Raw genomic sequence first — 55,232 nt, 5'->3', positions numbered from 1 at the left:
GAGAACGGACGCAGATAAGGCTCTTTACGCACAATGGACTCACCATCAACACAAATATCACCACGGTCAGGATGGATGAATCCTGCCACCAACGCCAGCAAGGTTGACTTCCCTGCCCCACTTGGTCCCATCAGCGACACAATCTGTCCTTGCTCAATCGTTAAGTCAAAACGAAACAGTTCACGTTGGTAGGTGTACTGCACATCATCCAACACTAACATTACGCTCTCTCCTTCGTTTTCAATACTTTCTCAATCAAGGCAAAACAGCCCACACTCAACAACAATAGGGTCACCGATACCACCGCAGCTGCGTCCATCTGATAACTGCCAAGCAACTGGAACAAATACAGAGGTAAGGTACGAAACTCTTGTCCACCAAACAGTGCTATGGCACTTAAATCCCCTATTGCAAACATAAAGCTGATCGCAAACGCATGTGCAAACGGCTTGCGTAGCGCCTGCCACTCCACCACTTTAAACCGTTGCCAGCCACGCATGCCTAAGCTGGCACATACATACTGATACTGTTGTTCAATGTGCAGCATTGGCTGCGCTAGCGTTTTGATCACGTAAGGCAAAGCCATCAAACCGTTCACCAAAATCACGACAAAAAATGCCAAGCTAAAAACATCTGTAAATGCGCGCAGTAGTAAGAATAAACCGGTGCTAATCACCAGACCTGGAGTCACCAAAATAACGGTGCCGATTAACTCAATCTGATCGGCTCGCGTGTTTTTGTACTGCAACCGCCAACGGCGACTGGTCAATAGTATGGACACCCCTGCAGCGACCGCAAGCGCGCTAGCGACACAGGCGACTTTGAGGGAGTTCAATAGCGCAGACCAAAAACGCTCATCGGTTAATACTGTCCAAACTTGTTGGTTGATGCCACTCAGTAACACCATCAATAACGGCGGTATTACCAGTAAAAAGGCACCTATGATCCAAAAGCTATCCCAAGCTTTTGACCACCCATGATCCTTCGTTAAATATTGCTGTACCGATGTGCTTCCAGCACTGATAGAAACAGGCCTTGTTAACTTCTGCACTCCAATAGCAAGCAGTCCACATAACAGCATCTGCCACAGCGCCAATAACGCCCCAGCTTGTAAATCAAAATCAAACTTAATCGCTTGGTAAATGGCCAATTCAATGGTGGTGGATTTTGGCCCGCCCCCCAACGCCATTACAGTGGCAAAACTGGTAAAGCACAACATAAACACCAACCCACAAACGTGGGGAAGCTGCTGCCTTAAACGCGGCCATTCTACCCAACGAAACTTATCCCAATGGCTCATCCCAAGATGCGCGCAAAGCTTATGCTGCTCGGCAGGAATAGACTCCAAGGCTTGCAGAAGCAATCGTGCCGCGTAAGGTAAATTAAAGAACACATGGGCGAGTAAAATGCCGTTCAAACCGTAAATAGAGAATGGCAGTTTAGTGTCGAAACTTTGCAACCACTGCGCCAACAAACCACTGTTGCCATAAATCGCTAACAGCCCAAAAACACCAACCAAAACCGGCAAAACCAGTGTCGATGCAAATAGCTTAAGCAGTAATGATTTACCAATAAATTGGCGACGCGAAAGTGCGTGCGCTACTGGAATGGCAAAGCCAACACTGAGCAATGTGGAAAGAAACGCTTGGTAGAAACTGAACTTGGTGACATGTTGATAGTACGGGTCGCCCCATACCACAGACACATCAAGTGAAGGGGCTTGAACAATCAAAGCACCTAGGGCAGAAATAACAAAGGTCGCGATGATCATCGCGACCCCTAAACCTATTTTTGGAACAGAATTCAAAGGTAAAACCTATCTCATTCAGATGAGGATGGAAACGTCAGCTAAAACGTCAATGCGCTTTGCCATTCGCGAATCCAAGACTTACGCATTTTTGCCACTTCATCAGCACTAAAGCTCAACGACTTGCTTGGAACACTCAAAGTTTCAAAACCTTTAGGTAACTCAACGTCAGTGACTGGGTACATCCAGTTACCCGTTGGCATCGCCGATTGGAACTCATCACTTAAAATGAAACTCATAAATTGATCAGCAAGTTCTGAATTTTTTGCCCCTTTCACTTTGGCGGCTACTTCAACTTGCATGTAGTGGCCTTCAGCAAAATTCGCCGTAGCAAACTTCGAATCGTTTTCCGCAATTAAGTGGTACGCAGGTGAAGTGGTGTAAGAAAGCACTAAATCGGACTCACCATTGAGGAACATAGAATACGCCTCAGACCAACCTTTCGTGACCGTTACGGTTTTGCTCGCTAGCTTCTGCCACGCTTGCGTCACATCGTCGCCATAAATAGATTTCATCCATAGCATTAAGCCTTGGCCCGGCGTTGAAGTCCGCGGATCTTGGTAAATCACTTTCAGATCGTCGCGCGTTTCCACCAGCTCTTTCATTCTTTTCGGCGGATTAGCCAGTTTCTCTTTGTTGTACACAAACGCGAAGTAGCCGTAATCGTACGGTACAAACGTCGTGTCACTCCAACCGTTTGGTAACACTGTGTTAGCCGTATCCACATTGTGCTCGGCAAGCAGACCGGTTTTCTTCGCTTCTGCCATCAGATTGTTATCCAAACCTAACACGATGTCGGCTTTGCTATTACCGCCTTCAAGACGAAGACGATTCAGGATCGACACACCATCGTCTAATGCCACGAAGTTAACGTCACAGCCACATTTTGCTTCAAAAGCTTGCTCGATTTTAGGACCCGGCCCCCAATCTGCGGCAAAAGAGTCGTAGGTATAGATGGTTAATGTGTTTTCAGCGGCAAACGCTGAAGTAGAGGTGATTGCAGCTAAGGCAATCAGATTTAGAGTGGTTTTCACTGCTCGCTCTCCATGAGTATTTCAGAGAAATAAGTTGAGCGGCACAGGGTTTGAGGCGGCTATTAAGGATTTCCAATATCCAGACTCAATTCCTACGCCAGCATTATCTGGTTCAGGTAATACGGGTCCCTAGTTAAACACTTAGGTCTCAGCGCCCCAATGCATTGATTGACTCAATGCTAAATGGGTTTGCTCCCCGATGAGTTGGATGGATTGTAAAGGTATTTGAGTGGTTACACAATCAGCTCACGAGCGCTGGTCATAACCCCAACGAGGCACCAAACCTTGCTCAATACCTAAGTGGTCAAGAATTCTTGCCACCATAAAATCCACTAAGTCTTCAATGCTCTTTGGCTGATGGTAGAAGCCCGGAGCTGCTGGCATGATGGTGACGCCCATTTGCGACAGTTTGTGCATGTTCTCCAGATGTAGCGTTGAAAATGGTGTTTCGCGAACCACGAGCAACAGCTGCCCGCGCTCTTTCATTACTACATCAGCGGCCCGTTCGATCAAGTTGTCCGACATACCGTGTGCTATGGCCGCAACGCTTCCTGCTGAGCATGGGCAAACCACCATTTGCTTAGGTGCAGCAGAACCAGACGCAACCGGCGAGAACCAATCGTCTTTACCGCAAACGGTGATGTTATTTGGATTGCAGTTCAGGTGCTCTACCAACGCTTGCTTTGCGGCTTCTGGCCCACTTGGCAGCTTAAGGTTGTGTTCGGTTGCCATCACGACACGAGCCGCCGAAGAAATCAGAACGTAGACATGATAATCCGCCGCAACCAAGCATTCTAAAAGACGAAGGCCGTAGGGAGCACCAGAAGCCCCCGTTAATGCCAACGTGATGGCTTTTTTGTGAGAGGGTTGTGTTTTGTTTTGCATATCAATCAGGCTTTTTGTTTTAACTGCTCAAGAAGTTTTCCGTGAATACCACCAAAGCCACCGTTGCTCATGACTAGAATTTGGTCACCTGGTCGCGCACGTTCGACGATCTTGGCTACAAAGTTATCTATATCCGCATCGACAAACGCTGGCTGTTTGCATTGGTCGGCAATGTCTTGCACAGACCACTCGATATTATCTGGCTGGAACAAGAAGACTTCATCTGCACTGTGTAGTGACTCTGCAAGTGTGTTGTTGTGTACACCACGCTTCATGGTGGCAGACCGCGGCTCTAACACAGCAAGGATGCGTTTTTCACCTACCTTGTTACGCAAACCACCGACAGTAAGTTCAATTGCCGTTGGGTGATGCGCAAAATCATCGTAAACCGTCACACCTTGTTCTTCACCTTTCAGCTCTAAACGGCGCTTGGTATTGATGAAACGCCCTAATGCCTGGCAAGCAAGATCCGGAGTGACTCCAACATGTCGTGCAGCAGCGATTGCCATCAGCGCATTATCCACATTGTGGTCACCCACCAAATTCCATTCGACGGTACCAACCTTCTCGCCTTGCAACGCAACGTCAAATTTTGAGCCATCAAGCACTAATTTGTGCGCTTGCCAGTCACCATTCTCACCAGAGAACTGTTTTTCAGTCCAGCAGCCACGCTCTAATACATCCGCTAACGCCTGATCTTTTCTCGGCGCTAAGATCAATCCATTGCCCGGTACAGTTCGCACTAAATGATGGAATTGGCGCTTGATCGCTTCTAGATCATCGAAGATATCAGCATGATCAAACTCAAGGTTATTCATGATTAAAGTGCGAGGATGGTAATGCACAAACTTAGAACGCTTATCGAAAAAAGCACTGTCATATTCGTCCGCTTCAACGACAAAAAACATACTTTCACCCAAACGAGCAGACACTCCGAAGTTACCGAGTACCCCACCGACTAAGAAACCCGGTTGATAACCACAATCTTCAAGTATCCAAGCAAGCATGCTCGACGTGGTCGTTTTCCCATGTGTACCCGATACCGCCAATACCCAACGATCATGCAGCAAAAACTCGTTGAGCCACTGCGGGCCAGAGGTGTAACGCATGTTAGTGTTGAGCACATGCTCGACACAAGGGTTGCCACGGCTCATCGCATTACCAATCACCACAAGATCTGGTTGAGGGTCGAGTTGAGACGGGTCAAAGCCTTCAATAATTTCAATACCTTGAGACTCAAGCAGTGTGCTCATTGGCGGATAAACGTTGGCATCAGAACCAGTGACTTTATGTCCTAATTGGCGCGCTAGAATCGCTGCGCCGCCCATAAATGTGCCACAGATACCCAAGATATGAATGTGCATAAACTAAACCTTGTAATGCGTTTTTTAATGCTTTCATTATCGCGATTACCGCCTGAAAAGCGAGTGACTTTAGCCTTCTTCTTGCAGTCCCTTTCACAAATATGACAAGGTTGAACACAGACTGTACAACCTCTTGCTTACTGATGAATCCCTCAAACAAGTCTACAAATAAATTGAGATCTCAAACAGTTACTTCATTACCATTAAAAAGATCTGCGACTTAAACTTACATCCAGCGCAATCGTTTAACATCCATAAAGAGATGCTCACTTGCGCACTACCCCCAATGAAATGAAAATGTAAGGATTAACCATGTCAGGACTGCGCACCCTAGGCGAGTTCATTGTCGAAAAACAAGCGGATTTCCCCCACGCTAGCGGTGATCTATCATCCCTTTTAGCCTCCATTCGTTTAGCTGCAAAAATCGTTAACCGCGAAATCAACGCAGCGGGTCTCGGTGATATCACTGGTGCTGTAGGCACGGAAAATGTCCAAGGTGAAGATCAGCAAAAGCTCGATGTTTACGCGAACGATAAGTTCAAAGCCGCGCTTGAAGCTCGTGATCAAGTGTGTGGCGTTGCCAGTGAAGAAGAAGACGAAGCAGTTGCGTTCAATAAAGAACTCAACCAAAACGCCAAATATGTAGTACTGATGGACCCACTTGATGGTTCTTCTAACATCGATGTGAACGTCTCTGTTGGTACTATCTTCTCGATTTACCGTCGTGTTTCTCCAATCGGTACTCCACCAACTGAAGAAGACTTCCTACAACCTGGTCACAAGCAAGTGGCTGCGGGCTACGTGATTTACGGCTCCTCCACCATGTTGGTATACACAACTGGTAACGGCGTAAACGGCTTTACTTACGACCCATCTATCGGCAGCTTCTGTCTTTCTCATGAAAACATGATGATTCCTGATGATGGTAAGATCTACTCCATCAACGAAGGTAATTACATTCGTTTCCCTCAAGGGGTGAAGAAGTACATCAAGTACTGCCAAGAAAACGTGCCAGAAGACGGTCGCCCATACACTTCTCGCTACATTGGCTCGCTGGTTGCTGATTTCCACCGCAACCTACTGAAAGGTGGTATCTACCTTTACCCAAGCACACAAAGCCACCCACAAGGCAAGCTACGCCTGCTTTACGAATGTAACCCTATGGCATTCCTCATTGAGCAAGCTGGGGGCATTGCATCGGACGGCGTGAATCGCATTATGGACATCAAGCCTACTGAGTTGCACCAGCGTGTACCTTTCTTTGTGGGTTCGAAGAACATGGTTCGCAAAGTTGAAGAGTTCCTTGAACTGCACCGCGACGAAGAATAATTTCAGACCTTTGTCCAACGCGGCAGGTGTTTACCTGCCGCGTTTTTGTCGCTAAAGTGAAACGCGAATTTATCATCAGATGAAGCCGCTTTTGTGTGACTCATCGTTAATGAAAAGGAATATTCTAATGAGCTTAAACCATGTACCAGCAGGCAAGTCGCTGCCTGAAGATATCTATGTCGTTATCGAAATTCCTGCAAATGCAGATCCAATCAAGTACGAAGTAGATAAAGACTCTGGTGCTGTATTTGTCGACCGTTTCATGTCTGCACCAATGTTCTACCCATGCAACTATGGCTACGTGAACAATACCCTGTCTCTTGATGGCGACCCAGTCGACGTATTGGTACCAACACCATACCCACTCATGCCAGGTTCAGTCATTCGCTGCCGTCCTGTTGGCGTTTTGAAGATGACAGATGAATCGGGTGAAGATGCAAAAGTGTTTGCGGTTCCCCACTCAAAAATCTCGAAAGAGTACGAGCACATCCAAGATGTGGACGATATCCCAGAACTACTGAAAGCGCAGATCACGCAATTCTTTGAGCGTTACAAAGAGCTTGAAGCAGGCAAATGGGTGAAAGTGGATGGTTGGGCAGATGTTGCTGCCGCTAAAGCTGAGATCCTAGAATCTTACGAGCGCGCTCAGAAAAAATAAGCATCACTGCTGATACAAAATTAAAAAGAGCTGCTCTAGGGCAGCTCTTTTGCTTTCATCTTACCTGTGTCAACTAGATAGGTGCGCCTGCTGAAGACATTCGTCCAGCGTCGTAGTCATGTTGAAAGAAGGGGTCAACATCATCACAAATGCCAAAATACGGACGCCCGATAACACCGAGCATATAAGCACTTTGCTCACAATACTCTTGCTTGCCTTGCTGGTAACCCGCTTGATAAGCCATTATCAGTTCTGGCGTCGCATGGTTAACATCATCCAGCTTCGCAATTCGCTCCTCAGGTAACTCCCGTAATCCATCTAAAGCTGACTGCTTACCAAACACTTGCCAATCGGTCACATTATTCGAAGTCGGTAGTGTTGTTTGTGCGCATGCAGCAAGAAGCAACGCCATTACTCCAATTACGAATGTTTTCATCGTGACTCCTTAGTGTTTAGCTCGTTGCTATTGATAATGTCAGTATAGCTCACACCTTTTGACACCAATCGCCGGAAGCGATTTCTTCGGTTAATTGCTCAGTATCTTGATATAAGTAGATCCAAGCTTGGCCAAACGGCGTGACGATGCTCTCTCGGCGATATTCCACTGGCACATCTTCCAACTTATCTAGCTCGGATAAGGTTTCATCATCAATCAGATACACTTCACCTTGAATCGAGCGTTGCCCAACAGACAACGCTGGATAAGGGCCTAAGTCATACATTGCAAATTGAGCATCCGTTTCATGTAAACCAAGAAACTGCGCCGAGCGCAAATACTGATGGTTGTACTCTCCCTTGCGTAACGTGCCGTAGACAAAAATCAAATGCTGCATAACCACTCCTTAGTCATGACTGTGTATGCTTAGGTTAAAGCACTTTAATCGAACTCAAACTGATAGAGTAGGTCAACGGCGCTATCTACACCAGATACCGCTTCTAAATACAAGTCTTGCATCAATCGATAACGCACAGTGAACTCACCTAGAGAGTTAAAGATGCCGACACCATATTTCACCTGCAAACCTGGCAGAATATAACCACTCACCGTCACTTGCGAATCATCGCCCGACCCAGCAGTGTCCAGCTGTAAATCTTGTACGCCAAAGGCTTCACCAATTTCACCAACCACACGACCACTCTTCGCCAAGCTTAAACCAATTAAGGTAGTCGTCATTGCATTACCACCGGCTTCACCATCAATATCTTGACCACGAAGTAGATAAGAAAGTGCATTGGCTTGGTTCATCGCGGGCTCTGAGAAAATTTCTATACTCGGATCAGATGCTGGGCCCGACACTTGTACCCCCGCAATGACATCATCTTGGGTATTGTCTGGATTACGAATCGCTTTGATAGACAAGTAAGGTTGATCTGGTGGACCATTCATCAGAATCTTACCTTCTTTAATCAATAAGTCCTGACCAAACGAACGATAAGAACCGTCGACAACATTCACTTCACCAACGATGAAAGGACCTTTGTCTTTTTGTGTCACGTTTAGGTTCCCTTTCAACCCACCTTTTAAACCAAAAGCGGCAAGTTGGAAGTCATCACCAATTTTAATGTTGATGTTCGTTTCCACATCAAACGGCATCGCAGCGACATCGTCCACTGGCTGCAAGTTTTTATCGAGAATAACGGTATCACTCGATACGCCTACCGCACTTGGTGGAAGCTCTTCGACGACAATTCTGCCCCATGGCAAATTAATATCACCCTCAATTTTCGCAAGCTGAGGAGTCACATCTATTGTCATGTCAGGCTCAACTTTGATTTTTACCATTGGAGGCAAATCAACATTGAGCTCTTTAGCAAATACACGCGCTTTAGTACGCCAGTTCTGTAAGTCCTGCCAGTCGGCATCACCGGTAACGTTCAACTCACCATCCGGGGTTAGAATTCCGGCATCCAAGTCCGCTTGATGGCCTTTAAAGTTGATGACGACCTGCCCTGAGTTTATATCTATCGGTGTGACTTCACCCTGTAGCTTCATTTGGTCAATCAAGAACTGACCATTCACCTTCGGATGCATGACGTCACCTGATATCGCTAGGTCAGTATTCATGTTTGCTTTAAACAAGCTGTACTCACCAATCAACGGTGCCAAGAAATCCAAGTGGAACGTAGAGAGTGAAACCTTACCATCAATAGTGGGCTTTTCAGACGAGACATTCAGTAAAGAAACCTTACCAGACAAGTCACCGTTATCTTTCACATCAAATAGCCACTCGGCATCAAGCTTGTCTTTCGCTAATGCTGCTTTAAAGTTGAAGCTTTCCCAACCGACTTTAATTGGCTGTTCAAGCGCTTGTTCAACTTGGCCTTTTGGCATATTGACACTTAAGGTTACTTCAGGCTTTTTCTCTGGTGCCCATTTAGCAAAAGCCTGTGCATTAACCGAGCCTTGCAGCTTGGTTTCTGGCGGCAGGAATTGTTTGATTTGGTCAAAATCAAAATCATTGATAGCTAACTTCGCCTGGCCACTCTTACCGACACTAATGTCTTCGGTTAGACATACGCTCGACTCCGCTTGCAACCAACAATGCGCTTGAACGTTCGCGATCTGTTTGTCGATATTGACCTTCACCGCGGTCGATTTTTGCAACGCCCACGGGCCTTGTTGCGAGCTCAGCGTCAAGCGGCGCAGCGCCCCATCCCAAATCATTTCTGGTTTCTGCTGGAATGTCCCTTCAATTTCTAAACTGGTCGACACCAGGTCAGACACTACATCGAGCGTCAGTTGATGCAGTTTTTCATCCCCAGAGACTTCAAGGTCAGCACTATCAACTTTTATGTCGTCATAGGTAATGTTGTTCGCAATTAGGCTTATGTTCGCTTTTGGTGCTGGCAGAGGCTTCACATCACCCTTTAAGGTGATCGTTTCTACGTTCGCCTGTTGCTGCCAGTTTATCTGATTTAAAGCGAGATCAAGATTGATGTCTGGTTCTTTCAAGCTACCACGTAGTGCGACTTTACCTTGCATTTTACCTGCAAGGTCCGGAACACTTTTTGCAAAATCAGGGAAGTTAACCTCAACATCCATCAGAATTTGCTTATCGATCTTACCCTTTGCACTCAGTTGGTTCGGGCCATGAGAAAGAGCTAAACCCTGAGTGGTAAGTTGGATGTCTTCGCCTTTGCCGTTCTTATCAGACGCTTCAAGTTGCCCTTCAACATTCAGCGGATACCCTCGCAAAATGCCGTCAATGTCTAACTTAGGCAAACTGACTTGCCAACCGCCTTGTTCTGTTAACGACCCCGAAGTCGAAAGATTACCGCTGATATCCCCTTCGGCTTCTTTCCACTGCAATCCTGGTTGAATGTTCTTCAGGTTTAAGTCAGCTTGCCAGTTGATTGGCGCGGCCCAATTGGCCATGACTTTCCCAGAGAGTTCGCCCCCTAAGGTTTTCACTACAAGGCTTTCGAGGTCAATTTGCTCTAACGTACCTTTGCCGTTTAGTGCGACATCAACGGCGGGAATATCTTTGCCCGAAGCTTTGGTTTCTAATGCGACTTCGTAGCCATCAAGTGAGCCTTTTGCCGCCAAGCTTGGTACAGAAACCTGGTAATCGCTTTGTCCAAATAGCGGCCATTGCGCCTGTACATTTTTAATCGCGACATCAAACGGTAACTGCGTTTTAAGCGGTTGAATATCACCTTTGATCTCCGCTTGTACAAGCTCAGAAAGCGTAGCATTTAGTGACAAATCACCAACCGAACCCGAGACCGAAAGCGACAGTTTTTGTCCCTTCGCATCCGCTTGCTTCACTAACGCGTCCAATTGCGCTTTGATAGGGTAATCAGAAGAAAGCGTCACTTGTGTGCTCAACTTGCCTTCCACTTCTGGCATGTCGAGCTCTAACGTTTTGACATCAACACGTTCACCGCCTGCTCTTGCAACCAAACCAAGATGATTGACGATCACTGGCGTTTCACCCGCCAGTTTGAAATTGTGAATATCAAGACGACGTGCTTCAACCGTCAGTGGAATCCATACTTCGGGTAACACAATATCTTGCGGCGTAACGTCAGTTTCTTTCGGCTCCTCGGCAGCCGCTTCAGGTTCAGCCTCACTTGGTGCTAAAGCCACATTAATGTCTTTCAACGCGGTAGGTGCGATCACCAAACGATCACCCTGCATCGACAAAGCGGTCGAGAATGTTTGCCAATCAATTTGATTGCCCAGCACATTGACATTGATGTCATTAAAGCTGACTTTATTAACAAAAATTGGCACTGGCGTACTGATAGAACGCAGTGGTGGTGTTTCCTCTTGCTCCTCGCTTGCTGGCGGTAGCTCTGGCATCTTAAAGTCAAGCCCCTGCAGTCTTAACTCATCGACACAGACCTTAGGGTCAAAGAAACAGCGGAAGTTCACTGCCAATGCTAAACGCTCGACTTTGGCGTCGATATTCAAAGACTCATCGACAAAACTGACGTTATGCAGTTCGAAGCGAGGAAACAATGAACCCTGCACTTTTTCAATCTGCAATTGTGGTAGTGCTTTTTCGGCTCCCCACAAGGCAAATTTGAGGCCTGGGTGGGTAAATAAAACTGTCGCGACAATAATGATGAGCAACAGCAATAGACCAATCAAACTGAGCGACAGCCATTTGGTCCACTTAAACATCATTTTGATCATAGCTCAGGCCCCAATGAGAAGTGGATACGAAACTCTCGTTCTGGTTTTGCATCCAACCCCCATGCAAAATCAAAACTAACAGGGCCCACCGGAGACGCCCAGCGGATACCAACACCTGCGCCTGATTTCCAATCTGGTGTTTCATTAAACGCATCACCAATATCGTAAAACGTTGCAGCCCACCAGTTTCCATAAACACGATATTGGTATTCTAATGTACTGCTAACAATGTATTTACCACCCGTCAAAGCACCACTCTCATCCACAGGTGAAATAGATTCATAGCCGTAACCACGAATATTATTGTCACCACCAGCGAAGAAACGCAGCGACGGTGATAGTTTTTCAAGTTCATCGGTAATATTCGCACCACCTTCTAAGCGGAACAAACCACGATGATTCTCTCCAATACCACGAATCCAAGAAGTCGAGCCAATTAAGCGGAGCACTCTAGTTTCAGAAAGCATAGCGGTATCACCATACTCAATAGTGATGCTTTGCTTGTCTCCCCACATTGGCATATTGCCCCCTCGAACCCTAGTCCGAGAAAATGTCGCACCTGGAAGTACGAAGTTGAATTCATCATCTTGTAAACCTTGCGTAAAGCTCTCGTACAAATGACGAACATAAACGGTATTATGCCAACCACCGTCTGCTAACCAATGACGTTCCACTGCAAGGTTAGACTCGATACTCTGTGTGTCACGGTTGTCTAGGTTTTTAAGCCCATATTGAACTTGATAATAATCGTTAGCGACATCTTCTAAAGGAATTTTGTAAGAAGCAGTCACGGTTTGCTCTGGCTTAGATAGGGATAAAGCGGTGTTGAAACTGTGTCCTCGGGAGCTCACCCAAGGTTTCTTCCACTTCAACGTTCCTCGAACGCCGACATCCGTTGAGTAACCAATACCCGTCTCGATCTGATTCTTAGAAGCAGGAGATAAAGACACTTTAATTGGCAAGTCTCGGCCATCATCAAGCCTATCCAATTCAGGCTCAACAAAAACTGAGGAAAACCACTCCGTATTTGATAGCTTCTGGTTAAACTCGCCCAGCTTCGAAACGTTGTATGGGTCCCCTTCTTTAAAAGGTTGTAGTGATGCGACACGGTCTTCCCAGATGTGGTTGCCAATAAAAGAAACGTCGCCAAAATTGAAACGTATTCCACTGCTGTAGTGCAAACGGACATTAGCTTCGTTCAGATCAGGGATAACCTCTAATCGACTTAGCGTAAACTCACCATTGAAGTAACCACGCTGAAGCGCCAAGTTACGAATGCCTGACTTAAGGCTGTCGTATTGGCCTTGATTCAAAACTTGGCCAACTTTGAGCGGAGAGCTCTCAATAAGTTTTGCAAACTCTTCATCGTCCTTGGCCTCTCCAGTGATGACCACATCCATGACTTTCACTTTCACTGGCAAGCCCGGCTTGATGAGCACAATTAACTCATCATTCGCTTCAGGAATAGAGTATGAAATTTTTGCATGATAATACCCAAGCGCGTTAAGCGCTTCAGTGATACTTTGATCTAATCTCGCTTGAAAACGCAGAGAAGTGGAGTAATCCTTCTCTGGAATAGATGACAGATACGCACTGACATTCTCTTCTAAAGCGCCATCAATGCCTTTCAAAGTCAAAGAAACATCGGCATAGGCACCATGAGAAAAGGCAAATAGGCCAACAATGGTGGGGAGAGCTTTTTTTATCATGCTTTTATGGCTGAATGAGGTTAAGTAAACGTAAATAATGATAACGCCAATTAGATTCTAAGTCTGTAATATTAATAGGTTTAACGCGGTCTATGTCATCACAGCATCAGATACAGACGAAATGAAAAAGTTCGCAAATTTAAGACACGTATTGAAGGACAAATACCATGCTCAACAAACAAACATTGATCAGTATAGAAGATGCCTTGCCAGGTAGAGATCAACCAATGCAGATTGACGATCATCATTTTGTAAATAAATCTAACCTAAAGGCGCCTCTGACGTCACACCAACAGCAGATTTTGCTCGGAATGGGCTGTTTTTGGGGCGCTGAGCGCGTATTTTGGCAACTCGACGGCGTTGTATCTACTTCGGTCGGTTACGCTGGGGGGTACACACCCAATCCCACCTATGAAGAAGTCTGTACGGGTAAAACGGGTCATACAGAAGTCGTACGAGTCGTTTTCGATGAACGCGTCATCTCATTAGAAAAGCTACTGGCTGTTTTTTGGGAAAAACACGACCCAACTCAGGGAATGCGTCAAGGTAACGACTTAGGTACTCAATATCGTTCTGCAATTTACACTTATTCGACGGAGCAGCTCGAGAGCGCAGAGAAATCGAAACTCTTGTATCAGCAAGCACTGCAAGAAGAGCAGCGCGCGAACATCACCACCGAAATACAACCAGCAGGTCCGTATTACTTTGCGGAAACCTACCACCAGCAATATTTGGCGAAAAACCCTGATGGTTACTGTGGCATCGGAGGAACGGGAGTTTGCTTCCCACCAAGCCTCCAAGGATAAACCTAACCAGCAACAAAAAGAGCGACCGATATGGTCGCTCTTTTCTAAATCTAAGTGGGTACCAAGCTAACTAAGCCGATAATGATGCTATCACTTGGTTGACTTCTTTAAAGATGGTGAGCCTTTTATGATCGTTGACGTCAGGTAGTAACACTTTGCCATTGTCGAACTGAAAACAGCCAACCCCGACAATAAAAAACTGACCTTTGAACAACGTTTTAACAAAACGGGCCACTTGTAATGGTCGATATACAGCAAACTCACGTAGCATAACTCACCTCAATTCCTTTGAGAAAACACGGATTGCTTATTTTTCCTCTGCAATCTTAATGCGCAATTTGCGACGGAACTCATTTTAGCAAATTCTAAATATAACGCAAGATTACACCACTCCATACGTTAAATAAATGTTATCAACGGTCCTACAAATTTCTAGGATCTGGATATATACTGGAAGCTTCCAAACCTCGTACGGAATATAACAATATGAAAACTAAGACTCTCCTACCTCTATTACTGGCCTTAACGCCAAGCTTGACCTTTGCACACAACTTGTCAGTAGGAAAAAGCGTTCCTCCTGTCAATGTTGCCGCTTACGGCGAGATTGTTTTACAAGGCGAAGGCGTTGCATACCAACCCTGGGCAACTCAACATATGCAAGGCAAAGTTCGTGTTATTCAAGCCATCGCAGGCCGTAGCAGTTCAAAAGAGATGAATGCCCCTTTAATGTCGGCAATAACAGCGGCAAATTTTCCACAAGAAAGCTACCAGACGACGACTATCATCAACCAAGATGATGCAATTTGGGGGACAGGCTCTTTCGTGAAGTCTTCAGCTCAAGACAGCAAAAAAGAGTTTCCTTGGTCATCCATGGTTCTTGATGAAAATGGCGTAGTTGCTAATACTTGGGACCTGAAAGAAGAAAGCTCGGCCATTATTGTTCAAGACAAAACGGGCAAAGTTCTGTTTGTCAAAGAGGGCGCACTTGAGCAAGATGAGATAACAAAAGTCATTGAGCTTATTAAACAGAACATCTAGCTTCATTGAATGGCTCCTTGTTCTTGTTGTAAGGAGCTATATGAATTTGATTAGAAGCATGGGCAGTGACAACTCTGCTCTTTATAAGTGCGACACTTCCACAGAGAGTATTACCAATATTTTTCGGCACGTATGTGTTGAGTTAAATTTTTCTGCTAGCCAACAAAAGAGTGAACTTTTACTCATTATGGGTGTTATATTATAACAGTCGGTAAGAGGAGCTCAGATGTACCACCACCAGCAAAAAATACTAAAATATTGGTATCGCACTGCTTTATTTTTCAGTGTTGCGTTGCTGATCGCTTGGAACTTTGCGGTTGTACTTCATCAAGTCGATCTGACGCCCGACCATCATACCCATCATCATTGCCAATTATTTTCTGGTGTTCAGCACGGTATAGCAAAGGTACAACCTACCCTCTCTACACCGACTTTTACGCGCGCCCAGCATCATCATGTTTTTTTGCATCTCGTGTACGGCGAAGAAGTTCTTGGCGCTGCTCGTGCCCCTCCTTATTTTGCTTAATTTCCAAACTATTCCACACTCAAAATTATTGAGTTCATTTCCGCACCTAGTGTGTCAGGAATAATAACTTAGTGAAACTCGAATCTGAGCAATACCGCCTTTGGTTAATGCCAGTAAAATTAGGAAAAATACAATGTCATCAAAACACGTTTTAGCCCTTGCTATTGGCCTCACTTTATCAACAGCAGCGAATGCAAACGAATACCGCCAGCATGGTGCTCATGTGCATGGTCACGTCGAGTTTAATATCGCCCAAGATGGCAAAGATCTGTTAGTAGAGATTACAGCTCCTGGAGCTGATGTTGTGGGTTTCGAACATGCTCCAGAAAACGCGCAACAAGAGCAAGCGCTTAAACAAGCCGTCGCTACACTCGAAGACAGCAACGCATTGTTCGCTATTAACTCACAAGCTGATTGTAATATTGAAGAAGCTTACGTGAGCCACAACCTAAGCGAAACTCATGAGGAACATGATCATAGTGAGCACGACCATGATGACCATGCACATCACGATCATGAAGGGCACGAACACCATGATCATAATGAACATCATGATAAACATGACCACCATGATGATCATGATGAGGCGCACGATCATGGCGGTCACGGTGAATTTTCGGTGCAATATCGCTTCAATTGCGAACAAGTTAATCAGCTTAGCCAAATCCAAACCGATTGGTTTAACCAATTCCCAACTACAGAGTCCATCAGCGTCAATATATTCACTGATACCATGCAATCAGCAATTAAATTAAGCAAAGATAACACCCAAATCGTAATCAAATAACACGAGTGGCGTGTAAGTACCCACTTATACGCCACAGCTTTGGTGATTTAATATGACTGAAACCACACCAAATGTTGTCGAGCTAGAGGATGCCCAATTTTTCTGGCCCGGTTCAACCAACGCAACCATCCACATCCCTAAATTACACATTACACAAGGCGAGCATGTGTTTATCAAAGGTCCAAGTGGCTGCGGTAAATCGACCTTGCTCACTTTGTTGACGGGGATTAACACATTAACTTCAGGCTCTCTATCTGTACTCGATACTGACCTTGCTAGTTTAAGTGCCAGTCAGAGAGACCGCTTTCGCGCCAATCATATTGGCTACATCTTTCAACAGTTCAATTTATTGCCGTACCTTAACGTACTTGAAAACGTATTATTGCCATGTCAGTTCAGTAAAATACGACGTGACCGTGCCCATTTAGGTGCCTCATCTCAAACATTAAATGAACAGGCTCAGGCCCTACTAGAACGACTGCACTTGCCAAACGAGCTTCATACACGCCCTGTCTCTGAATTGAGTATTGGTCAACAACAACGTGTGGCTGCGGCTCGAGCTCTGATAGGACATCCAGAGTTAGTGATCGCTGACGAACCAACCTCAGCTTTAGACTATGACAATCGTAAAGCATTTATTGAGCTCCTTATGGAGCAAGCGAATCAAGCCAATGCCACACTGGTATTCGTTAGCCACGACCCAACACTCGAACCCTTATTCGATCGCACGCTCAATCTACCCGACATTAATCAAGTATCTAGCCTAGGAGCCATATCATGAGTGCTGTTGTAAAGCTCGCCTGGAAAAGCTTGATGAACCGCAAAGCGACGGCAATTCTAACCATCATGACCGTTGCGATTTCAGTGGTACTCCTCTTGGGCGTCGAGCGTATCCGAACTAAAGCCAAGGATAGCTTCTCCAATACAATTTCAGGCACTGACCTCATTATTGGTGGACGCTCTGGGCAAGTGAACCTATTGCTCTATTCTGTGTTTCGTATTGGTAATGCGACCAACAACATCGATTGGAAAAGCTACCAAGAGTTTGCCAATCATCGTTCAGTCGATTGGGCTATTCCAATCTCGCTTGGCGACTCGCATAAAGGCTTCCGAGTTATGGGAACCAATCACAGTTACTTTGAGCATTACAAGTTTGGAAGTAAGCAACCACTAACATTTAGCAAGGGCAGAGAATTCAATGGTTTATTTGAAACCGTGCTAGGTTCTGATGTCGCTAAACAACTTGGTTATGATATCGGTAGCGAAATCATCATTGCCCACGGCATTAGCGACGTTGGCTTTAGCCGTCATGACAATCTGCCATTTAAAGTTGTCGGTATCCTTGCACCTACAGGAACACCAGTCGACAAAACTGTCCATGTATCATTGGAAGCCATCGAAGCCATTCACGTCGGATGGGAAAGTGGTGCGCGTTTGGGCCCGACACCCAAGGCACAAGATCTCAAAAACAGAGACTTTCAGCCCAAACAAATTACCGCTATGCTCGTTGGTTTGAAATCTCGTATTCAAACTTTCGCCCTGCAAAGACAAATTAACACCTACCCCAAAGAGCCGCTCAGCGCCATTATGCCCGGCGTTGCGTTGCATGAGTTATGGGGAATGATGTCGGTTGCAGAGCAAGCCCTAATGGCAGTATCTGGTTTTGTCGTGATCGCAGGGTTGTTAGGTATGTTAAGCAGTCTATTAACTAGCCTACAGGAACGCCGCCGTGAAATGGCGATTTTGCGAGCCATGGGAGCAAGGCCTCGTCATGTTTTCTCACTATTAATTAGTGAAGCCAGCTTGCTCACTGCTGCTGGTATTATTACTGGCGTTACTGGGCTGTATGCCATTCTTACTATCGCGCAGCCGATCATCCAACAGCACTATGGAATACATCTCACCTTAAGCATCTTATCTACTTATGAGTGGATGCTATTAGGTTTCGTACAATGCGCTGGTATTGTGATTGGTTTCATTCCCGCACTCCGCGCCTACCGACAGTCACTGAGTGACGGAATGACAATAAGGATTTAATAAAATGTGGAAAAAAATACTCGCAAGTTGCTTGCTGGTCGTCGCATTCACAGCGCCTGTTATGGCCAGCGAAGAACCATTAAAGCTTGACTGGATTGACCTTGTTCCAGAAAAAGAGCGTAAATTGTTCGACAGTATAGGCATGCCCGCATCTGATCACAGTGGTGGCGCAGCCCAGCAGTCCAAGATTGGTAATGTTCGACCAGAACTGAACGGAAGCCAAGTTAAAATTCCAGGGTTTGTTATCCCACTTGAAGGTGATGCCGATACCGTCACCGAGTTTTTATTAGTGCCATACTTTGGAGCTTGTATTCACGTGCCACCACCGCCTCCAAACCAGATCATTTACGTGAAGTTTCCGAAAGGCGCGCCTGTTCAAGAGTTGTGGGATGTTATATATGTGGTTGGAACGTTGAAAACCGAGACGATAAACCACGAACTAGCAGAAACGGCTTACGTTATTGAGGGATCAGAAATAGAAGCCTACGACGATATGTAATTTAAGTCGTCGATAAGCCTCGCTACACCTAAGGCGTCACACTGGCGCCTTTTTTAGCTTTGTGCTACACGATATAACGAGATAAATACGCTAATACGCCCACATAAATAACCAAAAGAAACGCTATCGACAGGTGCTTTTTGAGTTTACCTGCTTCTGAGAACTTCATAGCCCCTCCAAAATAACGATAACAATTTTAACAACTCATTATCATTTTGAATAGCCCTATTCGTTCAAAAACTGAGAACTCCTGTCTGGTCGCTTGGTCAGATAAGGTGTAAATTTAAACGTGCGAACCGCGCAGTTCTTGGTAGGAAAACGAATGGCAGACCCGACAAAGCAACCTGTTGTCATCGAACATCAGTCAGACACAAAAAAAAATACGCAACAAGAAAAGAAACAAGGCTACATAAAAGACAGTGCTAGTAAGGTAAAAACCATTGCCCAAATACACGGTCTTGACGCCTTACTGCAAACCGAACCGCCAGCCAAATCTGCGTTTGAAAGAGCCCAATTGCGAGAGCAAAGACGCCAAAAACAGCGACAAAAAAACTTAGAACAGATTTTAAAATTAGCGCACAGTTCATGCCGAGATGAGACAGCGGGAGAGCCAGACCAAGATTGGTTGCATCGATTTTTTGAGATGGCTCAAGACATCCATAACAGCGCGATGCAAAAGCTATGGGCTCAAGTGATGAAGCGTGAAGTGACCAATCCGGGTTCAACGTCCATGAAAGCGTTGAAAACCCTCAAGGATATGTCACCAAAGGAAGCACAAACTCTGCAAAGAGCCGCCTCTTTAGCGTGTAGTTTTGGAGGGGATCACAGTAGAAAACTGCTGATTGGTTACAAAGCGCAAGGAGGTATATTTAGCTTCGGCAAGCGAGACGTCGCTAACAGCCTAAATATGGGAAGTTTTCAACTGCCGTATTCAAGCTTGTTGCTCTTAATTGAATTAGGGCTGCTGCACAGTGCCGAACTTGAATCTGGCGAAATTAGTATCGAGACACCGTTGGTCCTCACCTACCAAGGTAAAAACTTGTCACTGAACGTAAACAGTAAAGGTGTCCGCCTTTTATATTATCGGTTCACACCCACAGGCAATGAGCTCTGTACCTTGCTCGGTAACAAACCACATGCCGAATACTACGACCAAATGCTTGCACTGTTAAATCATAGATTTAGTGTCCATAGTGAAGCTAAAAGTACGGTTCATCATACCGTCTAGCCAGCTTGAGAAGCATTTGACTACCTATGAGCCAAATACTTCTCCAGCTGCTCAAAGAGCTTTAGGTCACCTATGATCTAAATGCTTTTTTATCGGATCACACCGCGTTGTTTAAGATCGATTAAGCACAAATCCACCAGCTCATCGACACTCTTTTCTCCCGCGGGCAAATCGATTTCAGGGTTCTCTGGCGCTTGATATTCCGAATCAATACCAGTGAAATTAGGAATCTCTCCCGCACGGGCTTTACGGTATAAACCCTTAGGATCTCGACCTTCGCAAACCTCTAGAGATGCATTGACATACACTTCGATAAACTCGCCTTCTGGCAATAAATCGCGCACTAACTTCCGCTCTGCACGATGCGGTGAAATAAACGCCGACAGAACAATTAAACCCGCATCTGCCATCAGCTTCGCCAGTTCACCAATGCGACGAATGTTCTCGCGACGGTCCTGTTCAGAAAAACCTAAATCGCTACACAAACCATGTCGTACATTGTCACCATCCAATAAATAGGTGTGGTAACCCAATGCTGCAAGGCGATTTTCCAACGCCCCAGCTACGGTTGATTTACCCGCTCCAGATAAACCAGTGAACCACAATACGGCAGGTTTCTGCTTCTTTAATTCAGCACGAAACTGTTTATCAACCGAATGCTGGTGCCAAACAATGTTTTCATCTTTTACCGTCGTTTCGGCAGTCATAACGTATCCTTGTAAATATCGGAATTAAAACGGGAAAAAGACCGGGATCAAAGTAAGTACTAATACAGAGTACACAATCGAAATTGGCACTCCAATTCTCACGTAGTCGGTCAATTTGTAATTTCCTACGCTGTACACCAGCAGGTTAGTTTGGTAACCGTAGGGAGAGATAAAGCTCGCACTCGCGCCGAACAAAACCGCCATGATGAATGGCATCGGATCCACGCCATAACCCACCGCCATGCTATAGCCGATAGGAAAAGAAAGCGCAGCCGCGGCATTGTTTGTCACCAATTCAGTGAGTACCAATGTCATGATATAAGTCGCAACCAAGGCACCAAATACTCCCCAGCCATTAAACGCTTCAATAAACATCACTCCCATTCGTTCTGACAATCCAGAAGAGATCATCAGTTGAGCAATAGACAAAGCGGAACCGACAATCACGACGATATCGATCGGAAAACGGCGGCGCAGTTCTGAAATCTGCACAATACCAAACGCAATAAGCGCGATAAGGTACGCAGCTAGACCTTTAATAATCGGCACTAACTCTAATAGAGCGCATCCAATTACGGCTGCAAAGCCCAGTAATACAATGGAAGACTTATTCGTATCAAGCCGAGCGCTAGAGTCCAAGTCATGCACTAAAACAAACTCTTTACGATGAGCTCGGCGTTCAGACTCAAAACGCTTGCCTGGAACCAGAACTAACGTGTCCCCTGGCGCTAAGGTAATGCTACCCAAGCCACCTTCTAGGCGTTCGTGGCCTCGGCGAATCGCCACAACAACGGCATCGAATCGGTCGCGGAATCGGCTCTCTTTGAGGGTTTTGTAGCAAAACGTCGCCGACGAGCTCACCACAACTTCGATAAAGTTTTGCCCATTTAAGTGCTGCTGACCAAACAACTTGAGGCCCGGAATTTCTTGCAGGGTCGCGACGCTCTCAACATCGCCACAAAATAACAGGCGGTCTTTTGCATTGAGCACAAAATCCGGTCCCACAGAAGAAACAGTAACACCATCGCGCACCACTTCTGCAAGAAACAGTTTGCGCAGCGCACGTAAATTATTCTCGCTGATCGTACGCCCAACTAGCGGTGAGCCTGGCTCAACGCGAGACTCAAGAAAGTAAGGTAAATCTTCTTGGTTTTGATCATCATAATTCGGTAGCAAGTAGCTGAGCGGGATAAGAATCAACATCCCTCCCACCAGCACAGCCAAACCTATCATCGTAGGTGTAAAAAAGCTCAGGCTCGGTAAGCCTGCGTCTTCGACAAAGCTGTTGATGATTAAGTTAGTCGACGTACCAATCAAAGTTAACGTGCCACCAAAAATGGCGGCGTAAGACAAGGGAATAAGTAATTTCGAAGGTGCATGCTGCTGATTACGCTTAATCGCCCCAATCAATGAGACAACCACAGCGGTATTATTCGTAAATGAAGAAAGCAAGGCGGTCGACACACCGAGCTTAGCAATCACGCTGCCTAACTGGCCCTCAGAGATACTTCGGCTCACCCAACTGATCAGCAGTGTTTTTTCTAGAGCACAGGATGCAAGAATCAATAAAACCAGGGTTAACAATGAAGAGTTGGTAAAATTGGATGCGATAGTGGCTGAATCCATCATCCCAGCCATGAATGCAATAAAAGCAGCACCCGCAAAGACGTAACTAGGCTTAATTTTCGTGACAAGCAAGCAAGTGATAATGCCAAGCAAAATCGCTAACACAAACCCTTGTTCCCACATAGCCTTTCCTTACCAAATAGCCCCAAAGGGCACAACAACGACTCATTTATCCATGAAACACCGACAAATGAGTAAACAGACAAAAATCAGCGCAAGCGAAAAGAACATCAGAATGCTCGGTTTTCTTGGGCTCCACCGAAGCATTCTGGTATTAGGAGAATACCTAACGACATTTCGCAATTCAGTTAGGTAGCGACGTCCCAAGTACAACAGCAGACAGAGCCTGAAATTATCGTACTTGGGTAAGCCAGTTACTTTTTCAGAAGCTGGCTGACGTCTTTTGCTTCCCAGTGTGGGAAGTGTTTACGGACAAGCGCATTAAGCTCAACTTCAAACGCAGAGATGTCCGTCAAATCGCGCTCAACCACGGCGAGGCTCTCTTTAACCATGCCAGCACCAACCGTCACGTTTGTCAGACGATCGATAATGATAAAGCCACCGGTATCTGCACAGTCTTGATAATTGTCCAGCGCGACTGACTCATTAAGAGACCATTCACACAAACCAATACCATTCAATGGCAGCTCTGCCGAGCTATGAGTCGAGAGATTATTAATGTCATATTGATGACGAATCGCTTCAACATGACCTACGGTTTTCTTACCTGCGATTTTGATGTCATAGTCACGACCCGGTTGCAGGGGTTGCTCTGTCATCCACACCACATCGGCAAGCAAATGGTTTGTGGTTTCCACTTGAGCATTATCTAGAACAATTAAGTCGCCACGGCTAATATCGATCTCATCGCTTAGCGTCAGAGTGACAGCTAATCCGGCACGAGCTTCTTCGATATCACCATCAAAGGTCACAATACGAGCCACAGTTGACGTTTTACCTGATGGCAATGCTTTAATGGCATCACCGACTTTGATCGAACCAGAAGAAATGGTCCCCGCAAAACCACGGAAATCGAGGTTAGGACGATTAACGTATTGCACAGGGAAGCGGAATTCACCCGCGCCTTTTTCTTGATCCACATCGACCGTTTCAAGAAGCTCAAGCAATGATGGGCCTTTAAACCAAGTCAGGTTTTGGCCTTTATCCACCACATTGTCTCCTTCAAGCGCTGAGATCGGGATGATTTGAATATCAATATCCCCTGTCAGATTCTCAGAGAACTTCAGATACTCGTCGCGGATCTCTTCAAAGCGCTCTTGCGAGTAATCCACTAAGTCCATCTTGTTGATCGCCACAACAAAGTGCTTCAAACCCAACAGGTTGGAAATGAAAGAGTGACGACGAGTTTGATCGAGAATGCCCTTACGTGCATCAACCAGAATCACAGCTAAGTCACATGTCGATGCGCCTGTAGCCATGTTACGTGTGTACTGCTCGTGTCCAGGAGTATCTGCAATGATGAATTTACGTTTCTGCGTCGAGAAATAGCGGTAAGCCACATCAATCGTGATCCCCTGCTCGCGCTCAGCTTGTAAGCCATCGACCAACAACGCAAGGTCGGGCTTTTCACCCGTGGTGCCCACACGTTGGCTGTCTGAGTGCACTGCCGCTAGCTGATCTTCATAAATTTGTTTTGAGTCATGGAGTAAGCGACCGATTAATGTACTTTTACCGTCATCCACCGAGCCACAAGTCAAGAATCTAAGTAACGACTTGTACTGGTGTTGTGTTAAATAGCCTTCGATACCAAGCTCGGCTAATTGAGCTTCAACTGCACTGTTCATTATCTTTCCTTAGATCCTTTAGAAGTAACCTTGACGTTTCTTAAGCTCCATCGATCCTGACTGATCGTGGTCGATCGCTCGGCCTTGGCGCTCACTCGACGTTGCCACCAGCATCTCTTCGATAATGCCAGTTAAAGTGTTTGCTTCAGACTCGATGGCCCCAGTCAATGGATAACAACCAAGGGTACGGAAGCGCACACTCTTCTCTTCAATCACTTCACCCGGTTGAAGCTCCATACGATCATCATCAACCATGATCAGCATGCCATCGCGTTCAACAACTGGGCGTTTGTCCGCGAGGTAAAGCGGCACGATCTCGATGTTTTCTAAATAGATGTATTGCCAGATATCAAGCTCAGTCCAGTTAGACAGCGGGAATACACGAATGCTCTCCCCCTTATTGACCTGACCGTTGTACGTCTTCCATAGCTCAGGACGTTGGTTTTTAGGGTCCCATGTATGGTTCTTATCGCGGAATGAATACACGCGCTCTTTCGCCCGTGATTTCTCTTCGTCGCGGCGCGCACCACCAAAGGCCGCATCAAAACCGTACTTGTTCAGCGCTTGTTTTAAGCCTTGAGTCTTCATGATGTCAGTGTGCTTAGAAGAACCATGAACAAACGGACTACAGCCCATGGCTAGACCTTCTGGATTCTTATGTACCAAAAGCTCAAAACCGTATTTGGCCGCGGTGCGATCACGAAATTCAATCATCTCGCGGAACTTCCAATCGGTGTCAACATGCAGCAATGGAAATGGAATCTTACCTGGGTAAAAAGCTTTACGCGCAAGGTGCAGCATCACTGATGAATCTTTACCAATCGAATACATCATGACTGGGTTATCAAACTCAGCCGCAACTTCACGGATAATATGGATACTCTCCGCTTCGAGTTGTTTAAGGTGAGTTAAACGTTGTTGGTCCATGTTTTGTATTTCCTTTTTAAGCTTGAAGGCGCATTACGTCTCTAATCTTTGGTCTGAAATTATATGGAGTTGGCAATAGCACTTTTGTTGAATTCAGTACTAGACAAAAACCAGTCTAACTTTTGAGACAGTCGCACTACCTCTCCGACAACAATCAAAGATGGCGATTGTGCTTCCTTCGATAAATCAGAGAGTTGGGAGAGTTCTCCCGTAAATACTTTTTGTTGAATCTGCGTGCCACGCTCAATAATGGCAATCGGAGTCGACGCTGAACGACCATGCTTAATGAGTTGATTCTGAATATAGTGTGATTTCATCAGCCCCATGTAGATCACTAAAGTCTGATTCCCACGCGCCAACGTGGACCAATCCATCTCATCACTTTCTTCTTTCAAGTGGCCAGTCACAAAGATGGCCGATTGCGCATAATCACGATGAGTCAGTGGAATACCAGCATAAGCGGTTGCGCCAGCTGCTGCGGTAATGCCAGGGACAACTTGAAAACGAACGCCGGCATCAGCAAGCACTTCTAACTCTTCACCACCACGACCGAATACAAACGGATCACCACCTTTAATGCGCACTACTTTGTAGCCCTGCTTGGCAAAATCCACCAAAAGCTGATTCGTCTTCTCCTGCGGCACACTGTGATGCCCAGCTCTCTTCCCAACGCACACCAAAATCGTATCGCTTGGAATCAATGCCATGATTTCTTCAGACACCAAATAGTCGTACAAAACCACGTCAGCTTGCTGCAAGCAGTTCAGTGCTTTCACCGTCAGAAGTTCAGGATCGCCAGGTCCTGCACCTACTAAGGCGACTTCACCAGGCTGTAGCGATTGCTTTGCAAAACGAGTAACACCAGCTATTGGGTTGTCAGAAACTAACCGGGGCTTTGGTTTAGGAAAAGAAGTGACTGAATCGTTCGTTGCCATGTGCTTGCTCATCGTCCATTGATATCGTTATGCAAGCATTATGGCGGGGCGTTTATATTACCTGAAATTCTAAAATTTCATTTTTTATTCAAAAATCTGCTAAGAAGTTTTTGTTTGGTCTCATTCAAAAGCGTGAAAAAGTCGGCGGTTAATATGAATAAGGTTCAGTAAACTGATTAATGTTCACAGTTTTCTGTATCTTTATCATCGAGTTGCATCTGTGTTTGATACATTACGCAGTACGATTTCCCCTTATCATTGAATTGGAGCACCAAATGAAAGTGGCAGTTCATCCTATTTCCCTCGCAGTATTAAGTGGCATGCTAACGCTTGCTGGCCCAGCAATGGCCGATACCATCAAGCTTCGTATTATCGAAACCACCGACATTCACACCAACGTGATGGATTACGATTACTACAAAGACCAACCATCACAGCAAATCGGTTTAAGTCGCGCAGCGACAATAGTGAAACAAGCTAAGTCCGAGACAGAAAACACGGTGCTAGTAGATAACGGTGATTTAATTCAGGGCAGCCCAATGGGCGATTACATGGCGGCAAAGGGGATTAATCCCGGCGACGTGCACCCAGTCTACAAAGCGATGAACCAGCTAGACTACGATGTGGGCAACATTGGCAATCATGAGTTCAACTATGGCTTAGATTTCCTACAAACGACGTTGAAGGGTGCAAACTTCCCTTACATCAATGCAAACGTATTTGATAGACAAACCGGTGAGCATTACTTCAAACCTTACCTCATTAAAACTCACACTTGTAAAGACACAAACGGCGAAGCGCATCAAATAAAAGTGGGTTACATCGGCTTTGTACCTCCACAAATTATGGTGTGGGATAAGAAGAACTTAGAAGGCAAAGTCTTTGCTAAAGACATTAAGGAAACAGCAGAGAAACTGATTCCTCAAATGAAGAAAGAAGGCGCAGACGTGATTGTGGCGATTCCACACTCGGGCATTTCTACTGATCCATACAAGCTAGGCGCTGAAAACTCTGTTTACTACCTCACAGAAGTTGAAGGTATTGATGCGATTGCTTTTGGCCACTCTCACGCCGTCTTCCCAGGGAAAGACTTCGCAAACCTACCTGGTGTTGATATAGATAAAGGGACCATCAATGGTGTAACGTCCGTGATGCCGGGCCGCTGGGGAAGTCACGTAGGTGTGATGGATTTGATGCTGAAAGAGAAAGACGGCAGATGGCAAGTCGTCGAAGGCCAAGCAGAAGCACGCCCTATCTTCGATAAAGTAAATAAGAAGTCATTAGCTAAAGCCGATGAAGATATTGTGAAAGCGTTAGAAGAAGATCACAAAGGCACTCGTGAATTTGTAAATCAACCAATCGGCAAAGCAAATGATGCCATGTACAGCTTCCTGGCATTAGTGCAGGACGACCCCACCATTCAAATCGTTAACCTTGCTCAGAAAGACTACGTAGAACGCTTTATTCAAGGCGACCCAGACCTTTCTGACATTCCAGTACTGAGTGCGGCAGCACCATTTAAAGTCGGCGGTCGTAAGAACGATCCGAATAACTTTACAGAAGTAGAGTCCGGTCAGCTCACCTTCCGTAATGCGGCCGATCTTTACTTATACCCAAACACCTTGGTTGCGATGAAAGTGAAAGGTAAAGAAGTTCGCGAATGGCTAGAGTGCAGTGCGGGTCAATTCAACCACATCGACATCAACAATCCTAAACCGCAATCTTTGATTGATTGGGATAATTTCCGTACTTACAACTTCGATGTTATTGATGGGGTTAACTACCAAATCGACGTTACCCAACCGCCGAAGTACGATGCGGATTGTAAAGTGATTAATCCAGATTCTCAGCGTATTGTGAACCTGACGTTCAATGGTAAGCCTGTCAATCCGAAGCAAGATTTCATCATCGCAACCAATAACTACCGTGCTTATAGCAATACTTTCCCTGGTACAGGCCCAGATTTCATTGCGTTTGACGCACCAGATGAAAACCGCTCTGTCGTCGCCACTTATATTTCTCGCGTGAGTGAAGAAAAAGGAGAAGTGACACCAAGCGCTGACAACAACTGGTCTTTCGCACCGATTAAGTCCGATAACAAGCTAGATATTCGTTTCGAAACCTCCCCTAGCGATAAAGCGGCGCAGTTCATCAAAGAGAAAGGACAATACCCAATGAAACGCGTGTCAACAGACGACATTGGTTTCGCAATTTATCAAATCGATCTGAATAAATAAGGTTGATTTGACAGCAACACTAAGCGGCTCTCATGAGCCGCTTTTTTGTTATCAATAAAACCCGTTAAAATAAAGAAAACCGTTTCCGAGTTATCACATGCACAGCGATCTTTTTTCAGACTTAGTCAATCATGGCTTTTTAGAGACAGAAGCAAACCAACTTATTGCAAATGGTGAGTTGCTCGAACTGCCTACACGCCACATTCTTAATCACCAAGGGGAGTTGAGCTCACACCTTTACTTCATCATTGAGGGGTTATGCCACGCAAGCTATCTCACTGAGCACGGCAAAGAATTCAGTAAAGAATTTTATTGGGAGAAGGACTGGGTTATCGGGTTTGAGAGCATAATAAAGGACCAACCTTCGCCTTACTTATTGGAAACGCTGAGCGCTTGTCAGCTATTTTGCTTGCCAATTGAAACGTTGCATCACTGGCGAGCAGAAAAGCACGCCATTTACTTAAAGCTACTCGAAAACCAACTGGTTAATAAAGAGAATAAAGAACGCTTTATGTTGCTCTACTCTCCAGAGGAACGATATCAATTATTTTGCGCTCATTACCCAGATTTAAAGCAACGTATTACCGATAGTCAAATTGCGGCCTACCTAGGCATTACGCCAATCAGTTTGAGTCGAATCAAAGCACGCTTAACCAAAGATCACACTCTCAAATAAACTCAAAAAAGAAAAAAGCTCTTCAAACGAAGAGCTTTTTCTATGCTATTTGAGCTATTTAAGAATTCGCGCCCGGAACTGGCGCCCTTTCATCTTGCCGTTACTAATGGTTTGTAGAGCCTTTTTAGCCACAGACTTTTCGACGGCAACATAAGCGCGCACAGGGAATAGGTGGATCTTTCCGACTTGAGAGCCTGGAATACCATTTTTTCCTGTCAAACAACCTAAAATATCACCCGGTCGTACTTTCTGTTTCTTACCGCCATCAATGTTAATCGTCACCATTTTCGCTTGGTATGGCTGCTGATTTGATTTGGCAGGCAATGTTGCTGGTACCACGTCCATCTCTAGGTATTCTTCAATACGAGCTACACGTAAACCGTCTTTCTCACCAAAAAAGCTGAACGCTAAACCTTTACTACCCGCACGACCTGTACGACCAATACGGTGCACATGAACCTCAGGATCGCGCGATAGCTCAAAGTTAAAGACTGCATCAAGATTATCAACGTCCAAACCACGCGCTGCAACGTCTGTTGCAACAAGGATAGACACACTCTTGTTAGCAAACTGCACCAATGCTTGGTCGCGTTCACGCTGCTCTAAGTCCCCATGGATATCGATAACGCTGAATCCTTTGTGATGCAACTCATCTGCGACACTTTGCACTTCTTTTTTGGTATTACAAAAAACCACCGCGGACTCTGGTTGGTGAGTCAGCAGCAAATTCGCCAACGCTTCATCACGTGCTTCCGAGCCTTCAACTTTATAGAAGTACTGCGCAATGCTTGAGGTATCATGCGTCGATTCCACCTTAATCACTTCCGGTGTCTGCATTATACGCTGCGAAATTTGCTCAATTTTTTCTGGAAAAGTAGCACTGAAAAGTAGAGTTTGACGCTGCTTTGGCGCTGCATCGATGATTGCATCTAATGCGTCTTGGAAACCCATGTCCAACATGCGATCAGCTTCATCTAGCACCAAGGTATTCAGTTCGCTAAGATCAATTCGGCCTTTTTCAAGGTGATCCAAAATACGACCAGGAGTACCAACTAGGATATGCGCACCATGCTCTAACGAACCAATTTGTGGCCCCATAGGCATCCCACCGCAGAGAGTAAGCACTTTAATATTATGAATGCCGCGACCTAAAGTACGAATTTCCTTCGCTACTTGATCTGCAAGCTCACGTGTTGGACACAATACTAATGACTGGACACGAAAGCGTTTGACGTTGAGGTTCGATAAAACCCCTAAACCAAATGCAGCGGTTTTACCTGAGCCCGTTTTACCCTGCCCGATGACATCACGATGTTTTAGGATTGCAGGCAAGCTCAAAGCTTGAATTGGCGTCATGTGGGTATAGTTCAGGGAATCAAGTGTGGCGAGTAACGCTGGGTTAAGCCCAACTTGATCGAATGTTTGTTTGCTCACGGGGATATCCTCAGGTGAGATGGAAAGAGGGCACATTATCACCAGATTTGGTGGGAAAACCAGTGCTAATTAACCTTTGTTAATGAGTATGAGCTCAAAACAAAGTAAAGTCAGTCACTCTATTCTCATTACGGATAACAACATGCTCACTTGGATTACTTTGCCCTTTGCTCAGCTAACAACCACGCAGCTGTATGAAATGATGAAATTGCGTGTGGATGTATTCGTTGTTGAACAAACCTGCCCTTACCCTGAACTTGATGGTAAGGACACGCTGGAAGGCGTTTATCATCTAATAGGCTATCACGGTGATGAACTGGTTGCTTGCGCAAGATTACTGCCCGCAGGCACGACGTATGACAATGTGAGTATTGGTCGAGTGGTGACAAAGCAGACCGCGCGAGGCGGTGGCTTAGGTCATAAGTTATTGGACAAGGCCTTGGCACAATGCGAAACATTATGGCCAGGACAGACAATAGATATAGGTGCTCAAGAACACCTCATCCAGTTTTATGCTAGTCATGGATTCAAGGTTATCTCAGAGTGCTATCTTGAAGATGGTATCCCTCATGTGGATATGCGGAAAGAATCCGTAGCGCTATAAGCTTCAACTCGATTGGTTACTATGAAAACTAATCGCTATGAAAAACTGACTAAAAAGACGCGATATCTTCGCGTCTTTTCATTTGAAGCGTTTACTTGTTACGTCCAAAGGTCCCATCCGATAAACGGAAAAACATAACGGACCGCCCGCTTTTTTCCAGCTGTAGCATATCTAACTCACCTTCGTCACTAAGCTTAAAGCGAATCAACTGTCCCTGCTTTATTTGGCTTAGCGGCTTATCACTGCCTTCTATTTTGACCAGAGCGCTAAGATCCGCCATAGAGAGCTGATTACTTCTGAAAACCTGCGCTAATGTATCACCATTTTTAACCGTGTACTCTTTCCAATCTTCAGATTTCGGTCCAGAGTTCTGAGAGGTTCTCTGCTGGCTTAAACTCTGCGCGTTCAGCTCAATCGCTACGCGTTGATGATCGACCTCAGTCTGCTCAACTGGTTGATCTGTTTTATTTGGCAAAGGAATAACAAGGAGTACCAGAATCAATGGCACTAAGACCATCAAAGCACGCTGATGAAATTTAGGCAGACGCAACCAAAACTGCTTAACAGGCTGTATACACTCCAACCATTGCTCTTTGTTGAACGGCTGCTTCCAGTCGATAGCAGCGAATTTTTGTTTAACCAATTCGACATAGTCGACTTGCTGCTTTTTCTTTCTGCGACGATTCATTGTAATGAGTCCCTTAATACTTCTACGGCCAGTATAAAAATACCGACGCGGAGAGTATATGTTTTTCACCAAACTAAAATGGAATTGGGATTAAATTAGCAGAAATTTCACTTGGAGTAAGAGATAAGTCACAACCTGGTCGCCTCAATTAAGCATTCAGTCGCAATCATTTAAACCTAAGCTCGAAACTGATATCCTGTTACCTTTATCACTCCTAATAAGAGCGACATTCATGTCTGAAATTAAATTTGAAACTGCAGAACAAAAAGCAAGCTACGGCATTGGTCTGCAAATGGGTCAGCAACTTGCAGGCTCTGGTCTTGAAGGTCTTAGCGTTGATGCTATCGCAGCAGGTATTGCAACAGCACTAACTGGTGACATGCCATCAATCGAAATTGATGAAATCAACAAAGCACTACAAGAACTTCACACTCGTGCAGAAACAGCTCGCCAAGAAGCAGCAAAAATTGCGGCAGCAGAAGGCGAAGCGTTCCTAAAAGACAACGCTCTACGACCTGAAGTTAACGTTCTAGACTCTGGTCTTCAGTACGAAATCATTTCTGAAGGTACTGGTGCAGTTCCTACAGCAGAAAGCTCAGTTCGCGTTCACTACCACGGTGAGCTAACTGACGGTACTGTATTCGATAGCTCTGTATCTCGCGGTCAACCTGCTGAATTCCCTGTTACAGGTGTAATCAAAGGTTGGGTAGAGGCACTACAACTAATGCCTGTTGGCTCTAAGTGGAAGCTATACGTACCACAAGATCTTGCGTACGGTGAGCGTGGCGCTGGTGCGGCTATCCCTCCATTTGCAGCTTTAGTTTTCGAAGTAGAACTATTAGATATTATCTAATTGAAACCATTTTCAATTATGATTAAATAAAACGGCGCACTAGCGCCGTTTTTTTGTCTAAACTGAATAGACTTTCTCACCTCTGAACCTTTCACTCTGATAGCCTTTAAAAATAAAATCACTTTTAAAAAACGCTCAACCTTTGGAGGTACTATGCGTAAAACACTCCTAACTCTAGCACTCCTATCAATCAACATTGGTAGTGCGCACGCATTCTTAGATTCAGTCACTCAAAAAAGTAAAGAAAGTGGCCTGATGGACATGGTCGGCAGCAGCTTGAACACCGAGTCATCTCCATTAACAGACATGCTAACTAGCCAATTACCAGTATCCACTGAGCAAGCAGCCGGAGGCAGTGGTGCGCTACTCGCTTTGGCTCAAAGCCAGCTTTCGCAAGAAAATAGTAGTGAATTACAGTCTTTGATTCCTGGACTTTCAAACTTGCAAGGAGCACAAAGCTTACTAGGAAATATTGAGAATATCAGTGCAGTCAAAAGTGCATTCGATACGTTAGGTTTAGACCCATCTATGATCAGTCAGTTTGCTCCAGTCATCTTGGATTACTTGAACAAGCAAGGCGCTAGCGAAGGGCTTCTAAGTTCGTTGGGCGGATTGTGGAATACTAGTAAATAAGCGTAAGTGATAATCACTTTTTAAATTGCCAGTCTGCATGGGTTGAAATAAATGCAGGCTGGATATAAAGGTTTACTGAATTACAGATACAAAAAAGCCGAGCTAATGCTCGGCTTTCTCGTTCTTACGAACTGATTACTCAGCAGCTTCTTCAGCAGCTGGGCGATCTACAAGCTCAATGTAAGCCATTGGAGCTTTATCACCAGCACGGAAGCCAGCTTTTAGGATACGAGTGTAACCGCCCTGACGAGCAGCAAAACGTGGACCTAGTTCGTTAAATAGTTTTGCAACTACTTCGTTGTCACGAGTACGTGCAAATGCTAGACGACGGTTAGCAACACTGTCAGTCTTAGCTAGTGTAATCAAAGGCTCAACTACGCGACGTAGCTCTTTTGCTTTTGGCAAAGTAGTCTTGATAACTTCATGACGTACTAGAGAGCTAGCCATGTTGCTGAACATCGCTTTGCGATGTGAGCTGTTGCGGTTGAGTTGACGACCACTCTTACGATGGCGCATGACCTAATCCTTCTAACTAGTATCGATTAATCTTCAGCGATTGATGCAGGTGGCCAGTTTTCTAGGCGCATGCCCAGAGACAGACCACGTGACGCAAGTACGTCTTTAATCTCAGTAAGAGACTTTTTACCAAGGTTAGGCGTTTTAAGTAGCTCAACCTCGGTACGTTGTACTAGATCACCGATGTAGTGAATCGCTTCTGCTTTCAGACAGTTAGCAGAGCGAACTGTTAGTTCAAGATCGTCTACAGGACGCAGTAGGATCGGATCGAATTCTGGCTTCTCTTCCTTCTCCTCAGGAACTCGTACATCACGAAGATCTACGAATGCATCCAATTGTTCAGCTAGGATTGTAGCTGCACGACGGATTGCTTCCTCAGGTTCTAGAGTACCGTTTGTTTCCATATCGATAACAAGCTTGTCTAGATCAGTACGCTGTTCTACACGAGCTGCTTCTACAGCGTAGGCAATTTTGTCTACTGGGCTGTAAGTAGCATCTACTAGTAGGCGACCGATAGGACGCTCGTCTTCTTCGTTATGGATACGCGCAGAAGCTGGAACATAACCACGACCACGTTCAACTTTGATACGCATTGCGATCTCAGCGTTGTCATCCGTCAGGTGACAAATTACGTGTTCAGGGTTAGCGATCTCTACATCACCATCATGGGTGATGTCACCTGCAACCACAGGGCCCGAGCCTGATTTGTTCAAAGTAATGAACACTTCATCTTTGCCTTCGGCAACGCGCACAGCCAAACCTTTAAGGTTTAGAAGAATTTCAAGAATATCTTCTTGAACGCCTTCTTTCGTGCTGTACTCATGAAGTACGCCTTCAATTTCTACTTCTGTTACAGCACAACCTGGCATAGAAGATAGAAGGATGCGGCGAAGTGCATTACCCAGAGTATGACCAAAGCCACGCTCTAATGGCTCAAGAGTTACTTTTGCGTGAGTCGAGCTGATTTGTTCGATGTCAACTAGACGTGGCTTAAGAAATTCTGTTACAGAACCCTGCATTGTGTCCTCTCTTTAGTTTAAACCTTACTTAGAGTAAAGCTCGACGATCAATTGTTCGTTGATGTCAGCTGATAGATCAGAACGCTCAGGCATACGCTTGAATGTACCTTCCATCTTGCCACCATCTACTTCAATCCAAGTTGGTTTTTCACGTTGTTCAGCAACTTCTAGAGCTGCTTTGATACGAGCTTGCTGTTTAGCTTTCTCGCGAATAGAAACAACGTCATTAGCCGCTACTTTGAAAGAAGGAACGTTTACAACTTTACCGTTTACTAGGATAGCTTTGTGGCTAACTAGCTGACGTGCTTCTGCGCGAGTTGCGCCAAAGCCCATGCGGTAAACTACGTTATCAAGACGACCTTCAAGAAGCTGAAGTAGGTTTTCACCAGTGTTGCCTTTTAGGCGAGCAGCTTCTTTGTAGTAGTTACGGAATTGTTTTTCTAGAACGCCGTACATACGACGTACTTTTTGCTTCTCACGAAGCTGAACGCCATACTCAGATAGACGACCGCGACGAGCGCCGTGTACACCTGGTGCGTTATCAATTTTACACTTGGTATCGATCGCGCGAACACCAGACTTAAGGAATAAGTCAGTGCCTTCACGACGGCTAAGCTTCAGCTTAGGACCCAAATATCTTGCCATGATTCTTCTCCAATTGTCCTAGAAACGTTATACGCGACGTTTCTTAGGTGGACGACAACCGTTATGAGGGATTGGTGTAGCATCAACGATGTTTGTGATGCGGAAACCAGCGGCGTTTAGTGCACGAACAGTAGATTCGCGACCTGGACCAGGACCCTTAACCATAACTTCCAAGTTCTTTAGGCCGTATTCTTTAGCCATTTCAGCACAACGCTCAGCAGCAACCTGTGCAGCGAACGGAGTAGACTTACGAGAACCACGGAAACCAGAACCACCTGCAGTAGCCCATGCAAGAGCGTTACCTTGACGGTCAGTAATGGTTACGATTGTGTTATTGAAAGAAGCATGGATGTGCGCAACGCCATCTGCAACTTGCTTGCGTACGCGCTTACGAGCGCGAGTTGGTTGTTTAGCCATTGTACTCTACCTTCCCGATTATTTCTTGATCGGCTTACGCGGACCCTTACGGGTGCGAGCGTTGGTTTTAGTACGCTGTCCACGTAGTGGTAGACTGCGACGATGACGAAGACCACGGTAACAGCCAAGGTCCATAAGACGCTTGATGTTCATAGATACTTCACGACGTAGATCACCTTCTACAGTGTACTTAGCTACACCATCACGCAGTTGATCGATCTGCTCTTCAGTTAGTTCACTGATCTTAACATTTTCAGCAATACCCACTTCAGCTAGGATAGCTTGAGAGCGAGTTTTACCGATGCCGTAGATCGCTGTTAGAGCGATTACTGCATGTTTCTGATCAGGAATGTTAATGCCTGCTATACGGGCCATTATTCACTCCTAAGTGTTTCTATAAAAGAATTAGCCGCAGCAAAGCCCGTTATGGATACGCTGCGGAATACTACTTCTTTTGCACGCAAAAGGTAGGCCGAGGAATATACTCGACCCAACCTTCATTTTCAAGTAAAAATTTCTGCTAATTAGCCTTGGCGCTGTTTGTGCTTTGGCTCACTGCAAATCACGCGAACGACACCGTTACGCTTGATTACTTTACAGTTACGGCAGATTTTTTTAACGGAAGCACGAACTTTCATTGCTAAACTCCGTAAATGAAACTGAGTCTACCGCCGGATTAACGGCCGTAGCCTTTCAGATTCGCTTTCTTCAACACAGAATCATACTGTTGAGACATCAGATGAGTCTGTACCTGTGCCATAAAGTCCATAATTACAACAACTACGATTAGTAGCGATGTACCGCCGAAGTAGAAACGTACGTTCCACGCGACCATCATGAACTCGGGAATCAGACAGATAAAGGTAATGTACAGTGCACCAGCAAGGGTTAAACGTGTCATTACTTTATCAATGTATTTCGCTGTCTGCTCACCTGGGCGGATACCGGGTACGAATGCACCAGACTTCTTCAAGTTATCTGCTGTTTCACGCGGGTTGAAAACCAACGCCGTGTAGAAGAAACAGAAGAAGATAATTGCTGCTGCATAAAGCATTACATACAACGGTTGACCTGGGCTAAGAGCCAAAGACACGTCAGTTAACCAACCGAACGCGCTGCTCTCACCGTTTTGACCAAACCACTGAGCCAATGTTCCTGGGAACAAGATAATACTTGATGCAAAAATCGCTGGAATTACACCTGCCATGTTAATTTTAAGAGGCAAGTGCGAGCTTTGCGCAGCAAACACTTTACGACCTTGTTGACGTTTCGCATAGTTAACGACGATTCGGCGTTGACCACGTTCCATGAAAACAACGAAGTAAATTACTGCAAAAGCTAATACCGCGATTAGCAACAGAAGAAGTACATGCAATTCACCTTGACGCGCTTGCTCGATTGTTTGACCGATTGCAGAAGGCAATCCAGCAACAATACCTGCAAAAATCAGTATCGAAATACCGTTACCAATTCCGCGCTCTGTAATTTGTTCACCTAACCACATCAAGAACATGGTACCGGTTACTAAACTTACGGTAGCAATTAGCGTAAACATGGTTTGGTTGATAACAACCAGATTGTCGACCATGTTTGGTAGGCCAGTTGCAATACCTATAGCTTGGAAGGTTGCAAGTACAAGCGTGCCGTAGCGTGTGTATTGGCTTATCTTACGACGGCCTGCTTCACCCTCTTTTTTGAGTTCAGCTAACGCTGGATGAACTACAGTTAGCAATTGGACAACAATAGATGCCGAAATATACGGCATGATGCCCAATGCTAATATAGATGCACGCTCAAGAGCACCACCGGAGAACATGTTAAACATTTCAACGATGGTACCTTTTTGCTGTTCGAACAAATCGGCAAGTACAGCAGCGTCAATACCAGGAATCGGCACAAAAGAGCCGGCTCGGAATACTAAAAGTGCACCAATTACGAATAACAAGCGCGACTTTAGTTCACTTAAGCCGCTCTGAGCACTACGAAAATCTTGTCCTGGTTTCTTAGCCATCTGTACCTCGTTCCTCGAGATTATTCCTCGATTTTACCGCCTGCAGCTTCGATTGCAGCTTTAGCGCCTTTAGTCACACGTAGACCTTTAACAGTCACTGCTTTGTTGATTTCACCAGAAAGAACAACTTTTACAAATTCGATGTTCTTAGTGATGATGTTAGCAGCTTTAAGACTGTTTAGATCAACTACGTCACCAGAAACTTTCGCTAGCTCAGCTAGACGAACTTCAGCAGACACTAGGCTCTTACGAGAAGTGAAACCGAATTTTGGTAGACGTTGTTTCAGAGGCATCTGACCGCCTTCGAAACCTGGACGAACACTGCCGCCAGAACGTGATTTTTGACCTTTGTGACCACGGCCACCAGTTTTACCTAGGCCTGAACCGATACCACGACCTACTCGCTTCGCAGAAGTTTTCGCGCCAGCAGCCGGTGCTAGAGTATTCAAACGCATTCTGATTACTCCTCAACTTTAACCATGTAGTAAACCTTGTTGATCATACCGCGAATACACGGAGTATCTTCAAGTTCTACTGTGTGGTTGATTTTACGAAGACCTAGACCGCGCAAAGTAGCTTTGTGCTTTGGCAGACGACCAATTGAGCTTTTAGTTTGAGTTACTTTAATAGTTGCCATGGTGTTCTTACTCCGAAATAGATTCAACAGTTAGACCACGTTTAGCAGCAACCATTTCTGGTGACTTCATGCTACCTAGTGCATCGATCGTTGCACGAACGATGTTGATAGGGTTCGTAGAACCGTACGCTTTAGATAGTACGTTGTGTACACCAGCAACTTCTAGTACTGCACGCATCGCACCACCTGCGATAACACCAGTACCTTCTGCAGCAGGCTGCATGTAAACTTTAGAGCCCGAATGGCGACCTTTCACTGGGTGGTGAAGAGTGCCTTCGTTTAGAGCGATCGTAGTCATGTTACGACGCGCTTTTTCCATTGCTTTTTGAATCGCTGCAGGTACTTCACGAGCTTTGCCGTAACCGAAACCTACACGACCGTTACCGTCACCAACTACTGTTAGTGCAGTGAAGCTCATGATTCGACCACCTTTAACCGTTTTAGAAACACGGTTAACTGCGATTAGCTTTTCTTGCAAATCATTCGCTTGAACTTGTTGTTCTTTAGCCATCTTCCAACCCTACCTTAGAATTTCAGACCAGCTTCGCGAGCAGATTCTGCTAGCGCCGCTACTCGACCGTGGTATTGGAAACCAGAACGATCAAATGCAACTGCAGTTATGCCCTTCTCTAGAGCGCGCTCAGCAATAGCTTTACCCACTGCTTTAGCTGCATCAACGTTACCAGTGTATTTCACTTGCTCACGGATCGCTTTTTCTACAGTAGAAGCTGCTGCGATAACCTCAGAGCCGTTAGCCGCGATAACCTGTGCGTACACGTGACGAGGAGTACGGTGTACAACTAGGCGAGTCGCACCCAGTTCTGCAATCTTACGACGTGCACGTGTAGCACGACGGATGCGAGATGCTTTCTTATCCATAGTGTTACCTTACTTCTTCTTAGCTTCTTTAGTACGCACATTTTCATCTGCGTAACGAACACCTTTGCCTTTGTATGGCTCAGGCTCACGGTAAGAACGAATGTCAGCCGCAACTTGACCAACTAGTTGCTTGTCAGCACCAGTGATCACGATTTCAGTTTGGCTTGGACATTCAGCTTTAATACCCGCTGGCAACTCGTGCTCAACTGGGTGTGAGAAGCCTAGTGTTAGACCTACAGCGTTGCCTTTGATAGCAGCACGGTAACCTACACCTTTAAGAGTTAGCTTCTTAGTAAAGCCTTCAGTAACACCAACAACCATGTTGTTAACTAGAGCGCGAGCAGTACCTGCTTGAGCCCATGCGTTAGCAACACCTTCTTTAGGACCGAAAGTCAGGTTATTTTCTTCCTGAGCGATTACAACTGCGTTGTTAAGAACGCGAGTTAGTTCGCCTTTCGCACCTTTTACAGTGATTTCTTGGCCGTTTAGTTTCACCTCTACGCCAGCTGGAATAGCGACAGGTGCTTTTGCAACACGAGACATAGTCTACTCCTTATTAAGCTACGTAAGCGATGATTTCACCACCAAGACCTGCTTTACGTGCAGCGCGGTCTGACATAAGACCCTTGGAAGTAGAAACGATAGCAATACCAAGACCACCCATTACAGAAGGAAGTTCATCTTTCTTCTTGTAAACACGTAGACCTGGACGAGAAACACGTTTAAGTTGCTCGATTACTGGTTTAGCTTGGAAGTACTTAAGTGTAACTTCTAGCTCAGGTTTTGCTTCGCCTTCAACAGCGAAGTCAACGATGTAACCTTCAGCTTTTAGTAGTGCAGCAATTGCAACTTTAAGCTTTGAAGAAGGCATTTTTACAGCAACTTTGTTTGCTGCCTGACCGTTACGAACGCGGGTCAGCATATCCGAAATCGGATCTTGCATGCTCATATGATTTACTCCAAATGATTAAGTGGCAATTACCAGCTAGCCTTACGAAGACCCGGAATCTCGCCTTTCATGCAAGCTTCACGAACCTTAATACGGCTTAGACCGAACTTACGTAGGTAACCGTGTGGACGACCAGTTTGGTTGCAACGGTTGCGCTGACGTGATGCACTTGAATCACGTGGAAGAGATTGCAGTGTAAGAACCGCGTTCCAGCGATCTTCTTCAGATGCGTTTACATCGCTGATGATAGCTTTTAGCGCTGCACGCTTTTCAGCGAACTTAGCTACTAGCTTCGCACGTTTTGCTTCACGTGCTTTCATTGAATTTTTAGCCATAACAGTAACCCTTCACCTTACTTACGGAATGGGAAGTTAAAGGCAGCCAGCAGAGCACGGCCTTCCTCATCAGTACCAGCAGACGTCGTAATAGTGATGTCTAGACCGCGTACTCGATCAACTTTATCAAAGTCGATTTCCGGGAAGATGATTTGCTCGCGAACGCCCATGCTGTAGTTACCGCGACCGTCAAAAGACTTAGCGCTAACACCACGGAAGTCACGTACACGTGGAAGAGCGATGTTAATTAAACGCTCAAGAAAATCCCACATACGTTCGCCACGCAAGGTTACTTTACAACCGATAGGGTAGCCTTCACGGATTTTGAAACCTGCAACAGATTTGCGCGCTTTTGTGATAAGTGGCTTTTGACCAGAGATCGTTGCCATATCAGACGCTGCATTTTCTAGCAGTTTCTTATCGTTGATTGCTTCACCAACACCCATGTTTAGGGTGATTTTCTCGATTCTAGGGACTTGCATGACGCTTGTGTAACCGAACTGTTTGGTCAGTTCAGCGACTACAGACGACTTGTAGTAATCATGCAGTTTCGCCATAGTAGAACTCCAAATTACTTCTATTAGTTAGAAACGGTTTCGCCGTTAGACTTGAAGAAACGAACTTTTTTGCCGTCTTCAAAACGGAAACCGATACGGTCAGCTTTACCAGTAGCTGCGTTAAAGATAGCCACGTTAGAAACGTCGATAGCTGCTTCTTGCTCTACGATACCGCCTTGGATACCCATAGCTGGAACAGGTTTCTGATGTTTCTTAACTAGGTTGATACCTTCAACGATAACTTTACCAGTTGCTAGAACCTTAGTTACTTTACCTTTCTTGCCTTTGTCTTTACCAGCAAGAACGATTACTTCGTCATTACGACGGATTTTAGCTGCCATTTCTACGTGCTCCTTACAGAACTTCTGGAGCCAGTGAAACGATCTTCATGAACTTATCGCCACGAAGTTCGCGTGTCACAGGACCAAAGATACGTGTACCGATTGGTTGCTCAGTATTGTCGTTTAGCAATACGCAAGCATTTCGGTCGAAGCGAATGACAGAACCGTCAGGACGACGTACGCCTTTACGGGTGCGCACTACCACCGCCTTCAGAACATCACCTTTTTTAACTTTACCGCGAGGGATTGCTTCCTTCACAGTAACTTTGATGACGTCACCGATATGTGCATAACGGCGGTGAGAGCCACCCAGAACCTTAATACACATTACGCTGCGTGCGCCTGAGTTATCAGCTGCGTCCAGCATACTTTGCATTTGGATCATGTTAGTGCTCCGCTAAATATTAATAACTAGACCCATCACGGGTCGGGCTGCCTCTTTAAAAGGGACGCGAATTGTACCACCCTTTTTTGTGATTGGGTAGTCAAAAAATAAACGGCTCCAAAAATATTTTGGAGCCGCTTTAGTTTCATAGAATTAACGAGATTAAATCTTCGCCTTTTCTAGAACTTTTACCAAAGTCCAAGACTTAGTCTTAGACAGTGGACGACACTCTGCGATTTCAACTGTGTCGCCTAGGCCACACTCGTTGTTCTCGTCATGTGCGTGTACTTTAGTCGTACGTTTTACGTATTTACCGTAGATTGGGTGTTTTACGAAACGTTCGATAGCAACAGTGATAGACTTGTCCATCTTGTCGCTAACAACACGACCTTGTTGAGTACGTTTTACTTCGCTCATTATGCGCCTGCCTTCTCAGTCAAAACAGTTTTCACACGTGCGATATCACGGCGTACAGCTTTCAGAGTATGAGTTTGCTGTAGTTGACCAGTCGCAGCTTGCATGCGCAAGTTGAACTGTTCACGTAGCAAATTCATTAGCTCAGCGTTAAGCTCTTCAACGCTTTTCTCGCGTAGATCTTGTGCTTTCATCACATCACCTGCTTAGTTACAAATGTAGTTTTGAAAGGCAGTTTACGTGCCGCAAGACGGAACGCTTCACGTGCCAATTCTTCAGGTACACCACCCATTTCGTACATAACCTTACCAGGTTGGATTTGGGCTACCCAGTACTCAACGTTACCTTTACCCTTACCTTGACGAACTTCAAGTGGTTTTTCTGTGATTGGTTTGTCTGGGAACACACGGATCCAGATTTTACCTTGACGCTTAACGTGACGTGTCATTGCACGACGTGCCGCTTCGATTTGACGAGCAGTTAGACGACCACGGCCAACAGCTTTAAGACCGAATTCGCCGAAGCTTACATCAGTACCTTTAGCTAGACCACGGTTACGACCAGTCTGAACCTTACGGAACTTAGTACGTTTAGGTTGTAGCATCTGTCGACTCCTTACTTACGGCCTTTACGCTGCTTCTTAGGCTTGTCGCCTTTAGGCTCTACAGCGTTAGCTGCTGGCATACCACCTAGGATTTCACCTTTGAAGATCCAAGTTTTAATGCCGATCACACCGTATTGAGTGTGAGCCGAAGAAGTTGCGTAATCAATGTCAGCACGTAGAGTGTGTAGAGGCACACGGCCTTCACGGTACCACTCTGAACGTGCGATTTCAGCGCCGCCTAGACGACCGCTTACTTCCACTTTGATACCTTTAGCGCCTAGGCGCATTGCGTTTTGTACTGCGCGCTTCATAGCACGACGGAACATAACACGACGCTCTAGCTGAGACGCGATGCTGTCACCAACAAGTTGCGCATCTAGTTCAGGCTTACGTACTTCAGCGATGTTAATTTGCGCTGGTACACCTGCAATTTTAGCTACAGCTGCGCGTAGCTTCTCAACGTCTTCACCTTTCTTACCGATAACAACGCCTGGACGAGCAGTGTGAATAGTCACACGGATGCTCTTAGCAGGACGCTCGATAACGATACGTGATAGAGACGCTTTTTTCAGTTCACTTGTAAGGAACTGACGTACCTTGAAGTCGCCGTCTAGGTTGTCAGCGAAATCTTTGGTGTTAGCAAACCATGTAGCATTCCAAGGCTTAACGATGCCTAGACGAATACCATTTGGATGTACTTTTTGACCCATTGCTTACTCTCCTAGTCTCTAGCGATCTGCTACAACAACAGTGATGTGGCTTGAACGCTTCAAGATACGATCCGCACGACCTTTAGCACGAGGCATAATACGCTTCATGGTTGGGCCTTCATCTACAAAGATTTTTGCGACATTCAGATCGTCAATATCTGCACCTTCGTTGTGCTCCGCGTTAGCGATAGCAGACTCTAGAACTTTCTTAACTAGTGCAGCAGCTTTTTTGTTGCTGAACGTTAGGATTTCTAGAGCTTGGTCAACAGATTTACCACGGATTAGATCCGCAACTAAGCGAGCTTTCTGAGGCGAAATGCGAGCAAAGTTATGTTTAGCAATTGCTTCCATTATCTACTCCTTAGCGCTTCTTAGCTTTCTTATCCGCAGCGTGACCGCGGTAAGTACGTGTTGGTGCGAATTCACCCAGTTTGTGACCGATCATTTCATCAGTTACAAATACTGGTACGTGCTGACGACCATTATGGACAGCGATGGTCAAACCGATCATCGTAGGGATGATCATTGAACGACGGGACCAAGTCTTAATAGGCTTTTTGTCTCCGCTTTCCACCGCTTTCTCTACCTTCTTCAGCAAGTGTAGGTCAATAAAAGGACCTTTCTTGAGAGAACGTGGCATGGCGATTCCTCTTTATATAGATTACTTGTTACGACGACGTACGATGTACTTGTCAGTGCGTTTGTTCTTACGAGTCTTGAAGCCTTTAGTAGGCATACCCCAAGGAGATACTGGGTGACGACCACCAGAAGTACGGCCTTCACCACCACCATGTGGGTGGTCAATCGGGTTCATTACAACACCACGAACCGTTGGACGGATACCGCGATGACGTGATGCACCTGCTTTACCAAGTTCACGTAGCATGTGCTCAGAGTTACCAACTTCACCGATTGTTGCACGGCCTTCAGAAAGAACTTTGCGCATCTCGCCAGAACGTAGACGGATAGTTACGTACGCACCGTCGCGAGCAACGATTTGAGCGTAAGCACCAGCCGAACGAGCTAGCTGACCACCTTTACCAGGCTTAAGTTCAACGTTATGTACTGTTGAACCTACTGGGATATTACGCATTGGTAGAGTGTTACCAGCTTTGATTGGTGCATCAACACCAGACTGAATAACATCACCAGCTACAACACCTTTAGGTGCTAGGATGTAGCGACGCTCACCGTCTTTGTAAAGAACTAGAGCAATGTTTGCGCTACGGTTTGGATCGTATTCAAGACGCTCAACTGTCGCTGGAATACCATCTTTAGTACGTTTGAAGTCAACTACACGGTAGTGGTGCTTGTGACCACCGCCGATGTGACGTACTGTGATACGACCCTTGTTGTTACGACCACCGTTCTTAGAGTTTTTCTCTAGAAGAGGTGCGTATGGCTTGCCCTTGTGTAGGTCAGCGTTAACAACTTTAACAACGTGACGACGACCAGGGGAAGTCGGCTTACATTTAACAATAGCCATTTTTAACTACTCCTGTTATTCCGCGCCGCCAACGAAGTCAAGATCTTGACCTTCTTTCAAAGTAACGTACGCTTTCTTAACGTCGCTGCGGCGACCTTGGCGTAGACCTTGACGTTTGGTTTTACCCTTAGTGATAAGAGTATTTACAGACTTAACTTCAACTTCAAATAGCTTTTCTACAGCTGCTTTGATCTCTTTTTTAGTCGCATCTTTAGCTACTTTGAAAACGATAGTGTTCGCTTTCTCAGCTGCCATAGTTGCTTTTTCAGAGATGTGCGGTGCACGTAGAACTTTTAGGATACGCTCTTCAGTGATCATGCTAGCATTTCCTCTACTTGCTTAACTGCTTCTGCAGTCATTACAACTTTGTCAAACGCGATTAGAGATACTGGATCGATACCAGCAACATCACGTGCGTCAACTTTGTATAGGTTACGAGCAGCTAGGAATAGATTCTCATCTACTTCGCTAGTCACGATTAGAGCGTCAGTTAGCTCAAGCTCTTTAAGCTTAGCAACTAGCTCTTTAGTCTTTGGTGCTTCAACTGAGAAGTTATCAACAACGATTAGACGCTCTTGACGAACAAGCTCAGAAAGAATGCTCTTCATAGCACCACGGTACATTTTTTTGTTTACTTTTTGGCTGTGATCTTGTGGTTTCGCAGCAAAAGTAACACCACCTGTACGCCAGATTGGGCTACGGATTGTACCAGCACGCGCACGGCCAGTACCTTTTTGACGCCATGGCTTAGCGCCACCGCCAGAAACTTCTGAACGTGTTTTTTGAGCACGAGTACCTTGACGAGCACCTGCTGCGTACGCAACAACTACTTGGTGTACAAGAGCTTCGTTAAACTCACGTCCGAAAGTAGTTTCGGAAACAGTTAGTGCATCGGCACCTTTAACCATTAGTTCCATTACTTACTCCTGAGACGTTATGCTTTAACAGCTGGTTTAACGATCACGTTGCCGCCAGTTGCGCCTGGGACTGCACCTTTAATAAGAAGCAGGTTGCGCTCAGCGTCAACACGTACGATCTCTAGGTTTTGAGTCGTTACACGCTCAGCACCCATGTGACCTGCCATTTTCTTGCCTTTAAATACGCGACCTGGAGTCTGACATTGACCGATAGAACCAGGAGCACGGTGAGACAATGAGTTACCGTGAGTCATATCTTGAGTACGGAAGTTCCAACGCTTAACAGCGCCTTGGAAACCTTTACCCTTAGATGTACCAGTAACGTCTACTTTCTTAGTTTCGTTGAATAGTTCAACAGTTAGTTCTGAACCAACTTCGAACTCTTCGCCGTTTTCTAAACGGAATTCCCAAAGACCGCGACCAGCTTCAACGCCAGCTTTAGCAAAGTGACCTGCTTCAGCTTTGTTTACACGGTTAGCTTTCTTAGAACCAGCTGTAACCTGGATTGCTGCGTAGCCGTCAGTTTCAAGAGTTTTCACTTGAGAAACACGGTTAGCTTCAACCTCAACAACTGTTACTGGGATAGAAACGCCTTCTTCAGTAAATACGCGGGTCATGCCCACTTTACGACCGATTAGACCAATCATACTTCTAATCTCCCTTAACCTAGGCTAATTTGAACGTCAACGCCCGCAGCAAGGTCTAGACGCATTAGAGCATCAACAGTCTTGTCTGTTGGCTCAACGATGTCGATTAGACGCTTGTGAGTACGGATTTCGTACTGGTCACGTGCTTTCTTGTTAACGTGTGGAGAGATAAGAACTGTGAAACGCTCTTTACGAGTTGGCAGTGGGATTGGACCACGAACCTGTGCGCCAGTGCGCTTAGCTGTTTCAACGATTTCCGCTGTAGAAGCATCGATTAGTTTGTAATCGAAAGCTTTTAGGCGGATACGGATACGTTGGTTCTGCATGAGACAGAGCTCCAAATTTAATAAATTACACAAACAATATCGCCACTCAAACTCGTCAAGACGAGAGAATGCCGATTGATTTATGTGAAACCGTAGCATCCAAGATTAGGACGCATTGTCAGTTAATTTTCGATTAACTACCCCTATATGCCAAAGTCACCTTTGAGGATAGTTTTTCCGAAGAAAAGATAGCTAATTGTATTAACCGCGAACATAAGCTGAGTATACATTACCTCGCAAATCCTTAGATTTGCTCGCTCCTCACTGCTCATTGGTTCACAACTGGCTTAACCAGTGCGCTGCATTATACAGATCACACTTTAGGTTGCAAGCGCTGAGTGAAAAATAATCGGGAATATTCCAAACCCCATACATTCCTCTTCGCTTGGTAGCCATTAAAACAAAAAGGACGCCGAAGCGTCCTTTTCTAAACTGTAATCGTAATAGCGGCTGCTATTATTTCTTACCGCTTGATAGTGCACCGAAACGCTTGTTGAAGCGATCAACACGGCCGCCTGTATCAACGATACGTTGCTTACCAGTGTAGAATGGGTGACACTTGTCACATACGTCTAGGTGGATAGACTCTTTACCTAGAGTAGAGTTGAACTCAAAAGAGTTGCCGCAAGAACAAGTCGCTTTTACTGCTTTGTATTCTGGGTGGATACCAGCTTTCATGGGATAACCTCAATAGTAGGCCGTGTCGCTATACGAATCTAAGCCGCACACCACACGCAATTAATAATAAAATGGGATACCGCATCAACTAATTGCCGAAGCCATATCTCAAGGCGCGATATAGTAAAGAATCACATTGCTTGGATCAACACATTTGGCAACTTTTTCGCCACTTTTTTAGCCAGACTAGTCATAGAGGCACGATTCACGCTGAATCGCATTGCTTTACTCGAATTTCCATACCGATTTTAATAGACTCTCATTTCCTTTCCCTCTTTTTTAATAGCTAAGAATTTATGCGTCCAACCATTGCTAGAGTGGCATTACCCGTTCCGCTCGACAAACAATTCGATTACGCCATTCCGGGGCACCTGTTTCCGATCATTGGTGGACGCGTTTCCGTACCTTTTGGACGCCAAACGTTAGTTGGCATCGTCACCGCGATGGTTAATCACTCGGACTTTCCCAAAGATCAACTCAAGCCAATCAAAGCAGTTGTTGATTCTCAGCCGATATGGTCTGAAAAGCTTTATTCGTTGCTGACTTGGTGCAGCCAGTTCTACCAATACCCACTTGGAGATACGCTACACAATGCGATGCCAGCAGCTCTACGTAAAGGAAAGCCTGCAGATTTTGCGACGCTACAAGAGTGGCAAATTACCGAATCCGGTAAAGACAAGCTGATGCAAGGGCTTGATCGTCGAGCGGTCAAACAACAGAAGGTCTTGCAAATGTTGGTTAACGGCGCTTTGCCTCACCAGGAATTTGTCGACCAAGAGATAGCCTCAACAGTACTAAAGTCTTTAGAAAAGAAAGGCTGGATTGAACGTATCGAGAAGAAGCCTGTAATCACCCAGTGGGGACAGCACGTTGAATGCGACGTCGAAAAGCCAAAGCTCAACCACGAACAAGCGCTGGCTATTGCGAGTGTAAATAGCCAAACAGGTTTTGCCTCCTATTTATTAGAAGGCGTCACGGGCTCAGGTAAGACAGAAGTGTACCTCAACCTGATCAAGCCGGTCTTAGAGAAAGGTAAACAAGCCTTGGTTTTAGTACCAGAGATTGGCTTAACGCCCCAAACCATCAACCGCTTTAAACGCCGTTTTAATGTGCCAGTTGACGTCATCCACTCCGGGTTAAACGAGACGGAGCGTCTGAATGCGTGGCTTTCTGCACGCGACAAAGCGGCCGGAATCATTATCGGCACACGCTCTGCCCTACTCGCGCCTTTTGCTGATCTCGGGATTATCATTGTGGACGAGGAACATGACACCTCTTACAAACAGCAAGATAGCTTGCGTTATCATGCACGCGATGTTGCTGTAATGCGCGCTCATAAAGAACAAGTTCCGATTGTTCTGGGCTCAGCCACACCTGCACTGGAGACATTGCACAATGCCTTGTCAGGCAAGTATCACCATTTAACACTAACCCAACGAGCTGGCTCTGCCGTACCAACCACCAATAAAGTGTTAGATGTAAAAGGTCAGTATTTAGAAAGTGGCTTATCTGCCCAACTGATTGCCGAAATGCGTAAGCATTTAAAAGCTGGCAATCAAGTAATGTTGTTTCTTAACCGTCGAGGCTTTTCGCCCGCTTTGATGTGCCATGAATGCGGTTGGATTGCAGAATGTAAACGCTGTGATGCGTACTATACGTTCCACCATTACAGCAACGAAATACGCTGCCATCACTGCGGCTCACAACAACCGGTGATTCATCAATGTCAGGGGTGTGGTTCAACCCAATTGGTTACCGTCGGCGTAGGAACGGAACAACTCGAACAACAATTGGCTCAGTTATTTCCAGAATACAACGCCATTCGCATCGACAGAGACAGCACACGTCGCAAAGGTAGTTTGGAAGATGCCCTTGAATCGATTCGTAAAGGTGAACATCAAATTCTGATTGGCACCCAAATGCTGGCTAAGGGGCACCATTTTCCAAATGTAACGCTCGTTGCTCTTTTGGATGTTGATGGCTCTCTCTATAGTAGTGACTTCCGCGCTTCCGAGCGACTAGCGCAGTTGTTTATTCAAGTCGCAGGTCGTGCCGGCCGCGCAAGTAAACCTGGCGAGGTTATCCTACAAACCCACCATCCTGAGCACAGCTTGCTGCAGGCCCTGCTTCAAAAAGACTATCGCCACTTTGCTATGACAGCTCTGGAAGAACGCAAACTGGCTCAGCTTCCGCCTTATAGTTTCTTGACTCTGTTTAAAGCAGAGGCGAACCAAAGTGAGATAGTTGAAGACTTCCTGCGTCAGGTTCGCTTTACGTTAGAGTCACACCCTCTGTTCGATGATTCCTGCATGGTGTTAGGCCCTACTCCTTCACCTTTGGCCAAGCGGGCTGGTAAATACCGCTGGCAACTATTACTGCAAACTCAGCATCGTTCATTGATGCAAAAGTTATTAACCAGTGCCAAACCTGCTATTGAGTTGTTGCCAAATGCTAAGAAAGTACGCTGGAATTTAGACATAGAACCACAAGATCTCAGCTAGCAAACGTTTAACTATGTAATGAATTACCATTTAATTTGACCAGAATCACACCAAGATTACAATTTTTGTTAAACAGACCGTAACTTTCACTTTAGAAATGAATAGACTATCCAAATTAGAAAAGTCTAAAGTGACTTGTTTGCACAGGCTTAGATTAAAACAATGACTATTCCCACAAATTGATATCGCGGTGAAGAATCCATTTTCCCACTCGTTAACACGAACTGAGCGAAGAGCAAATACAGCTCTAACTCGGTTTGATTACTCTGATTTCAAACCGGAATAACGTCATCTTGGCAAAAAATAAATGAGAGGTTAAAAACTATGGCGACAATGAAGGATGTTGCCCAGCTTGCGGGAGTGTCTACGGCTACGGTATCTCGAGCCTTAATGAATCCAGAGAAGGTCTCTTCTTCTACAAGAAAGAGAGTAGAAGATGCCGTACTTGAAGCGGGTTATTCTCCAAACTCATTAGCGCGCAACTTACGTAGAAACGAATCAAAAACCATTGTTACTATCGTTCCCGACATCTGTGATCCTTATTTTTCTGAAATTATTCGCGGTATTGAAGATGCAGCCATGGAACATGGCTATCTAGTCCTGCTGGGCGATAGCGGACAACAGAAGAAACGCGAAAGCTCTTTCGTAAACCTCGTATTTACTAAGCAGGCAGATGGAATGCTACTGCTTGGTACAGATCTACCATTCGATGTCAGTAAGCCAGAGCAAAAGAACTTACCTCCGATGGTAATGGCGTGTGAATTTGCGCCAGAGCTCGAGCTTCCGACAGTACATATTGATAACCTGACCTCAGCATTTGAAGCGGTGAATTACCTGACCCAATTAGGTCATAAACGCATTGCTCAAATCTCTGGACCAGACACAGCAATATTGTGTCAGTTCCGCCAGCAAGGCTACCAACAAGCCCTGCGCCGTGCCGGCATCAATAAAGATCCACAATATAGTGTCATTACTGAGTTCTCTTTTGATGGCGGAGCAAAAGCCGTTCGTAAACTGCTCGAATTGCCAGAACCACCAACGGCTATTTTCTGTCACTGTGACACAATGGCCATCGGCGCAATTCAAGAAGCGAAAAAGCTTGGCTTACGAGTACCGCAAGATCTCTCTGTTGTGGGCTTTGATGACATTAACTTCGCTCAGTACTGCGATCCACCGTTGACCACCATATCTCAACCTCGCTATGAGATTGGTCGACAAGCGATGCTAATGATGCTCGAGATGTTAAAAGGCCACGACGTGCATTCAGGCTCGCGTCTGCTTGAAACTAATCTCGTCATTCGTGGAAGTGCAGCGCCACCACAGCGCCCTTAACCTAAAGATTAGGTATTCATCCCCAAAGCGGTGCTAAGGCGCCGCTTTTTTATTTACCCCTCCTGCTTTTTGTGTATCCCTGAATAAATGTAAGTGAGAACGGAAACACACTCCTACACTCGGGCGTTGTCGCGCTTTAGCTATCAAGATTCTATCAATAGGGTGTTTTCTCAACTCGTTCTGGATTAACATATTTGCAAGAATCCTTGATGACCAGAAATAACCGTGGCAAATAGAGATTATGTAAGACGGGGGCGAGGCGCCCCAAAAAAGTCGACAAAAAAACAGCCGCCGAGAAGAAAAAAACCTTGGCGCAGTGGCCTGCTCGCTATCTTGCTCGTGGGCGGTTTTGGCTATGGTCTTTACCTTTTGAGTAGCGACCCAGAACCTAAACAACCAGTCGTGAAGCAGCCAACAACCACTGTCAGCAAACCAAAGCCGAAAAAAGACTTGCCGCCACCACCAGAAGAAAAATGGGAATATGTTGAGTCACTACCGAAACGTGAAGTTGAAGTTGTGGCTAAAGAAATTGAAGTTTCTAAAATTCCTTACATCATGCAGTGTGGCGCGTACAAAACCCAGGCACAAGCAGAAGAGCGTAAGCTTGCAATCGCATTCCAAGGGATGTCGAGCAAGATTCGAAAGAAAGAAGGCAGTTCATGGTATCGCGTGGTGCTAGGTCCGTATAAGTTCAAACGTGATGCAGAACGTGACCGCCATAAACTGCAACGCGCGAAAATCGAGCCGTGTGCGATTTGGAAAGAAAATCTTTAAACTCAGGCCCCAGGAGCTAAGATCCCAGGGCCTTTCTTTTTGCCCCCTTGAATCCCCATTTCTCCTCCCCCATATACTGAATTAAATCCAAAGAGAAATAATCAAGAGGTCGACTGTGACTACCATTGTATCTGTACGTCGAAATAATAAAGTCGTCATCGCGGGTGATGGCCAAGTATCTCTAGGCAATACCGTAATGAAAGGTAATGCGCGCAAAGTTCGCCGCCTATACAACAACCAAGTACTAGCGGGCTTTGCCGGCGGTACTGCGGATGCCTTCACCCTTTTTGAGCGCTTCGAAAGCAAACTGCAAATGCACCAAGGTCACCTAACCAAAGCGGCAGTTGAGCTAGCCAAAGACTGGCGTAGCGATCGTGCTTTGCGCAAGCTCGAAGCCTTACTTGCCGTTGCCGACGAAACCGCATCGTTAATCATTACCGGTAATGGTGATGTCGTACAGCCAGAACACGACCTGATTGCGATTGGCTCTGGTGGTGCTTACGCACAAGCTGCCGCAACCGCCCTACTAGAAAACACAGATCTAGATGCTCGTGAGATCGCGGAAAAAGCTCTCAATATCGCGGGTGATATTTGTGTCTTCACTAACCATCACCACACGGTAGAAGAGCTAGACTCAACAGTAGAGCCTGAAAAACCAACCGCGTAATCGTAACGAAGTAAGGAAAGAATATGTCTGAAATGACGCCTCGCGAAATCGTTCATGAATTGAACCGCCACATTATCGGTCAAGAAAAAGCCAAGCGTTCGGTTGCGATTGCACTTCGTAACCGCTGGCGCCGCATGCAGCTTGAAGAAAGCTTGCGTGCCGAAGTGACGCCAAAAAACATCTTGATGATTGGCCCTACTGGTGTTGGTAAGACTGAAATCGCACGACGCCTCGCAAAACTGGCAAATGCCCCTTTCATCAAAGTTGAAGCGACAAAATTCACCGAAGTGGGTTACGTTGGTAAAGAAGTTGAAACCATCATCCGTGACCTAACCGATGTCGCTGTGAAAATGACGCATCAACAAGCGATGGAGAAAGTGAAATTCCGCGCAGAAGAGCAAGCGGAAGAACGCATTCTTGATGCGCTACTGCCACCAGCACGTGATAGCTGGGGTCAAGCAGAGCAAACGGAAGAGTCTTCTCACACTCGCCAGATCTTCCGTAAGAAACTGCGTGAAGGCCAACTAGACGATAAAGAAATTGAAATCGACGTAGCCGCACCACAAATGGGCGTAGAGATCATGGCGCCTCCTGGTATGGAAGAGATGACTAACCAGCTGCAAGGCATGTTCCAAAACCTGGCAGGCGACACTAAGAAAAAACGTAAGCTGAAAATCAAAGACGCAATGAAAGCGTTAGCGGAAGAAGAAGCGGCGAAACTGGTAAACCAAGAAGAGCTAAAAGAAGCAGCGATTTTCAACGTTGAAAACAACGGCATCGTATTTATCGATGAGATCGACAAGATCTGTAAACGCGGCGAGAGCTCAGGCCCAGACGTTTCACGCGAAGGTGTTCAGCGCGACCTACTTCCATTGATTGAAGGCAGCACGGTATCAACCAAGCACGGCATGGTAAAAACAGACCATATTCTGTTTGTTGCATCTGGTGCATTCCAAGTGGCAAAACCATCTGACTTGATCCCAGAATTGCAAGGTCGTCTACCAATTCGTGTTGAGCTAGAAGCACTAAGCAGCAACGACTTCAAACGCATTCTGACAGAACCAAAAGCCTCTCTAACAGAGCAGTACGTTGCGTTGATGAAAACGGAAGATGTGGACATCGAATTCACAGAAGACGGCATCACGCAAATCGCGGAAGCGGCATGGACGGTCAACGAAAGCACAGAAAACATCGGTGCTCGTCGCTTACACACCGTAATGGAACGCTTGATGGATGAAATCTCTTACGACGCAGCGGAGCAATCTGGCGCTAAATTCGTTATTGATTCCGCTTACGTGAAAGCGCGCCTAGGCGACACGATTGAAGATGAAGATCTAAGCCGCTTTATTCTTTAAACGCAATCTATTTTACCAAAGCCCAGAACCTTGTTTCTGGGCTTTTTGTTTAGAATGGCGGTGACTTTGACAACATCTAAATCAAAAGATCTCGTCATTCTAGCGAGCTCAAGCGAGACTAAGAATCTGCTAACAGCAGACGCCTTTCTTTCCAACTCGCCTTCACCACCGCACAATCGGATGATAGATTCTGAATCACCTCGTTCCTCGTTGTTCAGAATGACGGTGACTGTGACAACACCTAAATCAAAAAGATCTCGTCATTCTAGCGAGCTCAAGCGAGACTAAGAATCTGGTAACAACAGACGCCTATTCTTCCTCGCTCACCTTAATCACCGCACAATCGGACGATAGATTCTGAATCACACTCGTTCCTCGCTGTTCAGAATGACGGTTACTGTGACAACACCTAAATCAAAAAGATCTCGTCATTCTAGCGAGCTTAAGCGAGACTAAGAATCTGCTAACAGCAAACGCCTATTCTTTCTCTCTCACCGTAACACTTCACAATCGGATGATAGATTCTGAATGACTCTTTGACTTCTAGTTGAGTTGTTTTAGGTCAATAGCGTATCTGCCTCTTTGTGCTTATACTGGGCACATTGGTTACTAGCACGAAATTTCCATGAAACAATCTCTACAGATCTGGCTTGAAG

The 55,232-nt window shown here is 45.6% G+C and carries 67 protein-coding genes and 1 riboswitch (2 of these 68 only partly in view); of the genes, 21 read left to right on the top strand and 46 right to left on the bottom strand.

Annotated features, from left to right (window positions below):
* The 5 genes from thiQ to mpl form a co-directional block, all read right to left on the bottom strand.
* Positions 1–221: the 5' portion of a thiamine ABC transporter ATP-binding protein gene (gene thiQ / locus R7F64_RS07775; protein WP_005379648.1), read on the bottom strand. It extends 484 nt beyond the left edge of the window; the window shows 221 of its 705 coding nt (coding positions 1–221); its start codon is at positions 219–221; the stop codon falls past the left edge of the window.
* Positions 221–1,807 carry a thiamine/thiamine pyrophosphate ABC transporter permease ThiP gene (thiP, locus tag R7F64_RS07770; RefSeq protein ID WP_017820277.1) on the bottom strand — a complete coding sequence of 529 codons (1,587 nt, stop codon included), beginning with the start codon at positions 1,805–1,807 and terminating at the stop codon, positions 221–223. Before thiP ends, thiQ begins: the two co-directional genes overlap by 1 nt.
* Positions 1,808–1,848: 41 nt before the next feature.
* Positions 1,849–2,841 carry a thiamine ABC transporter substrate binding subunit gene (gene thiB / locus R7F64_RS07765; RefSeq protein WP_318071579.1) on the bottom strand — a complete coding sequence of 331 codons (993 nt, stop codon included), beginning with the start codon at positions 2,839–2,841 and terminating at the stop codon, positions 1,849–1,851.
* Positions 2,842–2,913: 72 nt separating this feature from the next.
* A riboswitch (TPP riboswitch) is annotated at positions 2,914–3,050 on the bottom strand.
* Positions 3,051–3,087: 37 nt separating this feature from the next.
* Positions 3,088–3,726 (bottom strand): flavin prenyltransferase UbiX, encoded by a 639-nt coding sequence (locus R7F64_RS07760; RefSeq protein ID WP_017820279.1) that lies wholly within the window; start codon positions 3,724–3,726, stop codon positions 3,088–3,090.
* A 5-nt stretch (positions 3,727–3,731) separates the two neighbouring features.
* Positions 3,732–5,090 carry a UDP-N-acetylmuramate:L-alanyl-gamma-D-glutamyl-meso-diaminopimelate ligase gene (mpl, locus tag R7F64_RS07755; protein WP_104975823.1) on the bottom strand — a complete coding sequence of 453 codons (1,359 nt, stop codon included), beginning with the start codon at positions 5,088–5,090 and terminating at the stop codon, positions 3,732–3,734.
* 312 nt (positions 5,091–5,402) lie between these two features.
* Here mpl and fbp point away from each other — a divergent pair, with 312 nt between their 5' ends.
* A complete protein-coding gene (gene fbp / locus R7F64_RS07750) occupies positions 5,403–6,419 on the top strand; it encodes a class 1 fructose-bisphosphatase (RefSeq protein WP_005383114.1) in 1,017 nt (338 codons plus the stop codon).
* Between the two features lie 127 nt (positions 6,420–6,546).
* Positions 6,547–7,077 carry an inorganic diphosphatase gene (gene ppa / locus R7F64_RS07745; protein WP_005379635.1) on the top strand — a complete coding sequence of 177 codons (531 nt, stop codon included), beginning with the start codon at positions 6,547–6,549 and terminating at the stop codon, positions 7,075–7,077.
* 73 nt (positions 7,078–7,150) lie between these two features.
* Here the strand turns inward: ppa and R7F64_RS07740 are convergent, their stop codons facing one another.
* From R7F64_RS07740 to R7F64_RS07725, 4 genes are read right to left on the bottom strand one after another with little or no spacing between them, the layout of a single operon-like run.
* On the bottom strand, positions 7,151–7,513 hold the full coding sequence (locus R7F64_RS07740; protein WP_115385706.1) for a DUF2799 domain-containing protein: 363 nt from the start codon (positions 7,511–7,513) through the stop codon (positions 7,151–7,153).
* A gap of 49 nt (positions 7,514–7,562) precedes the next feature.
* Complete coding sequence (locus R7F64_RS07735) at positions 7,563–7,910, bottom strand: gamma-glutamylcyclotransferase (RefSeq protein WP_064368958.1); 348 nt, start codon at positions 7,908–7,910, stop codon at positions 7,563–7,565.
* A gap of 44 nt (positions 7,911–7,954) precedes the next feature.
* Complete coding sequence (locus R7F64_RS07730) at positions 7,955–11,719, bottom strand: translocation/assembly module TamB domain-containing protein (RefSeq protein ID WP_064368957.1); 3,765 nt, start codon at positions 11,717–11,719, stop codon at positions 7,955–7,957.
* A complete protein-coding gene (locus tag R7F64_RS07725; protein ID WP_065274120.1) occupies positions 11,716–13,428 on the bottom strand; it encodes an autotransporter assembly complex protein TamA in 1,713 nt (570 codons plus the stop codon). The genes R7F64_RS07730 and R7F64_RS07725 overlap by 4 nt, the downstream gene beginning before the upstream one ends.
* A gap of 167 nt (positions 13,429–13,595) precedes the next feature.
* Between R7F64_RS07725 and msrA the strand changes: the two genes are divergently transcribed.
* Complete coding sequence (gene msrA, locus R7F64_RS07720; protein WP_017633451.1) at positions 13,596–14,234, top strand: peptide-methionine (S)-S-oxide reductase MsrA; 639 nt, start codon at positions 13,596–13,598, stop codon at positions 14,232–14,234.
* Between the two features lie 70 nt (positions 14,235–14,304).
* Here the strand turns inward: msrA and R7F64_RS07715 are convergent, their stop codons facing one another.
* Positions 14,305–14,505, bottom strand: a complete 201-nt coding sequence (locus tag R7F64_RS07715) for a DUF1107 domain-containing protein (protein ID WP_005379612.1) — start codon at positions 14,503–14,505, stop codon at positions 14,305–14,307.
* Between the two features lie 215 nt (positions 14,506–14,720).
* Here R7F64_RS07715 and R7F64_RS07710 point away from each other — a divergent pair, with 215 nt between their 5' ends.
* The 7 genes from R7F64_RS07710 to R7F64_RS07680 all read left to right on the top strand — a co-directional run bounded on the left by R7F64_RS07710 (position 14,721) and on the right by R7F64_RS07680 (position 20,349).
* A complete protein-coding gene (locus R7F64_RS07710) occupies positions 14,721–15,272 on the top strand; it encodes a YtfJ family protein (RefSeq protein ID WP_005383122.1) in 552 nt (183 codons plus the stop codon).
* A gap of 226 nt (positions 15,273–15,498) precedes the next feature.
* The gene (locus R7F64_RS07705) at positions 15,499–15,798 is read left to right on the top strand and encodes a DUF2607 family protein (protein WP_115385705.1); all 300 of its coding nucleotides are present in this window, start codon (positions 15,499–15,501) and stop codon (positions 15,796–15,798) included.
* Between the two features lie 133 nt (positions 15,799–15,931).
* Positions 15,932–16,585, top strand: coding sequence for a zinc uptake protein ZrgA (gene zrgA / locus R7F64_RS07700; RefSeq protein ID WP_085569684.1), 654 nt, complete (start codon positions 15,932–15,934; stop codon positions 16,583–16,585).
* Between the two features lie 52 nt (positions 16,586–16,637).
* Entirely contained in the window at positions 16,638–17,366 is a 729-nt protein-coding gene (locus tag R7F64_RS07695; protein WP_115385704.1) for an ABC transporter ATP-binding protein, read from the top strand.
* Positions 17,363–18,622: an ABC transporter permease gene (locus tag R7F64_RS07690; RefSeq protein WP_115385703.1), complete on the top strand. Its 1,260-nt coding sequence runs from the start codon at positions 17,363–17,365 to the stop codon at positions 18,620–18,622. The genes R7F64_RS07695 and R7F64_RS07690 overlap by 4 nt, the downstream gene beginning before the upstream one ends.
* Positions 18,623–18,626: 4 nt before the next feature.
* Positions 18,627–19,121, top strand: coding sequence for a DUF3299 domain-containing protein (locus R7F64_RS07685; protein WP_005379600.1), 495 nt, complete (start codon positions 18,627–18,629; stop codon positions 19,119–19,121).
* Positions 19,122–19,443: 322 nt separating this feature from the next.
* A complete protein-coding gene (locus R7F64_RS07680; RefSeq protein WP_169628327.1) occupies positions 19,444–20,349 on the top strand; it encodes a TIGR03899 family protein in 906 nt (301 codons plus the stop codon).
* An 89-nt stretch (positions 20,350–20,438) separates the two neighbouring features.
* Here R7F64_RS07680 and cysC read toward each other — a convergent pair whose 3' ends face one another.
* The 5 genes from cysC to cobA all read right to left on the bottom strand — a co-directional run bounded on the left by cysC (position 20,439) and on the right by cobA (position 26,349).
* Positions 20,439–21,056: an adenylyl-sulfate kinase gene (gene cysC / locus R7F64_RS07675; RefSeq protein WP_005379598.1), complete on the bottom strand. Its 618-nt coding sequence runs from the start codon at positions 21,054–21,056 to the stop codon at positions 20,439–20,441.
* A 24-nt stretch (positions 21,057–21,080) separates the two neighbouring features.
* Positions 21,081–22,805, bottom strand: a complete 1,725-nt coding sequence (locus tag R7F64_RS07670; RefSeq protein WP_005379596.1) for an SLC13 family permease — start codon at positions 22,803–22,805, stop codon at positions 21,081–21,083.
* A gap of 251 nt (positions 22,806–23,056) precedes the next feature.
* Positions 23,057–24,487 carry a sulfate adenylyltransferase subunit CysN gene (gene cysN, locus R7F64_RS07665; RefSeq protein WP_005379594.1) on the bottom strand — a complete coding sequence of 477 codons (1,431 nt, stop codon included), beginning with the start codon at positions 24,485–24,487 and terminating at the stop codon, positions 23,057–23,059.
* 18 nt (positions 24,488–24,505) lie between these two features.
* A complete protein-coding gene (gene cysD, locus R7F64_RS07660) occupies positions 24,506–25,414 on the bottom strand; it encodes a sulfate adenylyltransferase subunit CysD (protein ID WP_005379592.1) in 909 nt (302 codons plus the stop codon).
* A 59-nt stretch (positions 25,415–25,473) separates the two neighbouring features.
* Positions 25,474–26,349, bottom strand: coding sequence for a uroporphyrinogen-III C-methyltransferase (cobA, locus tag R7F64_RS07655; protein WP_318071578.1), 876 nt, complete (start codon positions 26,347–26,349; stop codon positions 25,474–25,476).
* Between the two features lie 275 nt (positions 26,350–26,624).
* Between cobA and cpdB the strand changes: the two genes are divergently transcribed.
* The gene (gene cpdB, locus R7F64_RS07650; RefSeq protein WP_318071577.1) at positions 26,625–28,586 is read left to right on the top strand and encodes a 2',3'-cyclic-nucleotide 2'-phosphodiesterase; all 1,962 of its coding nucleotides are present in this window, start codon (positions 26,625–26,627) and stop codon (positions 28,584–28,586) included.
* Positions 28,587–28,683: 97 nt separating this feature from the next.
* Entirely contained in the window at positions 28,684–29,262 is a 579-nt protein-coding gene (locus R7F64_RS07645) for a Crp/Fnr family transcriptional regulator (protein ID WP_136976961.1), read from the top strand.
* A 54-nt stretch (positions 29,263–29,316) separates the two neighbouring features.
* On the opposite strand, the gene dbpA is transcribed toward R7F64_RS07645, so the two are convergent.
* Positions 29,317–30,696 (bottom strand): ATP-dependent RNA helicase DbpA, encoded by a 1,380-nt coding sequence (dbpA, locus tag R7F64_RS07640; protein ID WP_318071576.1) that lies wholly within the window; start codon positions 30,694–30,696, stop codon positions 29,317–29,319.
* Positions 30,697–30,838: 142 nt separating this feature from the next.
* Here dbpA and R7F64_RS07635 point away from each other — a divergent pair, with 142 nt between their 5' ends.
* Positions 30,839–31,300, top strand: coding sequence for a GNAT family N-acetyltransferase (locus tag R7F64_RS07635; RefSeq protein WP_017820295.1), 462 nt, complete (start codon positions 30,839–30,841; stop codon positions 31,298–31,300).
* A 91-nt stretch (positions 31,301–31,391) separates the two neighbouring features.
* On the opposite strand, the gene R7F64_RS07630 is transcribed toward R7F64_RS07635, so the two are convergent.
* A complete protein-coding gene (locus R7F64_RS07630) occupies positions 31,392–31,988 on the bottom strand; it encodes a LysM-like peptidoglycan-binding domain-containing protein (RefSeq protein ID WP_136976959.1) in 597 nt (198 codons plus the stop codon).
* Between the two features lie 232 nt (positions 31,989–32,220).
* On the opposite strand from R7F64_RS07630, the gene R7F64_RS07625 reads away from it, so the two are divergent.
* Together R7F64_RS07625 and R7F64_RS07620 are read left to right on the top strand one after the other, a co-directional pair.
* Complete coding sequence (locus R7F64_RS07625; RefSeq protein WP_005383137.1) at positions 32,221–32,841, top strand: FKBP-type peptidyl-prolyl cis-trans isomerase; 621 nt, start codon at positions 32,221–32,223, stop codon at positions 32,839–32,841.
* A 153-nt stretch (positions 32,842–32,994) separates the two neighbouring features.
* Positions 32,995–33,474 (top strand): DUF2780 domain-containing protein, encoded by a 480-nt coding sequence (locus tag R7F64_RS07620; protein WP_017820297.1) that lies wholly within the window; start codon positions 32,995–32,997, stop codon positions 33,472–33,474.
* A 135-nt stretch (positions 33,475–33,609) separates the two neighbouring features.
* Here the strand turns inward: R7F64_RS07620 and rplQ are convergent, their stop codons facing one another.
* The 29 genes from rplQ to rpmE all read right to left on the bottom strand — a co-directional run bounded on the left by rplQ (position 33,610) and on the right by rpmE (position 47,947).
* Entirely contained in the window at positions 33,610–33,990 is a 381-nt protein-coding gene (gene rplQ, locus R7F64_RS07615; RefSeq protein ID WP_005383141.1) for a 50S ribosomal protein L17, read from the bottom strand.
* Positions 33,991–34,016: 26 nt separating this feature from the next.
* Positions 34,017–35,009 (bottom strand): DNA-directed RNA polymerase subunit alpha, encoded by a 993-nt coding sequence (locus R7F64_RS07610; RefSeq protein WP_005383143.1) that lies wholly within the window; start codon positions 35,007–35,009, stop codon positions 34,017–34,019.
* 24 nt (positions 35,010–35,033) lie between these two features.
* The gene (rpsD, locus tag R7F64_RS07605; RefSeq protein ID WP_005383146.1) at positions 35,034–35,654 is read right to left on the bottom strand and encodes a 30S ribosomal protein S4; all 621 of its coding nucleotides are present in this window, start codon (positions 35,652–35,654) and stop codon (positions 35,034–35,036) included.
* Positions 35,655–35,681: 27 nt separating this feature from the next.
* Complete coding sequence (gene rpsK, locus R7F64_RS07600) at positions 35,682–36,071, bottom strand: 30S ribosomal protein S11 (RefSeq protein ID WP_001118870.1); 390 nt, start codon at positions 36,069–36,071, stop codon at positions 35,682–35,684.
* 18 nt (positions 36,072–36,089) lie between these two features.
* Positions 36,090–36,446, bottom strand: coding sequence for a 30S ribosomal protein S13 (rpsM, locus tag R7F64_RS07595; RefSeq protein ID WP_005383154.1), 357 nt, complete (start codon positions 36,444–36,446; stop codon positions 36,090–36,092).
* A gap of 149 nt (positions 36,447–36,595) precedes the next feature.
* Positions 36,596–36,709: a 50S ribosomal protein L36 gene (rpmJ, locus tag R7F64_RS07590; protein ID WP_000868186.1), complete on the bottom strand. Its 114-nt coding sequence runs from the start codon at positions 36,707–36,709 to the stop codon at positions 36,596–36,598.
* Positions 36,710–36,747: 38 nt separating this feature from the next.
* Positions 36,748–38,082 carry a preprotein translocase subunit SecY gene (secY, locus tag R7F64_RS07585; RefSeq protein WP_005379562.1) on the bottom strand — a complete coding sequence of 445 codons (1,335 nt, stop codon included), beginning with the start codon at positions 38,080–38,082 and terminating at the stop codon, positions 36,748–36,750.
* 20 nt (positions 38,083–38,102) lie between these two features.
* Positions 38,103–38,537: a 50S ribosomal protein L15 gene (rplO, locus tag R7F64_RS07580; protein ID WP_005383155.1), complete on the bottom strand. Its 435-nt coding sequence runs from the start codon at positions 38,535–38,537 to the stop codon at positions 38,103–38,105.
* Positions 38,538–38,542: 5 nt separating this feature from the next.
* Complete coding sequence (gene rpmD, locus R7F64_RS07575) at positions 38,543–38,719, bottom strand: 50S ribosomal protein L30 (RefSeq protein ID WP_005379565.1); 177 nt, start codon at positions 38,717–38,719, stop codon at positions 38,543–38,545.
* Positions 38,720–38,726: 7 nt separating this feature from the next.
* A complete protein-coding gene (rpsE, locus tag R7F64_RS07570) occupies positions 38,727–39,230 on the bottom strand; it encodes a 30S ribosomal protein S5 (RefSeq protein ID WP_004745894.1) in 504 nt (167 codons plus the stop codon).
* Between the two features lie 14 nt (positions 39,231–39,244).
* Positions 39,245–39,598, bottom strand: coding sequence for a 50S ribosomal protein L18 (rplR, locus tag R7F64_RS07565; protein ID WP_318071575.1), 354 nt, complete (start codon positions 39,596–39,598; stop codon positions 39,245–39,247).
* A 9-nt stretch (positions 39,599–39,607) separates the two neighbouring features.
* A complete protein-coding gene (rplF, locus tag R7F64_RS07560; protein WP_005379570.1) occupies positions 39,608–40,141 on the bottom strand; it encodes a 50S ribosomal protein L6 in 534 nt (177 codons plus the stop codon).
* Positions 40,142–40,154: 13 nt separating this feature from the next.
* Positions 40,155–40,547: a 30S ribosomal protein S8 gene (gene rpsH, locus R7F64_RS07555; RefSeq protein ID WP_005379572.1), complete on the bottom strand. Its 393-nt coding sequence runs from the start codon at positions 40,545–40,547 to the stop codon at positions 40,155–40,157.
* A gap of 29 nt (positions 40,548–40,576) precedes the next feature.
* Complete coding sequence (gene rpsN, locus R7F64_RS07550) at positions 40,577–40,882, bottom strand: 30S ribosomal protein S14 (protein ID WP_004410442.1); 306 nt, start codon at positions 40,880–40,882, stop codon at positions 40,577–40,579.
* A 17-nt stretch (positions 40,883–40,899) separates the two neighbouring features.
* Complete coding sequence (gene rplE / locus R7F64_RS07545) at positions 40,900–41,439, bottom strand: 50S ribosomal protein L5 (RefSeq protein ID WP_005379573.1); 540 nt, start codon at positions 41,437–41,439, stop codon at positions 40,900–40,902.
* 23 nt (positions 41,440–41,462) lie between these two features.
* A complete protein-coding gene (gene rplX, locus R7F64_RS07540) occupies positions 41,463–41,780 on the bottom strand; it encodes a 50S ribosomal protein L24 (RefSeq protein ID WP_005379574.1) in 318 nt (105 codons plus the stop codon).
* Between the two features lie 13 nt (positions 41,781–41,793).
* Positions 41,794–42,165, bottom strand: coding sequence for a 50S ribosomal protein L14 (gene rplN, locus R7F64_RS07535; RefSeq protein ID WP_004410450.1), 372 nt, complete (start codon positions 42,163–42,165; stop codon positions 41,794–41,796).
* A gap of 162 nt (positions 42,166–42,327) precedes the next feature.
* Complete coding sequence (rpsQ, locus tag R7F64_RS07530; protein ID WP_005379575.1) at positions 42,328–42,582, bottom strand: 30S ribosomal protein S17; 255 nt, start codon at positions 42,580–42,582, stop codon at positions 42,328–42,330.
* Positions 42,582–42,773 carry a 50S ribosomal protein L29 gene (rpmC, locus tag R7F64_RS07525; protein WP_005379576.1) on the bottom strand — a complete coding sequence of 64 codons (192 nt, stop codon included), beginning with the start codon at positions 42,771–42,773 and terminating at the stop codon, positions 42,582–42,584. Before rpmC ends, rpsQ begins: the two co-directional genes overlap by 1 nt.
* The gene (gene rplP / locus R7F64_RS07520; RefSeq protein WP_005379577.1) at positions 42,773–43,183 is read right to left on the bottom strand and encodes a 50S ribosomal protein L16; all 411 of its coding nucleotides are present in this window, start codon (positions 43,181–43,183) and stop codon (positions 42,773–42,775) included. The genes rpmC and rplP overlap by 1 nt, the downstream gene beginning before the upstream one ends.
* An 11-nt stretch (positions 43,184–43,194) precedes the next feature.
* Complete coding sequence (gene rpsC, locus R7F64_RS07515; protein WP_005383161.1) at positions 43,195–43,893, bottom strand: 30S ribosomal protein S3; 699 nt, start codon at positions 43,891–43,893, stop codon at positions 43,195–43,197.
* Between the two features lie 18 nt (positions 43,894–43,911).
* Positions 43,912–44,244, bottom strand: coding sequence for a 50S ribosomal protein L22 (rplV, locus tag R7F64_RS07510; protein WP_005383164.1), 333 nt, complete (start codon positions 44,242–44,244; stop codon positions 43,912–43,914).
* 10 nt (positions 44,245–44,254) lie between these two features.
* On the bottom strand, positions 44,255–44,533 hold the full coding sequence (rpsS, locus tag R7F64_RS07505; protein ID WP_004394525.1) for a 30S ribosomal protein S19: 279 nt from the start codon (positions 44,531–44,533) through the stop codon (positions 44,255–44,257).
* Between the two features lie 21 nt (positions 44,534–44,554).
* Positions 44,555–45,379, bottom strand: a complete 825-nt coding sequence (gene rplB / locus R7F64_RS07500; RefSeq protein WP_005383168.1) for a 50S ribosomal protein L2 — start codon at positions 45,377–45,379, stop codon at positions 44,555–44,557.
* 15 nt (positions 45,380–45,394) lie between these two features.
* Positions 45,395–45,697 (bottom strand): 50S ribosomal protein L23, encoded by a 303-nt coding sequence (rplW, locus tag R7F64_RS07495; protein ID WP_004398471.1) that lies wholly within the window; start codon positions 45,695–45,697, stop codon positions 45,395–45,397.
* Positions 45,694–46,296, bottom strand: a complete 603-nt coding sequence (gene rplD, locus R7F64_RS07490; protein WP_005379556.1) for a 50S ribosomal protein L4 — start codon at positions 46,294–46,296, stop codon at positions 45,694–45,696. Before rplD ends, rplW begins: the two co-directional genes overlap by 4 nt.
* Positions 46,297–46,313: 17 nt before the next feature.
* The gene (gene rplC, locus R7F64_RS07485) at positions 46,314–46,943 is read right to left on the bottom strand and encodes a 50S ribosomal protein L3 (RefSeq protein WP_005379555.1); all 630 of its coding nucleotides are present in this window, start codon (positions 46,941–46,943) and stop codon (positions 46,314–46,316) included.
* 14 nt (positions 46,944–46,957) lie between these two features.
* Positions 46,958–47,269: a 30S ribosomal protein S10 gene (rpsJ, locus tag R7F64_RS07480; protein WP_004410492.1), complete on the bottom strand. Its 312-nt coding sequence runs from the start codon at positions 47,267–47,269 to the stop codon at positions 46,958–46,960.
* 456 nt (positions 47,270–47,725) lie between these two features.
* Positions 47,726–47,947, bottom strand: coding sequence for a 50S ribosomal protein L31 (rpmE, locus tag R7F64_RS07475; protein ID WP_005379546.1), 222 nt, complete (start codon positions 47,945–47,947; stop codon positions 47,726–47,728).
* Between the two features lie 296 nt (positions 47,948–48,243).
* On the opposite strand from rpmE, the gene priA reads away from it, so the two are divergent.
* The 6 genes from priA to R7F64_RS07445 form a co-directional block, all read left to right on the top strand.
* Entirely contained in the window at positions 48,244–50,448 is a 2,205-nt protein-coding gene (gene priA, locus R7F64_RS07470) for a primosomal protein N' (protein ID WP_318071574.1), read from the top strand.
* A gap of 303 nt (positions 50,449–50,751) precedes the next feature.
* Entirely contained in the window at positions 50,752–51,780 is a 1,029-nt protein-coding gene (gene cytR, locus R7F64_RS07465; RefSeq protein WP_254901949.1) for a DNA-binding transcriptional regulator CytR, read from the top strand.
* Between the two features lie 225 nt (positions 51,781–52,005).
* Positions 52,006–52,554, top strand: a complete 549-nt coding sequence (ftsN, locus tag R7F64_RS07460) for a cell division protein FtsN (RefSeq protein ID WP_017820300.1) — start codon at positions 52,006–52,008, stop codon at positions 52,552–52,554.
* 115 nt (positions 52,555–52,669) lie between these two features.
* Positions 52,670–53,221, top strand: a complete 552-nt coding sequence (gene hslV, locus R7F64_RS07455) for an ATP-dependent protease subunit HslV (protein WP_005383176.1) — start codon at positions 52,670–52,672, stop codon at positions 53,219–53,221.
* A 23-nt stretch (positions 53,222–53,244) separates the two neighbouring features.
* A complete protein-coding gene (gene hslU, locus R7F64_RS07450) occupies positions 53,245–54,576 on the top strand; it encodes an HslU--HslV peptidase ATPase subunit (RefSeq protein WP_025768349.1) in 1,332 nt (443 codons plus the stop codon).
* 625 nt (positions 54,577–55,201) lie between these two features.
* Positions 55,202–55,232 carry the 5' end (the start) of a 1,4-dihydroxy-2-naphthoate polyprenyltransferase gene (locus R7F64_RS07445; RefSeq protein WP_005383178.1) on the top strand. The gene runs 887 nt beyond the window's last position, so the window shows 31 of its 918 coding nt (coding positions 1–31); its start codon is at positions 55,202–55,204; its stop codon lies beyond the right edge, outside the window.

Origin of the sequence: Vibrio sp. Vb1980 (assembly GCF_033338615.1) — a bacterium.
Classification (GTDB): Bacteria; Pseudomonadota; Gammaproteobacteria; order Enterobacterales; family Vibrionaceae; genus Vibrio; species Vibrio alginolyticus.
This window is presented reverse-complemented; position numbering and strand designations above follow the sequence as displayed.

What these genes read in the sequence shown, in the direction of transcription:
- rpsN (WP_004410442.1), bottom strand. Translation starts at nt 40,882, where the DNA reads ATGGCTAAAAATTCAATGAAAGCACGTGAAGCAAAACGTGCGAAGCTA.
- R7F64_RS07625 (WP_005383137.1), top strand. Translation starts at nt 32,221, where the DNA reads ATGTCTGAAATTAAATTTGAAACTGCAGAACAAAAAGCAAGCTACGGC.
- R7F64_RS07635 (WP_017820295.1), top strand. Translation starts at nt 30,839, where the DNA reads ATGCTCACTTGGATTACTTTGCCCTTTGCTCAGCTAACAACCACGCAG.
- R7F64_RS07760 (WP_017820279.1), bottom strand. Translation starts at nt 3,726, where the DNA reads ATGCAAAACAAAACACAACCCTCTCACAAAAAAGCCATCACGTTGGCA.
- rplP (WP_005379577.1), bottom strand. Translation starts at nt 43,183, where the DNA reads ATGCTACAACCTAAACGTACTAAGTTCCGTAAGGTTCAGACTGGTCGT.
- R7F64_RS07730 (WP_064368957.1), bottom strand. Translation starts at nt 11,719, where the DNA reads ATGATCAAAATGATGTTTAAGTGGACCAAATGGCTGTCGCTCAGTTTG.
- cysD (WP_005379592.1), bottom strand. Translation starts at nt 25,414, where the DNA reads ATGGACCAACAACGTTTAACTCACCTTAAACAACTCGAAGCGGAGAGT.
- secY (WP_005379562.1), bottom strand. Translation starts at nt 38,082, where the DNA reads ATGGCTAAGAAACCAGGACAAGATTTTCGTAGTGCTCAGAGCGGCTTA.
- R7F64_RS07740 (WP_115385706.1), bottom strand. Translation starts at nt 7,513, where the DNA reads ATGAAAACATTCGTAATTGGAGTAATGGCGTTGCTTCTTGCTGCATGC.
- cpdB (WP_318071577.1), top strand. Translation starts at nt 26,625, where the DNA reads ATGAAAGTGGCAGTTCATCCTATTTCCCTCGCAGTATTAAGTGGCATG.
- rpsE (WP_004745894.1), bottom strand. Translation starts at nt 39,230, where the DNA reads ATGGCTAAAGAACAACAAGTTCAAGCGAATGATTTGCAAGAAAAGCTA.
- rpmC (WP_005379576.1), bottom strand. Translation starts at nt 42,773, where the DNA reads ATGAAAGCACAAGATCTACGCGAGAAAAGCGTTGAAGAGCTTAACGCT.
- rpsD (WP_005383146.1), bottom strand. Translation starts at nt 35,654, where the DNA reads ATGGCAAGATATTTGGGTCCTAAGCTGAAGCTTAGCCGTCGTGAAGGC.
- rplW (WP_004398471.1), bottom strand. Translation starts at nt 45,697, where the DNA reads ATGATCACTGAAGAGCGTATCCTAAAAGTTCTACGTGCACCGCACATC.
- R7F64_RS07610 (WP_005383143.1), bottom strand. Translation starts at nt 35,009, where the DNA reads ATGCAGGGTTCTGTAACAGAATTTCTTAAGCCACGTCTAGTTGACATC.
- rplO (WP_005383155.1), bottom strand. Translation starts at nt 38,537, where the DNA reads ATGCGTTTGAATACTCTAGCACCGGCTGCTGGCGCGAAAACTTCTGCG.
- rplB (WP_005383168.1), bottom strand. Translation starts at nt 45,379, where the DNA reads ATGGCTATTGTTAAATGTAAGCCGACTTCCCCTGGTCGTCGTCACGTT.
- R7F64_RS07630 (WP_136976959.1), bottom strand. Translation starts at nt 31,988, where the DNA reads ATGAATCGTCGCAGAAAGAAAAAGCAGCAAGTCGACTATGTCGAATTG.
- mpl (WP_104975823.1), bottom strand. Translation starts at nt 5,090, where the DNA reads ATGCACATTCATATCTTGGGTATCTGTGGCACATTTATGGGCGGCGCA.
- zrgA (WP_085569684.1), top strand. Translation starts at nt 15,932, where the DNA reads ATGTCATCAAAACACGTTTTAGCCCTTGCTATTGGCCTCACTTTATCA.
- rplR (WP_318071575.1), bottom strand. Translation starts at nt 39,598, where the DNA reads ATGGATAAGAAAGCATCTCGCATCCGTCGTGCTACACGTGCACGTCGT.
- R7F64_RS07680 (WP_169628327.1), top strand. Translation starts at nt 19,444, where the DNA reads ATGGCAGACCCGACAAAGCAACCTGTTGTCATCGAACATCAGTCAGAC.
- R7F64_RS07620 (WP_017820297.1), top strand. Translation starts at nt 32,995, where the DNA reads ATGCGTAAAACACTCCTAACTCTAGCACTCCTATCAATCAACATTGGT.
- rpsJ (WP_004410492.1), bottom strand. Translation starts at nt 47,269, where the DNA reads ATGCAGAACCAACGTATCCGTATCCGCCTAAAAGCTTTCGATTACAAA.
- R7F64_RS07705 (WP_115385705.1), top strand. Translation starts at nt 15,499, where the DNA reads ATGTACCACCACCAGCAAAAAATACTAAAATATTGGTATCGCACTGCT.
- rpsK (WP_001118870.1), bottom strand. Translation starts at nt 36,071, where the DNA reads ATGGCTAAACAACCAACTCGCGCTCGTAAGCGCGTACGCAAGCAAGTT.
- R7F64_RS07645 (WP_136976961.1), top strand. Translation starts at nt 28,684, where the DNA reads ATGCACAGCGATCTTTTTTCAGACTTAGTCAATCATGGCTTTTTAGAG.
- rpsQ (WP_005379575.1), bottom strand. Translation starts at nt 42,582, where the DNA reads ATGAGCGAAGTAAAACGTACTCAACAAGGTCGTGTTGTTAGCGACAAG.
- cysC (WP_005379598.1), bottom strand. Translation starts at nt 21,056, where the DNA reads ATGACTGCCGAAACGACGGTAAAAGATGAAAACATTGTTTGGCACCAG.
- R7F64_RS07695 (WP_115385704.1), top strand. Translation starts at nt 16,638, where the DNA reads ATGACTGAAACCACACCAAATGTTGTCGAGCTAGAGGATGCCCAATTT.
- priA (WP_318071574.1), top strand. Translation starts at nt 48,244, where the DNA reads ATGCGTCCAACCATTGCTAGAGTGGCATTACCCGTTCCGCTCGACAAA.
- rpsS (WP_004394525.1), bottom strand. Translation starts at nt 44,533, where the DNA reads ATGCCACGTTCTCTCAAGAAAGGTCCTTTTATTGACCTACACTTGCTG.
- rplF (WP_005379570.1), bottom strand. Translation starts at nt 40,141, where the DNA reads ATGTCTCGTGTTGCAAAAGCACCTGTCGCTATTCCAGCTGGCGTAGAG.
- rplD (WP_005379556.1), bottom strand. Translation starts at nt 46,296, where the DNA reads ATGGAACTAATGGTTAAAGGTGCCGATGCACTAACTGTTTCCGAAACT.
- rplC (WP_005379555.1), bottom strand. Translation starts at nt 46,943, where the DNA reads ATGATTGGTCTAATCGGTCGTAAAGTGGGCATGACCCGCGTATTTACT.
- rpsM (WP_005383154.1), bottom strand. Translation starts at nt 36,446, where the DNA reads ATGGCCCGTATAGCAGGCATTAACATTCCTGATCAGAAACATGCAGTA.
- R7F64_RS07710 (WP_005383122.1), top strand. Translation starts at nt 14,721, where the DNA reads ATGAAAACTAAGACTCTCCTACCTCTATTACTGGCCTTAACGCCAAGC.
- rpmJ (WP_000868186.1), bottom strand. Translation starts at nt 36,709, where the DNA reads ATGAAAGTTCGTGCTTCCGTTAAAAAAATCTGCCGTAACTGTAAAGTA.
- R7F64_RS07670 (WP_005379596.1), bottom strand. Translation starts at nt 22,805, where the DNA reads ATGTGGGAACAAGGGTTTGTGTTAGCGATTTTGCTTGGCATTATCACT.
- rpsH (WP_005379572.1), bottom strand. Translation starts at nt 40,547, where the DNA reads ATGAGCATGCAAGATCCGATTTCGGATATGCTGACCCGCGTTCGTAAC.
- R7F64_RS07715 (WP_005379612.1), bottom strand. Translation starts at nt 14,505, where the DNA reads ATGCTACGTGAGTTTGCTGTATATCGACCATTACAAGTGGCCCGTTTT.
- R7F64_RS07690 (WP_115385703.1), top strand. Translation starts at nt 17,363, where the DNA reads ATGAGTGCTGTTGTAAAGCTCGCCTGGAAAAGCTTGATGAACCGCAAA.
- rplE (WP_005379573.1), bottom strand. Translation starts at nt 41,439, where the DNA reads ATGGCGAAACTGCATGATTACTACAAGTCGTCTGTAGTCGCTGAACTG.
- rpmE (WP_005379546.1), bottom strand. Translation starts at nt 47,947, where the DNA reads ATGAAAGCTGGTATCCACCCAGAATACAAAGCAGTAAAAGCGACTTGT.
- rplV (WP_005383164.1), bottom strand. Translation starts at nt 44,244, where the DNA reads ATGGAAGCAATTGCTAAACATAACTTTGCTCGCATTTCGCCTCAGAAA.
- rplX (WP_005379574.1), bottom strand. Translation starts at nt 41,780, where the DNA reads ATGGCAGCTAAAATCCGTCGTAATGACGAAGTAATCGTTCTTGCTGGT.
- rpmD (WP_005379565.1), bottom strand. Translation starts at nt 38,719, where the DNA reads ATGGCAACTATTAAAGTAACTCAAACTAAAAGCTCAATTGGTCGTCTG.
- rplN (WP_004410450.1), bottom strand. Translation starts at nt 42,165, where the DNA reads ATGATCCAAATGCAAAGTATGCTGGACGCAGCTGATAACTCAGGCGCA.
- hslU (WP_025768349.1), top strand. Translation starts at nt 53,245, where the DNA reads ATGTCTGAAATGACGCCTCGCGAAATCGTTCATGAATTGAACCGCCAC.
- rplQ (WP_005383141.1), bottom strand. Translation starts at nt 33,990, where the DNA reads ATGCGCCATCGTAAGAGTGGTCGTCAACTCAACCGCAACAGCTCACAT.
- cysN (WP_005379594.1), bottom strand. Translation starts at nt 24,487, where the DNA reads ATGAACAGTGCAGTTGAAGCTCAATTAGCCGAGCTTGGTATCGAAGGC.
- msrA (WP_017633451.1), top strand. Translation starts at nt 13,596, where the DNA reads ATGCTCAACAAACAAACATTGATCAGTATAGAAGATGCCTTGCCAGGT.
- R7F64_RS07685 (WP_005379600.1), top strand. Translation starts at nt 18,627, where the DNA reads ATGTGGAAAAAAATACTCGCAAGTTGCTTGCTGGTCGTCGCATTCACA.
- ppa (WP_005379635.1), top strand. Translation starts at nt 6,547, where the DNA reads ATGAGCTTAAACCATGTACCAGCAGGCAAGTCGCTGCCTGAAGATATC.
- R7F64_RS07725 (WP_065274120.1), bottom strand. Translation starts at nt 13,428, where the DNA reads ATGATAAAAAAAGCTCTCCCCACCATTGTTGGCCTATTTGCCTTTTCT.
- fbp (WP_005383114.1), top strand. Translation starts at nt 5,403, where the DNA reads ATGTCAGGACTGCGCACCCTAGGCGAGTTCATTGTCGAAAAACAAGCG.
- rpsC (WP_005383161.1), bottom strand. Translation starts at nt 43,893, where the DNA reads ATGGGTCAAAAAGTACATCCAAATGGTATTCGTCTAGGCATCGTTAAG.
- R7F64_RS07735 (WP_064368958.1), bottom strand. Translation starts at nt 7,910, where the DNA reads ATGCAGCATTTGATTTTTGTCTACGGCACGTTACGCAAGGGAGAGTAC.
- cobA (WP_318071578.1), bottom strand. Translation starts at nt 26,349, where the DNA reads ATGGCAACGAACGATTCAGTCACTTCTTTTCCTAAACCAAAGCCCCGG.